Source organism: Streptomyces hypolithicus, from assembly GCF_052934925.1.
This window is the reverse complement of the sequence record NZ_CM128811.1, coordinates 5954875-6011181: the sequence shown is the minus strand read 5'-3', so window position 1 is coordinate 6011181 and position 56307 is coordinate 5954875. Positions and strand designations below refer to the sequence as shown.

51 protein-coding genes, 1 tRNA gene and 4 pseudogenes (2 of these 56 cut by a window edge) are annotated in these 56307 nt (G+C 69.9%); 24 read left to right on the top strand and 32 right to left on the bottom strand.

Translation table 11 applies throughout. The features are described from left to right. On the bottom strand, nt 1–574 hold the start of the coding sequence (locus ACU6WZ_RS28410) for an MFS transporter (protein ID WP_447031038.1). 884 nt of this gene lie to the left of the window's left edge; only the first 574 of its 1458 coding nucleotides appear in the window; it begins with the start codon at nt 572–574; the stop codon falls past the left edge of the window. A 98-nt stretch (nt 575–672) separates the two neighbouring features. Beyond that, entirely contained in the window at nt 673–1044 is a 372-nt protein-coding gene (locus ACU6WZ_RS28405) for a nuclear transport factor 2 family protein (RefSeq protein WP_447031037.1), read from the bottom strand. Nucleotides 1045–1280: 236 nt separating this feature from the next. Between ACU6WZ_RS28405 and ACU6WZ_RS28400 the strand changes: the two genes are divergently transcribed. Beyond that, on the top strand, nt 1281–2060 hold the full coding sequence (locus ACU6WZ_RS28400; protein WP_447031035.1) for an AfsR/SARP family transcriptional regulator: 780 nt from the start codon (nt 1281–1283) through the stop codon (nt 2058–2060). Between the two features lie 198 nt (nt 2061–2258). Here the strand turns inward: ACU6WZ_RS28400 and ACU6WZ_RS28395 are convergent, their stop codons facing one another. From ACU6WZ_RS28395 to ACU6WZ_RS28345, 11 genes are all read right to left on the bottom strand, one after another. Then, on the bottom strand, nt 2259–2489 hold the full coding sequence (locus tag ACU6WZ_RS28395; RefSeq protein ID WP_447031034.1) for an acyl carrier protein: 231 nt from the start codon (nt 2487–2489) through the stop codon (nt 2259–2261). A gap of 22 nt (nt 2490–2511) precedes the next feature. Continuing rightward, nucleotides 2512–3522, bottom strand: coding sequence for a beta-ketoacyl-ACP synthase III (locus ACU6WZ_RS28390; protein ID WP_447031032.1), 1011 nt, complete (start codon nt 3520–3522; stop codon nt 2512–2514). Further along, complete coding sequence (locus ACU6WZ_RS28385) at nt 3519–4535, bottom strand: ferritin family protein (RefSeq protein ID WP_447031031.1); 1017 nt, start codon at nt 4533–4535, stop codon at nt 3519–3521. The genes ACU6WZ_RS28390 and ACU6WZ_RS28385 overlap by 4 nt, the downstream gene beginning before the upstream one ends. Before the next feature lie 70 nt (nt 4536–4605). After that, on the bottom strand, nt 4606–5163 hold the full coding sequence (locus ACU6WZ_RS28380; RefSeq protein ID WP_447031030.1) for a hypothetical protein: 558 nt from the start codon (nt 5161–5163) through the stop codon (nt 4606–4608). A gap of 11 nt (nt 5164–5174) precedes the next feature. After that, complete coding sequence (locus tag ACU6WZ_RS28375; protein ID WP_447031029.1) at nt 5175–5660, bottom strand: type II toxin-antitoxin system RatA family toxin; 486 nt, start codon at nt 5658–5660, stop codon at nt 5175–5177. Then, nucleotides 5660–6943 carry an aspartate aminotransferase family protein gene (locus ACU6WZ_RS28370; protein WP_447031027.1) on the bottom strand — a complete coding sequence of 428 codons (1284 nt, stop codon included), beginning with the start codon at nt 6941–6943 and terminating at the stop codon, nt 5660–5662. The genes ACU6WZ_RS28375 and ACU6WZ_RS28370 overlap by 1 nt, the downstream gene beginning before the upstream one ends. A gap of 64 nt (nt 6944–7007) precedes the next feature. Then, nucleotides 7008–8144 carry an acyl-CoA dehydrogenase family protein gene (locus ACU6WZ_RS28365; RefSeq protein WP_447031025.1) on the bottom strand — a complete coding sequence of 379 codons (1137 nt, stop codon included), beginning with the start codon at nt 8142–8144 and terminating at the stop codon, nt 7008–7010. Between the two features lie 54 nt (nt 8145–8198). Continuing rightward, nucleotides 8199–9809 (bottom strand): aldehyde dehydrogenase family protein, encoded by a 1611-nt coding sequence (locus ACU6WZ_RS28360; RefSeq protein ID WP_447031024.1) that lies wholly within the window; start codon nt 9807–9809, stop codon nt 8199–8201. Between the two features lie 101 nt (nt 9810–9910). Further along, nucleotides 9911–11380, bottom strand: coding sequence for an MmgE/PrpD family protein (locus ACU6WZ_RS28355; protein ID WP_447031022.1), 1470 nt, complete (start codon nt 11378–11380; stop codon nt 9911–9913). Continuing rightward, nucleotides 11331–12344 carry a diacylglycerol/lipid kinase family protein gene (locus ACU6WZ_RS28350; protein ID WP_447031021.1) on the bottom strand — a complete coding sequence of 338 codons (1014 nt, stop codon included), beginning with the start codon at nt 12342–12344 and terminating at the stop codon, nt 11331–11333. Before ACU6WZ_RS28350 ends, ACU6WZ_RS28355 begins: the two co-directional genes overlap by 50 nt. Nucleotides 12345–12402: 58 nt before the next feature. Further along, a tRNA-Val gene (locus ACU6WZ_RS28345) sits at nt 12403–12490 on the bottom strand. Between the two features lie 171 nt (nt 12491–12661). Between ACU6WZ_RS28345 and ACU6WZ_RS28340 the strand changes: the two genes are divergently transcribed. From ACU6WZ_RS28340 to ACU6WZ_RS28315, 6 genes are all read left to right on the top strand, one after another. After that, nucleotides 12662–13660, top strand: a complete 999-nt coding sequence (locus ACU6WZ_RS28340) for an MprF family protein (RefSeq protein ID WP_447031019.1) — start codon at nt 12662–12664, stop codon at nt 13658–13660. A gap of 86 nt (nt 13661–13746) precedes the next feature. Continuing rightward, entirely contained in the window at nt 13747–13932 is a 186-nt protein-coding gene (locus ACU6WZ_RS28335; protein WP_447031017.1) for a hypothetical protein, read from the top strand. A 134-nt stretch (nt 13933–14066) separates the two neighbouring features. Further along, nucleotides 14067–15188, top strand: coding sequence for a fatty acid desaturase family protein (locus ACU6WZ_RS28330; protein WP_447031016.1), 1122 nt, complete (start codon nt 14067–14069; stop codon nt 15186–15188). A 127-nt stretch (nt 15189–15315) separates the two neighbouring features. Beyond that, nucleotides 15316–16143, top strand: a complete 828-nt coding sequence (locus ACU6WZ_RS28325) for an MFS transporter (RefSeq protein WP_447031014.1) — start codon at nt 15316–15318, stop codon at nt 16141–16143. A gap of 581 nt (nt 16144–16724) precedes the next feature. Next, entirely contained in the window at nt 16725–17978 is a 1254-nt protein-coding gene (locus ACU6WZ_RS28320; protein ID WP_447031013.1) for an IS110 family RNA-guided transposase, read from the top strand. 80 nt (nt 17979–18058) lie between these two features. Continuing rightward, on the top strand, nt 18059–18685 hold the full coding sequence (locus ACU6WZ_RS28315; RefSeq protein ID WP_447031012.1) for a GNAT family N-acetyltransferase: 627 nt from the start codon (nt 18059–18061) through the stop codon (nt 18683–18685). A gap of 329 nt (nt 18686–19014) precedes the next feature. Here the strand turns inward: ACU6WZ_RS28315 and ACU6WZ_RS28310 are convergent, their stop codons facing one another. Next, the gene (locus ACU6WZ_RS28310) at nt 19015–19299 is read right to left on the bottom strand and encodes a transposase (protein ID WP_447031010.1); all 285 of its coding nucleotides are present in this window, start codon (nt 19297–19299) and stop codon (nt 19015–19017) included. 320 nt (nt 19300–19619) lie between these two features. Between ACU6WZ_RS28310 and istA the strand changes: the two genes are divergently transcribed. Further along, nucleotides 19620–21209 carry an IS21 family transposase gene (gene istA / locus ACU6WZ_RS28305; protein WP_447033763.1) on the top strand — a complete coding sequence of 530 codons (1590 nt, stop codon included), beginning with the start codon at nt 19620–19622 and terminating at the stop codon, nt 21207–21209. Next, the gene (istB, locus tag ACU6WZ_RS28300; protein ID WP_447028588.1) at nt 21209–21985 is read left to right on the top strand and encodes an IS21-like element helper ATPase IstB; all 777 of its coding nucleotides are present in this window, start codon (nt 21209–21211) and stop codon (nt 21983–21985) included. Before istA ends, istB begins: the two co-directional genes overlap by 1 nt. 86 nt (nt 21986–22071) lie before the next feature. On the opposite strand, the pseudogene ACU6WZ_RS28295 reads toward istB, so the two are convergent. Next, nucleotides 22072–23240: pseudogene (locus ACU6WZ_RS28295) on the bottom strand (IS3 family transposase); the annotation flags it as partial. A gap of 335 nt (nt 23241–23575) precedes the next feature. On the opposite strand from ACU6WZ_RS28295, the gene ACU6WZ_RS28290 reads away from it, so the two are divergent. Next, entirely contained in the window at nt 23576–23809 is a 234-nt protein-coding gene (locus ACU6WZ_RS28290; RefSeq protein ID WP_447034300.1) for an MFS transporter, read from the top strand. Nucleotides 23810–23927: 118 nt separating this feature from the next. Here ACU6WZ_RS28290 and ACU6WZ_RS28285 read toward each other — a convergent pair whose 3' ends face one another. After that, entirely contained in the window at nt 23928–24206 is a 279-nt protein-coding gene (locus ACU6WZ_RS28285; RefSeq protein WP_447031009.1) for an acyl carrier protein, read from the bottom strand. A gap of 235 nt (nt 24207–24441) precedes the next feature. Here ACU6WZ_RS28285 and ACU6WZ_RS28280 point away from each other — a divergent pair, with 235 nt between their 5' ends. Further along, on the top strand, nt 24442–24966 hold the full coding sequence (locus ACU6WZ_RS28280; RefSeq protein WP_447031008.1) for a flavin reductase family protein: 525 nt from the start codon (nt 24442–24444) through the stop codon (nt 24964–24966). Between the two features lie 517 nt (nt 24967–25483). On the opposite strand, the gene ACU6WZ_RS28275 is transcribed toward ACU6WZ_RS28280, so the two are convergent. The 6 genes and pseudogenes from ACU6WZ_RS28275 to ACU6WZ_RS28250 form a co-directional block, all read right to left on the bottom strand. Then, nucleotides 25484–27691, bottom strand: a complete 2208-nt coding sequence (locus tag ACU6WZ_RS28275) for a condensation domain-containing protein (protein ID WP_447034298.1) — start codon at nt 27689–27691, stop codon at nt 25484–25486. Between the two features lie 64 nt (nt 27692–27755). Then, the gene (locus tag ACU6WZ_RS28270; RefSeq protein WP_447031007.1) at nt 27756–28181 is read right to left on the bottom strand and encodes an SRPBCC family protein; all 426 of its coding nucleotides are present in this window, start codon (nt 28179–28181) and stop codon (nt 27756–27758) included. A 78-nt stretch (nt 28182–28259) separates the two neighbouring features. Then, nucleotides 28260–29081 carry an AfsR/SARP family transcriptional regulator gene (locus ACU6WZ_RS28265; RefSeq protein WP_447031006.1) on the bottom strand — a complete coding sequence of 274 codons (822 nt, stop codon included), beginning with the start codon at nt 29079–29081 and terminating at the stop codon, nt 28260–28262. A 267-nt stretch (nt 29082–29348) separates the two neighbouring features. Continuing rightward, nucleotides 29349–29996, bottom strand: coding sequence for a ScbR family autoregulator-binding transcription factor (locus tag ACU6WZ_RS28260; protein ID WP_447031005.1), 648 nt, complete (start codon nt 29994–29996; stop codon nt 29349–29351). A 91-nt stretch (nt 29997–30087) separates the two neighbouring features. Then, nucleotides 30088–30408: pseudogene (locus tag ACU6WZ_RS28255) on the bottom strand (carboxyl transferase domain-containing protein); the annotation flags it as partial. 27 nt (nt 30409–30435) lie between these two features. Further along, complete coding sequence (locus ACU6WZ_RS28250) at nt 30436–31707, bottom strand: IS256 family transposase (RefSeq protein ID WP_447034019.1); 1272 nt, start codon at nt 31705–31707, stop codon at nt 30436–30438. Between the two features lie 190 nt (nt 31708–31897). Between ACU6WZ_RS28250 and ACU6WZ_RS28245 the strand changes: the two are divergent. Beyond that, nucleotides 31898–33168 (top strand): annotated as a pseudogene (locus tag ACU6WZ_RS28245) (PP2C family protein-serine/threonine phosphatase). 503 nt (nt 33169–33671) lie between these two features. Here the strand turns inward: ACU6WZ_RS28245 and ACU6WZ_RS28240 are convergent. Then, complete coding sequence (locus ACU6WZ_RS28240; RefSeq protein ID WP_447031004.1) at nt 33672–34010, bottom strand: MerR family transcriptional regulator; 339 nt, start codon at nt 34008–34010, stop codon at nt 33672–33674. 1119 nt (nt 34011–35129) lie between these two features. On the opposite strand from ACU6WZ_RS28240, the gene ACU6WZ_RS28235 reads away from it, so the two are divergent. Beyond that, complete coding sequence (locus tag ACU6WZ_RS28235; RefSeq protein ID WP_447031002.1) at nt 35130–35546, top strand: ATP-binding protein; 417 nt, start codon at nt 35130–35132, stop codon at nt 35544–35546. A 297-nt stretch (nt 35547–35843) separates the two neighbouring features. Here ACU6WZ_RS28235 and ACU6WZ_RS28230 read toward each other — a convergent pair whose 3' ends face one another. Then, the gene (locus tag ACU6WZ_RS28230) at nt 35844–36125 is read right to left on the bottom strand and encodes a DUF8825 domain-containing protein (protein WP_447031000.1); all 282 of its coding nucleotides are present in this window, start codon (nt 36123–36125) and stop codon (nt 35844–35846) included. A 62-nt stretch (nt 36126–36187) separates the two neighbouring features. Between ACU6WZ_RS28230 and ACU6WZ_RS28225 the strand changes: the two genes are divergently transcribed. After that, entirely contained in the window at nt 36188–36412 is a 225-nt protein-coding gene (locus tag ACU6WZ_RS28225; protein ID WP_447030998.1) for a hypothetical protein, read from the top strand. A gap of 46 nt (nt 36413–36458) precedes the next feature. Here the strand turns inward: ACU6WZ_RS28225 and ACU6WZ_RS28220 are convergent, their stop codons facing one another. Further along, nucleotides 36459–37040, bottom strand: coding sequence for a hypothetical protein (locus ACU6WZ_RS28220; RefSeq protein ID WP_447030997.1), 582 nt, complete (start codon nt 37038–37040; stop codon nt 36459–36461). Nucleotides 37041–37240: 200 nt separating this feature from the next. On the opposite strand from ACU6WZ_RS28220, the gene ACU6WZ_RS28215 reads away from it, so the two are divergent. After that, nucleotides 37241–37567 (top strand): hypothetical protein, encoded by a 327-nt coding sequence (locus tag ACU6WZ_RS28215; RefSeq protein WP_447030996.1) that lies wholly within the window; start codon nt 37241–37243, stop codon nt 37565–37567. A gap of 68 nt (nt 37568–37635) precedes the next feature. Beyond that, complete coding sequence (locus tag ACU6WZ_RS28210; RefSeq protein ID WP_447030995.1) at nt 37636–38115, top strand: nucleoside deaminase; 480 nt, start codon at nt 37636–37638, stop codon at nt 38113–38115. 15 nt (nt 38116–38130) lie between these two features. Here the strand turns inward: ACU6WZ_RS28210 and ACU6WZ_RS28205 are convergent. Then, nucleotides 38131–40162: pseudogene (locus ACU6WZ_RS28205) on the bottom strand (ATP-binding protein). Nucleotides 40163–40327: 165 nt separating this feature from the next. Here ACU6WZ_RS28205 and ACU6WZ_RS28200 point away from each other — a divergent pair. Beyond that, nucleotides 40328–41209 (top strand): oxygenase MpaB family protein, encoded by an 882-nt coding sequence (locus ACU6WZ_RS28200; RefSeq protein ID WP_447030994.1) that lies wholly within the window; start codon nt 40328–40330, stop codon nt 41207–41209. Nucleotides 41210–41270: 61 nt separating this feature from the next. Here the strand turns inward: ACU6WZ_RS28200 and ACU6WZ_RS28195 are convergent, their stop codons facing one another. Together ACU6WZ_RS28195 and ACU6WZ_RS28190 are read right to left on the bottom strand one after the other, a co-directional pair. Then, entirely contained in the window at nt 41271–42017 is a 747-nt protein-coding gene (locus ACU6WZ_RS28195) for an anti-sigma factor (RefSeq protein WP_447030993.1), read from the bottom strand. After that, nucleotides 42014–42601, bottom strand: coding sequence for a sigma-70 family RNA polymerase sigma factor (locus ACU6WZ_RS28190; protein WP_447030992.1), 588 nt, complete (start codon nt 42599–42601; stop codon nt 42014–42016). The genes ACU6WZ_RS28195 and ACU6WZ_RS28190 overlap by 4 nt, the downstream gene beginning before the upstream one ends. 368 nt (nt 42602–42969) lie before the next feature. Between ACU6WZ_RS28190 and ACU6WZ_RS28185 the strand changes: the two genes are divergently transcribed. From ACU6WZ_RS28185 to ACU6WZ_RS28155, 7 genes are read left to right on the top strand one after another with little or no spacing between them, the layout of a single operon-like run. Then, on the top strand, nt 42970–43446 hold the full coding sequence (locus ACU6WZ_RS28185; protein WP_447030991.1) for an ATP-binding protein: 477 nt from the start codon (nt 42970–42972) through the stop codon (nt 43444–43446). Between the two features lie 53 nt (nt 43447–43499). Continuing rightward, nucleotides 43500–44759, top strand: a complete 1260-nt coding sequence (locus tag ACU6WZ_RS28180) for an NAD(P)/FAD-dependent oxidoreductase (RefSeq protein ID WP_447030990.1) — start codon at nt 43500–43502, stop codon at nt 44757–44759. A 5-nt stretch (nt 44760–44764) separates the two neighbouring features. Next, nucleotides 44765–45514, top strand: coding sequence for a DUF1365 domain-containing protein (locus ACU6WZ_RS28175; RefSeq protein WP_447034296.1), 750 nt, complete (start codon nt 44765–44767; stop codon nt 45512–45514). Next, nucleotides 45511–46818 (top strand): class I SAM-dependent methyltransferase, encoded by a 1308-nt coding sequence (locus ACU6WZ_RS28170; RefSeq protein ID WP_447030989.1) that lies wholly within the window; start codon nt 45511–45513, stop codon nt 46816–46818. The genes ACU6WZ_RS28175 and ACU6WZ_RS28170 overlap by 4 nt, the downstream gene beginning before the upstream one ends. Then, a complete protein-coding gene (locus ACU6WZ_RS28165) occupies nt 46815–48104 on the top strand; it encodes a class I SAM-dependent methyltransferase (RefSeq protein WP_447030988.1) in 1290 nt (429 codons plus the stop codon). Before ACU6WZ_RS28170 ends, ACU6WZ_RS28165 begins: the two co-directional genes overlap by 4 nt. Further along, nucleotides 48101–48928 carry a DUF1295 domain-containing protein gene (locus tag ACU6WZ_RS28160; RefSeq protein WP_447030987.1) on the top strand — a complete coding sequence of 276 codons (828 nt, stop codon included), beginning with the start codon at nt 48101–48103 and terminating at the stop codon, nt 48926–48928. The genes ACU6WZ_RS28165 and ACU6WZ_RS28160 overlap by 4 nt, the downstream gene beginning before the upstream one ends. Continuing rightward, nucleotides 48925–49677, top strand: a complete 753-nt coding sequence (locus tag ACU6WZ_RS28155; RefSeq protein ID WP_447030986.1) for an alpha/beta hydrolase — start codon at nt 48925–48927, stop codon at nt 49675–49677. The genes ACU6WZ_RS28160 and ACU6WZ_RS28155 overlap by 4 nt, the downstream gene beginning before the upstream one ends. A 50-nt stretch (nt 49678–49727) precedes the next feature. On the opposite strand, the gene ACU6WZ_RS28150 is transcribed toward ACU6WZ_RS28155, so the two are convergent. The 4 genes from ACU6WZ_RS28150 to ACU6WZ_RS28135 all read right to left on the bottom strand — a co-directional run. Further along, nucleotides 49728–51362, bottom strand: a complete 1635-nt coding sequence (locus ACU6WZ_RS28150; RefSeq protein WP_447030985.1) for a nickel/cobalt transporter — start codon at nt 51360–51362, stop codon at nt 49728–49730. Further along, nucleotides 51359–52705: a tetratricopeptide repeat protein gene (locus tag ACU6WZ_RS28145; protein WP_447030984.1), complete on the bottom strand. Its 1347-nt coding sequence runs from the start codon at nt 52703–52705 to the stop codon at nt 51359–51361. The genes ACU6WZ_RS28150 and ACU6WZ_RS28145 overlap by 4 nt, the downstream gene beginning before the upstream one ends. A 117-nt stretch (nt 52706–52822) precedes the next feature. Then, on the bottom strand, nt 52823–54385 hold the full coding sequence (locus tag ACU6WZ_RS28140; RefSeq protein WP_447030983.1) for a DUF4331 domain-containing protein: 1563 nt from the start codon (nt 54383–54385) through the stop codon (nt 52823–52825). 567 nt (nt 54386–54952) lie between these two features. Next, nucleotides 54953–56307 carry the 3' portion of a molybdopterin-dependent oxidoreductase gene (locus ACU6WZ_RS28135; RefSeq protein ID WP_447030981.1) on the bottom strand. Its footprint extends 217 nt past the window's final position, so the window shows 1355 of its 1572 coding nt (coding positions 218–1572); the start codon falls outside the window, past its right edge — the gene reads right to left on this strand; it ends in the stop codon at nt 54953–54955.

The window sequence follows — 56307 nt, the reverse complement described above, 5'->3', positions numbered from 1 at the left end:
TGTTGAGCAGGAAGATGGCCCGCCAGTCCAGTCCCGCCACGTCGACGGAGATCAGTACGCCGCCGATGACCTGGCCGAGGACACCGGCGAGGCCGATCACCAGGCCGTAGACGGCGAAGGCACGGGCCCGGGAGGCACCGGTGTAGACGAGGGCGAGGATGCCGAGGACCTGCGGGACCATGAGCGCCGCCGAGGCGCCTTGCAGCACCCGGAAGATGATGAGGAGGTCGGCGCTCTGCGCCACACCGCACAGCGCGGAGGTGATGGTGAACAGCAGCAGGCCGAGAGCGAACATGCGGCGTCGGCCGTAGAGGTCGCCGAGCCGCCCACCGGTGATCATTCCAGCGGTGAAGGACACGCCGTAACCGATGATGACCAGCTGGGACTGCGCGGACGTGGCGTTCAGATCCTGCTGGATCGAAGGCACGGCGACGTTGGCGATGAAGTAGTCGAGAACGGTGATGAAGGTGCCCACCATCACGATGGCCAGGGCACCCCAGCCGCTTCGTGTCGCGGAGGGCGGTGGCTCGGCCGCGGGGGAGGCGGCGGTGTCCGGCCCTGTTTCTGTGGTCATCGGGGGGTGCTCCTTGGGTGCTGGTTCAGCACTGTTGCTGCAAGACGGGGACCGGGCGGGTCCCTGAGGGGACCCACCCGGCGATGGCGCGAGCCGGCTCAGGCGCCCGCGGGCACCTTGTCGAGGAAGCCGTAGACGGCCTTGATCCTGCCGTCCGCGTCGGTCACCGCGACGTCGAAGCCGATGACGACGTTCTCGCCGCCGGAGGACGGTACGAGCTCCCAGCGGAAGCGGCTGACGTTGTTGTGGGTGTCCGCGTCGCCCAGGATCTTGAAGTCGAAGCCCTTGAACTGGTCACGGGCACCGGCGATCACGGCACCGATCCCGTCGTGGCCCTGCACGTTGGCCAGCGGGTCGGTGTAGGTGGCGTCCGGGGTGTAGAGGTCGCTGATCGCCGCGGCGCGCTTGTCCTGGTCCGCCTCGTTCCAGATGGCGATGTAACGGGTTGCAAGATCGGTCAGGTCGCTCACGAAGTACTCCTTGATCATTTACGAATGCGTAGGACACCTTCCCGGACGTGCCCGGGAGGCACCAGGACCACTGTGACAGAGCGCGCTCGAGATCCACTTGAGATCAACTAGGGGACAGTCTGCGCGAGTTGCCGCCGGCATGGGAACAGCTGTTGCCCCGGTCGAACCTCCAGCGCTCCTCGAGGCGCCCTGTGGAACAGTCGGGACGCAGATCCCACGTCAGGAAGGAGCAGCTGGTGAAGTTCAGGGTTCTCGGGTCCGTCGGAGCAGAGGTGGACGGCCGCTTCCGCAGTGTTCAGGGCGCGCGGCAGCGTGCGCTGCTGGCCGTGCTGCTGCTCCACGGCGGCCATCTGGTCCCGGCGGAGGATCTCTACGCCGAGCTCTGGGGCGACGAACTGCCGGCGACGGTGGAAAACGCCCTGCAGGCACATGTCTCCCGGCTGCGCCGCACCCTGCAGTCGTGGGGTGACGACGCCCCCTCGCTGGTCGCCCGCTCCGCCGGGTACGTCCTGGAGTTCTCCGCCGACGACCTCGACGTGAACGTCTTCCGGCGGCGCATCGCCCAGGCGCGCGCCGTCATGCCCACCGACACCACGAGGGCGTCCGTCCTGCTGAACGAGGCGCTGGGACTGTGGGTGGGCGCCCCGCTCCAGGACGTGGTCGCGGGATCGCTGTGCAGGAGTGTGGCCGTTCAGCTGGAGGAGGAGTGCCTGGCCGCGACGGAGGTCAAGCTCTGGCTCGACTACGAGTGCGGGGTCCCGTCCGCCATAGGGGAACTGAAGCGGATGATCGTCGTGCACCCGTGGCGGGAGCGGATCATAGAGATGCTGATGCTGGCGCTCTACCGGTGCGGGCGCCAGGCGGAAGCCATAGAGACCTACAACTCGACGCGCGCCCGCATGATCGAGGAGCTCGGCATGGAGCCCTCGGAGCACCTCAGAGGCTGTTTCCTGGACATCCTCAACCAGGCGCCGATGCCCTCGGGCCGCCCCCCGGATCTCGCCCGCTCCGCCTGAGCACCGGCCCTTCGCACGAGCGGGCGGAAGCGTACGGGAAAATCCGCCGGGCGCACCCGGGGCGCCACAAGGCCGCCACCGGCCCTGTTCAGGGGCTGGTGGCGGCCTTGGTGCCCGGCCCTGCCCCGCGCTCCGGGCAGGGCCGGGCGCAGTGGGGCGCGTGCGCGGGGTGGGGGGTGGGGTGGGGTGCAGGGGGCGTCAGACCGTCGCTCGGCGCTCCTCCATGAGGCGGGCCATCTCACCTATGGTGTCGACGTCCATCAGCTCGTCGTCGCTGATCTCGATGCCGTAGTCCTTCTCCAGGAGCATCGACAGCTCGACGATCGCGAGCGAGTCCAGCTCGACGTCCTCCCGGGAGGCTTCCGGGGTCACCTGGTCCCCGGTGACTTTCAGCTTGCTGATCAGGATTTCCTTGAGCACTTCGAACATGGGGACTTCCCTTCTCGGTGGGTCAGACGACGTGGATGTCGGGCCAGGTGAGGGTGGCCGCGCCCCAGGACAGCCCGCCGCCGAAGGCGGTGAGCAGCAGCCGGTGGCCGGCCGCGAGACTGCCCTCCGCCGCCGCCTGGGCGAGCAGCAGGGGAAGCGAGGCCACTGCGGTGTTGCCGACCTCGGCGACGTTGGACAGCCGCTTCTCGTGCGGTATGCCGAGGTCGTCGGCGACCGCCCCGAGGATGCGGGAGTTGGCCTGGTGGGCGGCGAACCGGTCCACTTCCGCGCACGTCCACCCGGCCGCCGCCACGGCCTGCCGCGAGGACTCGCTCATGCGCTGCACCGCGTGCCGGTAGGTCTCCCGGCCGTTCATCTTGAAGTAGCCCTGGCCCGGGTCGGTCAGCGGGCCGGCCGACCGCTGGCGGGAGCCTCCCGCCGGCACTATGAGCAGGTCCTTGAGGGTGCCGTCGCTGCCCAGCACCGGCCGGCCGACAGCGCCCGGCTCGTCCGGGTCGCCGGCCCGCAGCAGCACCGCGCCCGCGCCGTCCCCGAAGAGCACCGCGGTGGTCCGGTCCTCGGGGTCGACGAAGGTGGTGAAGGCGTCGGCGCCGATCAGCAGGACCCGCTCGGCCGCTCTGGTCGCGATCAGACCGGAGGCGTTGGCCAGTCCGTACAGGAAGCCGGCGCACACCGCCGACATGTCGAAGGCCGGGATCACGCCCAGGCCGAGCCGGGACGCGATGTCCGGCGCGGTGGACGGGACGGGGTGGTCCGGGGTGGTGGTGGTCAGGATGACCATGTCCGCGCCGCCGCCGGCCCCGCCCGCCTCCGCGGACTTCAGCGCCCGCAGCCCGGCCTCCACGGCCAGGTCGGAGGTGGCCGTCCCCGGTTCGACCACGTGCCGGACGGACATGCCGGTCCGGGTGCGAATCCACTCGTCGCTGGTCTCGAAGCGCTCGGCCATGTCCTGGTTGGTCACCAGCTTCGGCGGCAGGTACGCCCCCGCCCCGGCGACGACGGCGGCCCTCATGCGGCGCCCCCGCAGGAGTGGCCGGACCCGGTGACCCCGGACAGGACGTCGGCGGGCAGGCCCATGTAGAGCATCCGTGACTCGGCCATCTCGTCCGTCCACTGCTCGGCCATGTCGTAGCGCTGCTCGGGGGTGGTGTCGAGCAGCCGCGTGCCGGGCCAGATCTCGTAGTCGCCGATCTTGTCGGCGTGTTCCGCCATGCCCTTCTGGAACAGTTCCTCGCGGTGGATGACGAACTCCCGGTCGGGAATGGTGTCCCACAGGCCGACTCCGGCCCGCAGGATCTCCATCAGCCGCGGCCGGTACTGCGGGTGCGTGACGAGGTGGTCACGGAGGATGGTGCTGGCGACCGTCAGATGCCGGATCTCGTCGATGGCGGTGCCCCGGGAGATCTCGCCGGTGGCCGGCGACAGCGGAGTCCACTTGCGTTCGCTCAGCTCCGCGGCCGGCGCGAGCACGCCCTCGATGACGATGGCGAAGACGGCCACACCGCCCGCGAAGTCGTTCTGGTCGCGCACGATGTCCAGCGTGAAGTCCTCGACGGGCCGCAGCACCCGCCGGCGGTAGTCGGCGGACATCTCGTCGATGTCCCGCAGCAAGGTCTGCGCAGGGTGCCCCAGCTCCACCAGGTGGTTGCGGAACACCCGGGCGTGCCGGGCCTCGTCCATCAGCTGGGTGGAGTAGAACTCCAGCTCCGGGATGCCGGGGGCAATGGCCACATAATGGGCCAGCAGCCGGGTGGCGACCTCCTCGGACAGGGCCCGGAACCCGAACTCGAGGATCAGTGCGTCCCGCAGCGGACCCGGCTCCTTGAGGAAGTCCGGGACCCCCGCGTTCTCGTGATGGCCGGTCACCCCGCGGTCGCGCAGGGTGCCCTGGGCGACCTGGGTGATCCAGTAGGCGAGGTCGCACTCCTCGGGACCGAGGGTGAGTTCCTTGGCACCGTCGAGCAGACCGGGCGCGGTGTCCCAGTCGGCCTCGTGCGCCACGGTGCTCTGCGGCGAATCGGTCATGACGAGGTGTGCTCCTTCCTCTTGCGGGCCCACGGCCCGCGCTCTGATCCCCGCCGTGGGGACACGGCATTCACCGGCTGGCCCTGAACACCGGCCGGTCCGCCGCCGGTGCGGCCGGCTCGCGGCGGGCGGGGACGTGGCCGACCGGAACCGGACCGTCGGACGGGTGGCCCACCGGCTTCGGGTGTGCGAGCCCCAGGTCGTCCAGGAGCCGCAGATAGCCGGTCTGGCGTACGGGTTCGAAGGGCAGCGCGAACGACTTCATGAAGTTGCCGAACAGGCCCCGGTCACCGAAGAGGTGCCACGGAATCACCAGCAGCGCCCACTCGGGCCCGATGAGCCAGCACCACAGGCCGACGACGGCCGCCTGGGTGATCATGCTGTGCATCACGTTGTACAGGACGTAATACACCTTGGAGATGGGTTTGCCGCCGCTGCGCTTGAAGGCGAAGGCTCCCGGCAGGTAGCCGATCACGTCGATGTAGAGGAACAGCGCGATGGCCGGCAGCCAGCGGATCTCGCCGAAATTGGCGATGATGAACGCGCTGGTCACCGCGAAGCCGACGAGGTACTCGGCCCGGTGCAGGGAGAAGGTCCGTGGAGTCTCGAACGGGTTGGCCTGGTCCATGGCTGTGTCTCCTATGCGGCCGTGGGAGCCGTGGGGAGGCCGAGTTCGACCCCGGCGTGGATTTCCGTCCGGTCGAAGAGGCCGGTCACGGCCCAGGCCACCGTCTCCTTGATGACCCGCTCCGCGATCGGGTCGAGGATCCCCTCCATGCTGGGGATGCCGAAGTCGAAGTCGACCTCGAAGTGGACGACCGTGTCGGCGCCGTCCTGCCGGACGGCCCACTTGCCGGTGAAGGTGTCGAAGTCACCGTCCTCCTGGTCGAAGCGGATCTCCAGCTCCTCCAGGTCGAAGGTGTCCTCCTCGGTCCAGCGCAGCAGCCCGCTGCGGAAGTGCAGTTCCCAGCTGGAGCTGCCCTTGAGGTCCGGGAGTGCGCCGTGTACTTCGGTGGCGCTGACATGGGGCGCCAGTTCGGGGAAGCGTTCGAACTTCGCTACCCGCTCGAAAACGACCTCGGCCTTTTCGGAGCGCACCACCGCGCCCAGTTCCACGTGCCGCATCAGTTTCCGCCTTCCGGCATCCTCGCCGAGCCCGCGACCAGGTCGAGGGTGGCTTTTTCGAACGAGTTGAGCAGGAACTCCACTTCGAGCGGAGTGAGGGTGGCAGGCGGGGTGAAGCGCACCACCGAGTTGCCGTTCATCGAGTGGTTGGCGACCACGCCGTGGTTGAAGAGCTCGATCAGCAGCTCCCCGGCCAGGCCCGGCTCGGCCAGCTCCACTCCGATGAGCAGGCCCCGGCCCCGTACGTCGACGACCAGGCCGGGGAGATTGCGATAGGCGATTTCCGCGATCCGGGGCAGCAGCTGTGCCCCGAGGTCCATCGCCTTGGAGACCAGCCGCTCCTGCGCGACCACCTGGACCGCGCCCTGGACCGCAGCCATCAGCAGCGGCTGTCCGGAGAAGGTGGATGTGTGGATGTAGGGGTCCTTGTCGAACGGGCGGAACGCCTTGCGGGTGGCGACAGCGGCCGAGACCGGGACGACACCGCCGCCGAGCGCCTTGCCGACGAGCAGTACGTCCGGGACGACGCCCTCGATGTCGGCGCCCCACCATTCGCCGAGCCGGCCCATGCCGCTCTGCACCTCGTCCAGGACGAGGAAACCGTCGTACTCGCGGACCAGTTCCTCGACCCGCTTGAGGTAGCCCTGGGGCGGGATGATCACGCCGCCCTCCCCCTGCACCGGCTCGAGGATCACGCAGACCTCGCCGGGGTGCGCCCTGAGCTCCTCCTCCAGCGCGTCCGCGTCGCCGTAGGGGATGTGCTCGGTGTCGGGGATCAGCGGCCGGAAAGGCTTCTGGTAGACGTCCTTGGCTGTCGCGGACAGGGCGCCCAGCGTCTTGCCGTGGTACCCGCCGCGCATGGACACGGTCCGCTTGCGGCCGCCCGCGCGGGCCAGCTTGAGGGCCGTCTCGACGGCCTCGGAGCCGGAGAGCGAGAAGTGCACCCGGTCCAGGCCCGGCGGCATGACGGAGACCAGGGCCTCGGCGGCCCGGGCCACCGTCGGCTCCAGCAGGATCCGGGTGGCGACCGGGTGGGTGTTCAGCTGGCGCTGGACGGCCTCGATGACGGTGGGGTGCCTGGCGCCCATGATGAAGACGCCGTAGCCACCGGCGTTGAGGAAACGCTCGCCGTCGCTCGTGGTGATCCAGGCCCCGGAGGACTCCACTTCCATGTGGCTGCCGAACAGCTCGGCGAGCGTGGCCCTTCCCTTGCTCAGGTGGGCCCGGTAGAGGCCGAGGATCTCTGCCTCGGCATCGACGCGGATGTCCTGCGTCACGGTCACGGCTGACTCCCTCTCGAAAACGGGCTAGTGCGGTCTGGACGGGAATGCCTGGACCCGGCTCCGGTCACAGTTCGAGCGGTCCGCCGGCGAAGTAGGCGACCAGCGGTTCGGCCGCGGCGCCCCGGCCCGGCGGGTGAAAGATCAACGGACGCACGGAGGCGGCCAGCCGGGAGTGCTCGGCGCTGCGGATGAAGTCCACCCCGCCCAGCAGTTCAAGCGAAAGTTCCGAGGCCCGGGCCGTGGCGTCCTGGGCGGCGTAGCGGGCGGTCAGCACCTGGGCGACCGCCTCCTCGCCGTTCAGTCCGTCGCGTAGGGACCGGGCGCAGCCCATCAGGAGCGCGATGGCGCTCTCGGCCTCGATCGCCACCCGGGCACGGTCGCCCGCGCTGCCCCGTTCGCGTCGCAGCACCACCTCCGCGAGGGCGGCGGCCGCGCCCGCGTAACCGGCGGAGATCAGCATCTCGAACCAGATGAATCCTGCCGTCTGGAGATCGTCGAGCCGGCCCGGGTCGTCGGCGGACGTCCGTACCACCATCGTGTCCGGTACGAAGACCTCCGTCATGCGCACCTCGTCGCTCTCCGACGCGGCGAGCACGGGGTTGTTCCAGAACGGGTGCACCGACAGTCCCGGCGCGGTCGAGGGGATCAGCGCCAGAGCGAGCTCGGGCGTACCGTCGGCGCCCGGTACGGCGATGCTCGCGGTGAGCAGTTGCATCGAATGGGCGAGGCTGCACGGCTTCTTGGAGCCGTCGAGCAGATAGCCGTTGTGCACCGGCTTCGCGGTGACCGACGGGAGGAGGATGTTCTGCTGGGTCCTGCCCTCCGCCCAGCCGGAGGCCATCACCACCTGGTCGGGAACGATACGGCGCAGCAGCTCCAGCTGCTCGGGGCTCAGCCGGCCCTCCTCCCCGGCCAGCGCGAACAGCATCGCGACCGTGAAGTGGTGCATGGTCACCGCGGCGGCCAGGGACGGCGAGAGGGCACCCAGCGCCAGCTGCACCTGCACCGCGTCCAGCGGGTCGGCGCCGTGTCCGCCGAACTCGGCGGGGACCAGCAGGCCGACACCGCCGTGCGCGCGGAAGAGGCTGATCACCGGGCTGCCGGCCGCCTCACGCTCGGCGAAGGGGATGTCGGCCAGCGCTTTGAGCAGCCCCGGGTGGTAGCGGTCGCAGGTCGCGCGGGCAGAGTCGAGAGAGCGCACGGGGGAACTCCTCCATGGATTTCGGGGGGGGCCGGCCCTGCCGGCGATCCGGTGTCAGAGAGCCGAGTCGGGGCCGAAGACGGCCTCGTGCGGGCTGACGTCGTGGGCGATGCTGACCCCCTGGACGTGCGAGGTCTTGAGCATGGGGTAGTTGGCCTCGCCGTAGACGCCGCCGGTCAGGCCGGTGCCGCCGTGGCTGGGCAGGTAGGGCAGGAACCCGATGTGGGAGTCGTTCACCTTCAGCAGGCCGCCGTTGACGACCCGCTGGACGAAGGCGTTGATCACCCGTGCCGACTTGGCCCACAGCGAGTTGCGGAGGCCGTACTCGTTACTGTTGACGAAGTCGATGAAGCAGTTGAGCAGCGCGTCGTCGGCGGCCGCCTCCGGCACCACGATCGGCAGCAGCGGGAAGAACGTCTCGCTGCGGACGATGTCGTGGGTGCGGGCCCCGGCCAGGCCGTTGACCCGGACCACGGTGGGCTGGAGGAAGACTCCGGTCTCCGACGGTGTCCCGTCGACCTCGGTGCGCTGACCGCCTGTCACCAGCTCGCCGCCGAGGTCCAGGGACTGCTTGAGCAGGGCGAAGAACTTCTCGCTGCGCCGCACCGGCGAGAGCAGGACGTCCTCGTCCTCGGGGTAGCCGGGGCGGACCAGCTTGATCCGCTCCATCACCTCGGCGATGAGCTCGTCGGCGATCGCCGGGTGGACCACGACGCAGTTGGGCACCATGCAGATCTGGCCGGAGCCGTAGAACGACTCGCAGATCGCCTCGGCCGCCTTCTTCAGGTCGGCGCCCTCCCAGATGACGATGGTGTCGTTGCCGGCCAGCTCCAGGATGGGCTTCTTGCCGTTGGCGACGCACTTCTCCTGGAAGCGCAGGCCCTCCTCGCTGCCGCCGATGTAGAAGATGTCGTCGATCAGCGGGTCCTCGACCCAGTGGTCGAGCGTCTGCTTCGGGTTGCTGCACACCGCGTTCAGTACGCCGGGAGGGGCGCTGATCTCGTCCAGGAGCGGCCCGACCACGTCCCGCATCAGCCACATGGTGCTCAGCGGGATGCTGCGCGGGGCGCGCATCACGACCGCGTTGCCGGCCATGAGCGCGAGCACCGCCAGCGCCGCGCTGGGCGCCGGCGCGTTCTGCGGCGGGTTGAAGGCGACCACACCGTCCGGCTGGCGGCGGACGATCAGCCGCCGCCCCTCGTGCTCGAACTCGGTGTGCATCCGCTGCCGGTACCAGTACAGGCTCTCCTCGCTGTACACCTGCGTCAGGCAGCTCAGCTCCCAGCGGGCCAGCCGCATCGGGTGGGCCTCGGACACCAGGATGTCCAGGAACTCGTCCTTACGCCGGATCAGTTCCTCGCGGAACATGGTGCCCAGGCGCATACGGCGTTCGAGGGGGAATCCGGCCCAGGCCGGCGCGGCCGCGGCCGCGGCCTCCGAGGCCAGTTCGATGGAGTTCTTGCCGGCGATGGCGCAGCGGCCCACCACATAGGGGTGATCGGCGGCGTCGGAATCCGGATTCTGTTCCAGTTCCCGCTTCAGTGTGACGCTGGTGAAGACATCTTCGAGCAGCGACTTGGCGCTGACTGTGTAGACCCAGCCGTCCCCTTCGATATCCTTGCCTGCGATATAAAGCTTGTAGCTCTTGAGTGCCTTTTCCCGCATCAAAGGACCTTTCCGAGTTCGGTCTCGGGCCATGACAACTGTCCGCCGGAAATCGATGGTGGCAGTGGGTACTGACCCGGCGCTGACGTGCGCCTCGGGAATTACCGAAGCGCCGCTTCGATCCAGTGCTGGAGGTCGTCGGCGCAGAAGGTGTCCAGGTCCGCGACGGCGTCGGCGACACTCTCCGGGCCGCCGAACTCCAGGAACTTCTCCCGCATCAGTTCGCCATGGTGGGCCCTGGTGTGCGGGCCCGCCGCCGCGAGCGGGATCATGCGCTGCCGGGACAGGGTGCGCCCGTCGGCCAGCCGCACAGTGACCCGCGCCCCGGTGGCCTTGGCCGAGGACGTGAAGGTGGGCCGGGTGCTTTCGTCCGCCGTGTCCCGGGCGAGCGCCACCACCTCGTCGCCGCCGAAGGCGCGCAGCCACGGCCCGGCCGCCGGGCCGGCCTGGCGTACGGCCTCGCCGAAGGGCGCCTCGGAGGAGAACAGCGCCTTGGTCAGCTCGGGGTCGTGCACGAGATGCACCCGGTCCGCGAGATTCCAGCGCTCCCGGTCGTTGAGCAGCGGCATGGCGAAGTCGTTGACCGTGAGACCGCCCGTGAGCAGCGCGGTGGCCACCGGATATGGGGTGTGCAGCACCAGCGCGCCCAGCGGCGATGCGGGCCCGGCTATGTACGACGCCGCCTTCTTGGCCGCGAAGAGGGTGTAGAGGGACGCCTCGACGACGACTTCTTCGATGTCCTCCAGCCGGCAGGGCGCCAGGTCCCGGTGCAGCGCGATCGCGCAGTCCACCGCCGCGTCCACCCCGGGGCCGCCCGGCCGCATCTTGAACGAGAGCGTCTCGGTGTGCCAGCGCTCGCCGAGACCCGCGCTCACCGCCTCCGGAAGCGGCACGGACGCGAACCGGTCGAGGAATCCGTCCGGGTGCTCCAGGATGTCGGGTGCGCCACGCAGCCCCGCACGCGCCGCGTCACAGGCGTCCATGGCCGTACGTACCGGTGTGAAGGTGTTGAACAGGCGGGCGTCGCTGGCCATGAAGGCGCGCATGAGGGGCCAGTTCGGCATGGCGAAGGCCAGCCCGAGGGCATGGCCCCACACCGAGTCGTCGGCGCCTTCGCAGTGCAGCCGGCCGCTCACCGCGCCCGCCAGATGGGTATGCACCGCGCTGTGTCCGCGCAGGGGGCCGAGGGTGGCGGCGGCGGTGATCCTGGCCGCGCATTCGTTGGCCGCGATGACCGCGGTGACCAGCGCCGCGCCGTCGAGCCGCCGGTTGTAGGCGTAGGCGAGCGGGACCGAGACGGTGGAGTTGGACAGATGGCCCGCGTACGCGGTGTCGTCCAGGTTCAGCCAGGAGCCGAGTCCGGACAGCACGCACGCCGACGTCCGCGGATCGCTCTGCAGCGGCGGGCCGAACCCTTCGATCATGCGGCGGCCCAGCGGATGGGCGGCCCCCGCCCGGATGGAGGCGAGCTGCGAGAGCAGTTGGCTGCCCGCCAGTTCACGGACCCGGGTGGGTATGTCCTCAGGTCGCAGCCACGCCGCCCAGCGGCACAGCTCCTTGAGTATCGGCACGCGTCACATCCTTTTTCGGGGCGCCCCAGACCGGCAGCAGACCCGGGAGCACATCAAGGGTCATGGCGGTCCGGCCGGGCGGCTGCAGTTCGCCGTCGTGCTCGAAGGTCAGCGGGCGTCCGTCGAGCCGCTCCACGACGATCCGGCGGCCGCGGCCGTGCACCACCCCGGGAGTCTGGCCGAGGGTGCCTTCGCGGGCGAGCACGGGCACGTCCCCGGCGGGCACCTCCGCGCCCACGACACAGACGTCGAGCAGGCCGTCGTCCGGCTCGGAATGCGGCAGCACCAGGTACTGGCCGCCGCGGTAGCGGCCGCCGCCCACGTTCGCCAGGACGGTGTCGCCCTCGTGCAGCACGCGGCCGTCGACCATGACGCGCCCCGGGTAGGGGGTGAAGACCGCGGCGGCGTCGGGCAGCGCCCTGGCGTAGCGTTCGCGTCCGGTGGCGGGGATGTTCCGGGCGGTGATCAGCCCTTCGGCGATGAGGCCGGAGCAGGCCCCGAGGAGAACCAGCGCCCCGGTCTCGTTCAGCCGCCCCAGGTCGAGGTGCCGCAGTACGGCGCCGCCGCTCGAGCCACCCTCCAGGGTCGCGCCGAGCGACTCGGCCCAGGGGCTGTCGGCCCAGAGCATCCGGTAGTTGGAGTTGCCGGTGCCGGCGGGGACGATCGCCAGGGCGGTGGTGCCTGGGCGTCCGGGCGTCACGAGCCCCTCGACGGTCTCGCGTACGGTGCCGTCGCCGCCGACCGCGAACACCAGGTCGGGCACCGGGCCGGACGCGCCGCGGACCGCCGCGCGGACGGCCTCGGTGGCACTGCCGGGGTGGGTGGTGAGGTGGACCTCTACGGAGTCGAGGACACTGGCGCACAGCTCGATCACCTCGTCGATCAGTGCCGGGCAGGCCGTGCCCGCCGTCGCGTTGGCGACGACCAGAGCCCGTCGGGGAGCCGGTGAGGTCACGGTCGGCATGAGGATGATCTCCAGACGGTGCTTCGACGCGCTGCTTCGACGGACCGGTGATCTGCGGCGGAGAGGGCAGGATTCGAACCTGCGCGGGCTTGCACCCGACTGAAGTGTTACTTCGGTCCCCGATAAGCCGCTCCGGGCACCTCTCCCTGTTTTCGGTCCGGTTTCCCGTCCCGTTCACACCGCTGATACTGCCATGGGCTTCTGATATTCCGCTGACGGTCTCCTGACGTATCGCTTGACGAGTATTTCCCTCTTCCCGACCTCCAGTTGAAGGTGCTCTACTTTCTCTGTTCACCGCACTGGAGAGAGAGGGTGGAATGCCACCGACAAACACGCTGGAGAATCAGGTTCTTCAGTCGATACGTGCGTATACCCAGTCCGAGAATGCCAGTTCGTTTCTGGCGCTGAATAGGGGCACCAGCGTTTTCACCGCCCCGGGCACCGACGGCTTCATCGCCTACCGGCGTACCGGCCGCTACCTGGTCCAGTTCGGCGGCCCGTTCGCCCCGCCGGAGTCGTACGGGCCGCTGCTCGACCAGTTCATGGCCCAGGCCCGCGACGAGGAGCGCCGGGTGATCGGCGCCCAGCTCCAGCGCGCGGACGCCGAGGTGTACGCGGAGCGCGGGTTCACCGTCAACCAGTTCGGTTCCTCGTGGGTGGTCCACCTGCCGGAGTTCTCCCTGCGCGGCACCCGCTTCATGCAGCTGCGCAACAAGATCTCCCGCGCGTTGCGCAACGGCCTTCAGGTCAGCGAGGTACGACCGGAGGAGCTGACCGGTGCGATCCGGGAGATCGACGCGTCCTGGCTCGGCTCCAAGGGCGACGACGCCCGGCCGCTGGAGTTCCTGGTCGGCGAGATCGGCGGACCCGCGCAGCGGGAGCGCCGGCTCTTCCTCGGCAGCATCGACGGCAAGCCCGTCGGCTACATCTCGTACTCCCCCGTCTACGGCAGCCGGGCCGGCTGGATGCACGACCTGAGCCGCCGTATCCCCGGCGGTTCCCCGGGGCTGATGGAGGCGATCAACTCCTCCGTCATCGAGATCCTGCGCGGCGAGGGCGTCGAGTGGCTGCACTTCGGCTTCACCCCCTTCACCGGCCTGGACGAGAGCAACGAGTTTCCCTGCCGCAGCGCGTCCTTCCAGTGGCTGATGCACTTCCTGTGGGCCGAGGGCGCGGCGCTCTACCCTGCCCAGACGCAGCTGGCCTACAAGGAGAAGTGGGCCCCGCGGGCACCGGTCCCGGAGTACGTCGCCTTCGACGGACCGGCCTCGCTGGCGGCGTTCGCCCACATCTTCCGGGCCTGCAACGCCTTCTGACGGGCCGCGGTCACCAGCCGTATCCCGCAGGCGATCCAGCGACCAGCGATCCCGGCCGACCCGGCCGGTGCAGTGAGGAGAGAGTCATGTCCGCCGAACAGGCAGCCACCCCGAGCGGAACCGACCCGGCCGGGACGGACCTCCTGAAGCAACAGGTTGTCGCGTCCCTCATGGCCGTCATCGGGGCCCCCGACGACCAGGACACCGCTCGCGCCGCCGACGACGCGGTCCGCGCACTGGAGGTCCGGCTGGCCATGCAGACCGCCGGCTGAACGGACCACCACCCGGTACAACGACGGCCGGTTCCAGGCCGCCATCAGGAGCACATCAGCAAAGTGCCGGACGCTCAGGTGTGTTGTCACCCGGCGTCAGACACCGGGCCACGCCCTGCCAAGGAGATCCCTCTATGCAGTCTCCGCACATCAGCGAGAACGAGTCAGGCGCTGTGCGGCCACCCGGCACGCGCCGTACACCCACGACGCAGACTCCGGCGAGCGGCGCCGGCGCGTCCGCCACCTTCGCCGAGCTGCTGCAGCGTGTGAAGGCCGAGGGTCTGCTGGACCTCGACACGCGCTACGACTACCGCAGGACGGCCCTGAACCTCGGCCTGATCCTGGCCGGTCTGATTGCCTTCTTCCTGATAGGCGACTCCTGGTGGCAGATGCCGGTCGCGGTGTGGATGGGGCTGTGCGGCGTGCAGAGCGCCTACATGTGGCACGAGGTCGGCCACAAGGCGATGTTCCGCGACAAGCGCATGGGAACCTTCGTCGCCTACTTCCACGCCAACTTCTTCAGCGGGGTCAGCTACGGCTGGTGGGTCAACCACCACAACCGGCACCACAGCCACCCCAACCACCTCACTCTCGACCCCGACATCGGCCGGCGCACCGCGATCTTCGACATCAAGCAGTACGCCACCCGCACCAGGACCCAGCGGTTCATCGTGCGCCATCAGCACGTGCTCTTCTTCGTGCTGCTCGTGCTCGAGGGCGCCAAGATGGAGCGGACCGCGATCAAGGCGATCACGGGCGGTGACACCAAGCACCCGGTCCTCGAATCGGGGCTGATCCTGCTGCGTACCGCGATCTATCTGACCGCGCTCTTCGTGGTGCTCTCGCCCCTGACCGCCGTCGTCTTCGTCCTCGTGCAGCATGCGGCGCTCGGCATCTACTTCGGTCTGATGTTCGCCCCGAACCACAAGGGCATGGAGGTCAGGGACGGCGAGAAGGAGACCCTCGACTGGCTGGAGCGGCAGGTGCTCACCTCCCGCAACATCCGGCCCAACGCGTGGATCGACTTCGTCTACGGCGGGCTCAACTACCAGGTGGAACACCACCTCTTCCCGGCGATGCCGAAGCGGAACCTGGCCCGCGCCCGGATCCTGACCCGCGAGTACTGCAAGGAGCGTGGCGTGCCGTACGTCGAGGTGGGGTTCTGGGAGTCCTACCGGCAGGTCGCCACCTTCCTCCACGAGGTCAGCGAGCCGACCAGGAACGGAGAGGTGGCCGTCACGGACGGGGCCTGCTGACCCCGCCCCCGAGCGGGGTCAGCAGGCCCCGGGCCGCACCTGCCACCCGCCTCCGCCCCGGCCCGAGCGCCGGGGCGGAGGCTCACCTGCACCGCGAACCCACCGGAGACCGAGGAGTTCCAGCACCATGTCAGAACAGACCGCGCTGCGTCCGATACCAGCGGCGGCGCCCTCCGTCGGCGACCGGCTCGACCGGATGCCGATCACCCCCGCCCACCGCAGACTCACCGCCGTCGTCGGGGTGGGTCTGTTCTTCGACACCTTCGAGAACAACCTCTCCGGCACGATCTCCCAGGTACTCCAGCACGACTTCGCCTTCGACGGCACCACCCTCAAGCTGGTACTGGCCTCGGCCTTCGTCGGGCAGTTCGTCGGCTCGGTGGTGCTCGGGCGCGTCGCCGACCGGTACGGGCGGCGACGGGCGTTTCTGATCAACCTCGCGCTGTACTCGGTGTTCTCGCTCCTCGGCGCGTTCTCCCCCAACGCCGGGCTGATCGTCACCCGTTTCTTCGCGGGCATCGGCATCGGCGCCGAACAGTCGCTGTCGGACTGCTACCTGGCGGACGTGCTGCCTGCCAAGAAGCGCGGCCGCTACACCGCCTGGGCGTACACCCTCGCCTTCTGCGGCGTACCGGTCGTCGGCTTCGCCGCCCTGTGGCTGGTCCCGCTGAGCCCGCTGGGCATCGACGGATGGCGCTGGCTCTTCGTCCTCGGCGCCCTCGGCTCCGCCGTCGTGTGGACACTGCGCCGCGGGCTGATCGAGTCGCCCCGCTGGTTGGCCGCGACAGGCCAAAAGGAGGAGGCGGAGCGGCTCGTCGACGAGATGGAAGCCGGACTCCGCGCGGACGTCCTGGCCAAGTCCGCGGCGGAGCGGCCGCCCGCCGGCGCCGGGGAGCGGCCCGCCGGCCGCATCGGACTGCAGGACATGTTCGGCGCCCGCCTAATTCCCTGTTAAGAGCGGCACGCCGGAAGTAGTCGACTGGTTCCGTTCGAATGAGCGGGAGGTGGCCAGGCGGGCGCCGATCGGAAGCCTTACGTCTACCAGGGCAGCAAGCCCCCCTTCGAGACTGGCGACGATCGGCGTCTCCCTGGCCGCCACCTGATCAAGCGTGGTGTGCTGCGTGGATACCGGGCGGACATCTCACGTCGGCCAGGCAGCACATGCCTAATTCGAGACAGTTGGCGCCCGGGTCCTCGGAGCCCACCACGTGTGGTGGGTGCTGGCGCTCGTGGGCGTCGGGCGGACGACTTTGGTGCACGCGCTCCTCTGAGGGCTGTTAGGAAGAGTGATCGCCGCCCGGCGCCTCCGAGCGTCAATACCCGCCGCTTGATCACTCGTTGGAGTTGGTGGTGCGAGCCCGTCGCACGGTGATCTCTTGTAGAACCCGAGCCACTTGAGCTCCCGTCAAGACCGAGGCCCGTGAGATGAGCTGGTGCCACGAACAGCTACTGAGGTGGCGGACCAGCCTTACGGCGGAGTCCTTGAATTAGGTCGCTGCGTGGCCCTCATGTGCTCGTGACCAGCACAAACGCTCTATGGGGAGGAAGACCTTGATCTACTGCGGCATCGACTGGGCGGAGAAGACACACGACATCGCCCTTGTCGACGACAGCGGCCAGTTACTCGCGAAGCGGCACATCACCGACGACGCGGCCGGCTACCAAATCCTGCTAGCCCTGCTTGCCGAACACGGCGACACCGAGGAGACGCCGATCCCGGTCGCGATCGAGACCTCCCGCGGACTACTGGTGGCCGTACTACGGACCGGGAAGCGCAAGGTCTTCGCGATCAACCCGATGGCCGCCGCCCGCTACCGCGACCGGACCAGCGTCTCGCGCAAGAAGTCCGCTCCTGGCGATGCACTCGTGCTGGCCAACATCCTGCGCACGGACATGCACGCCCACCGCCCCCTGCCTGAAGACAGCGATCTAAGCCGAGCAGTCGCTGTGCTCGCCCGCGCCCAGCAGGACGCGACGTGGAACCGACAGCAGGTCTCCAACCAGCTCCGCTCCCTTCTACGCGAGTACTACCCGGCCGCCCTGACAGCCTTCGAGCCCTGGCGGAACGGCCTCTGCCGACGAGAAGCACGGGAGATCTTGAAGGTGGCCCCCACACCGACCCGGGCGGCACGGCTCACGCGCACGCAACTGCAGGCCGCACTCAAGCGCGCCGGCCGCGAAAGGAGCATCGCTACCGAGGCGGACCGCATCCGTGACGTCTTCCGGGCCGAGTGGGCCCACCAACCCCTGCTGGTCGAAGAAGCCCTCGGCAGGCAGATGCTCGCCCTCCTGGTCCAGCTGGAGGCCGCTTGCTCGGCCGCAGACGACCTCGCCGAGGCGGTCGAAGAGGCTTTCCCTCAACACCCGGACGCTGAGATCATCCTCAGCTTCCCCGGTCTCGGCATCCAGCTCGGCGCCCGGGTGCTTGCCGAGATCGGAGACGACCGCAACCGCTTCGCCGACGCCCGCGGCCTGAAGGCATACGCAGGCGCCTCGCCCATCACCAGAGCCTCGGGAAAGAAGTCGAACGTCTCCCGCCGTTGGGTGAAGAACGACTGCCTCAACCACGCCGGCTACCTCTGGGCCTTCGCCGCCATCACTCGTTCCCCGGGCGCCAAGGTGCACTATCGGCGCCGCCGCGACCACGGAGACTGGCACGCCTCCGCCCAGAGGAACCTCTTCAACCGCATGATCGGCCAGCTCTACTGCTGCCTGCAGCACAACTGGCCCTATGACGAGGCCGTGGCCTTCCCCGAGGGCAATGTCACCGCACAGGCAGTTGCGGCCTGACCTGTCGGCGTACAGGTCAGTCAACGCGTCCCACCGGATCCAGCCGGACGTGCACACAGGTCCCAGACGACGCTCAGGGATTGATCTCGGTTGTCCCGCATATCGAGCGTCCACGATCGGCAGGACCTATCGCGCGGCACGACAGCACGTTCGCCCGTGAGATGGTTGCTGATATGACAGTTGGCGCGCCGGGCAGCGAGGTTGTACTCGAGACGAGCCGCCTGCTGCTCAGACCTTGGCGGGTAGCCGAGGCTGTCGTCCAGCGTGAGCTGTGGACCGAACGTGATCCACGAGTGCCGCCGCACCGCCGAATCGACGCGGATGGACACCCCACGGTCGCGGAGCTTGAGGATTCGATCCGCACCAACCAGCTGTGGTCGATCAGGTTGCTGGCGATCGAGCGGAAGGCCTCTCGTGACGTTATCGGCTACTGCGGACTGGTCGACAGTGGGCGAGGATCGGCGGGGGAACCGGAACTGGCATTCGAGCTGCTACGCCGAGTTTGGCGTCAGGGATATGCGACCGAGGCCTCGTTGGCTGTTCTGGATTGGGCGAGATCATCTGGGTGTGAACGTCTGTGGGCCACGGTCTGGGACTGGAACACCGCTTCGCGCCGTGTGCTGGCCAAAGTCGGGTTCACCGAGACCGAGCGGAAGGAAGTGGACGCGGTGTACGGGACCACCCTGTTCACCACGAGACAGCTCTGACGCACCAATGTTGGGCATTGCGGACGGCTCCGTGCAGTGCTGGCAGGCGGCAGGTATCCCCTTTCCGTCGGCAGAAGCGGATGCGGCACGCGCTCGATGCCGGGGCGCTGGGGACGGAACATCCGGCGGCTGGCGGGCCGTTCTTATGGGTCTCGCTGAGTCCGGTGGTCGGATCAAGGTCGGTTGAATCGGACCTGCCTCCGCTCGTCTCATCGTCGATCCACACGACGTTGTGCACGTTCAGCTGTACTTGGGTGTGCACGTTGACGGCTCTGGCAAGATTTTCGTAGCCGGAGATCGGTGATCGTCAACGAACTGGAAGCGGCTGCTCACCAGCTGGTCTCGCCCGCGAAATACTTCGCGGCCCTCCGCAGGATCTCCCGCTCGAGCTCGAGTTCCTTCACCCGCGCCGCAGCTGCCGGTTCCTTCTCGATCGCGCTGGCCTCGCCGGCGCCGGGCCGGGCGGCCTGCTCGGCATCCCGGACCCCTACGCGCAGCGTCTCGTGGTTGATGCCCAGGTCCTTGGCCACCGACGAGTAACTGCCACCGCGGGTGGCCCGGTACAGCGCAACGGCATCGGCCCGGAACTCAGGGCTGTACTTCGACGTCCCCAACGGGAACTCCTGCTCCTCGGATCTTCACGATCCAATGATCAGGGTGTCCGCGATCGTGGGGCAGGCCCCGCCTGAGGTGACCCCCGGAGTGTGGACACAGGGGTTCATGCTGCGAGTGAGAGTTTAGTGTGAGCGATCACGAAATTCCCCAGGTGAGGCGGGTTCCGCGTCACGTAATTCCCCACCCCCGCGGTCACGTAATTCCCCATGGGGACGACGGACGCAGCGGGTAGTGGTCCTGGCCGTCGAGATGACGGACGCTTCCTCGATCAGTGGTTCGAGGTCGAGGGAAGCGCACGATGGCAAGGAGAACGTTCAACGTGGTCGATGTGACCGAGATCTATGTCCACTGGTACGCGGGCCGCTCCAAGAGCGAGCTGGCCGCGTCGCTGGGACTGGACCGCAAGACGATCAGGAAGTACCTGGCCCCGGCGGAGGCCGCCGGGATGGCCCCGGGCGGGGCGGCGATGGCCGCGGAGGACTGGGCCTCTCTGATCAAGGGCTGGTTCCCCGAGCTCGCCGATGCCCGGTTGCGGCAGGTGACCTGGCCCGAGATCGACAAGCACCGTGATTACATCAAGAGCCTGCTGGGGACGGTGACCGTCGCCACGATCCACCAACGGCTGCGGGACGAGAACGAGTTGGTGGTTTCGGTGTCGTCGCTTCGGCGGTGGATATCGGCGACGCTGCCCGAGGAGACCCGTCGCTCTCAGGTCACGGTCCTGCGCGACGAGATCGAGCCGGGGCTGGAGGCTCAGATCGACTACGGCTTCCTTGGCCAGTGGATCAACCCGCGGAGCGGGAAGCGGCACCGGATCTGGGCGTTCGTGATGGTGCTGCCGTGCTCGCGGCACATGTTCGTCCGCCCGGTGATCCACCTGGACCAGCACTCCTGGACCGAATCCCACGTCGAAGCCTTCAGATTCTTCGGCGGCGTCCCGCAGCGGCTGGTGCCCGACAACCTGAAGACCGGGGTGGACAAGCCCGACCTCTACGACCCTAAAATCAACAAAGCGTATGCCGAACTCGCGGCCCATTACGGTGCGTTGGTAGATCCAGCCCGCGCTCTGAAGCCAAAAGATAAACCGCGCGTCGAGCGCCCTATGCCCTATATACGTGATTCCTGGTGGCGGGGCCGGGAGTTCTTCTCGCTCGAGCAGATGCAGGCCGAGGCCATCCGGTGGTGCACCGAAGTCGCCGGTCAGCGGCAGTGCCGCCCGCTGGGCGGGGCCGCCCCGGCCTCGGTTTTCGAGGCCGTCGAGGCGTCCACGCTGCTGCCGCTGCCGAAGACCCCGTTCGTGCTCGCGAAGTGGTCGACGGCCACCGTCGGCCCGGACATTCACATCAAGGCCGGCCGCACCCTCTACTCGGTGCCGTGGAAACTGATGGGCAAGCGGGTCGACGTCCGCTCGACCGCGACCTTCGTGCAGGTCTTCCACGACGGCGAACTGGTCAAGACCCACGGGGCACTTGAGCAGGGCAAGCGCACCCATGCCAGCGACTACCCGCCGGAGAAGATCGCTTTCCACATGCGGACCCCGACCTGGTGCCGGACCCAGTCCGCGCAGGTCGGCACGGCCTGCCGCGAGGTGGTCGATGGGCTGCTGGAGGTCAACGCGCTCTATCGGCTCCGCGCCGCCCAGGGGATCCTCGGCCTGCGCAAGAAGTACGGCGAGGGCAGGCTGGAGGCCGCCTGCGCCAAGGCGACCCTGGTCGGCGACCCGTCCTATCGCACGATCAAGGGCATCCTCGTCGCCGGCACCGAGACCGAGCCGGCCCCCGAATCCTCCGGCGATGGCGGAGCCGCCGCCTTCCTGCACGGACCTCAGCGGCTCTTCGCGACCGCGACACCCCCCGACATGACGAACGACGACCGTGATGACCACCGTCACGAAGAAGGAGTGGCGTGATGAGCATCATGGACACCGCCCTGCGGGACGCGCTTCGCGCGCTGAAGCTCTCGGGCATGCTGGAAACTCTCGACGCCCGCCTCTCGCAGGCCCACGGCGGCGAGCTCGGCCACCTGGAGTTCCTCCAGATCCTCTGCCAGGACGAGATCACCCGCCGGGAGACCGTCGCCTTCCAACGGCGCCTGACCCGGGCGAAGTTCGAGCAGCAGGTCACCTTGGAGGAGTTCGACTTCGCGGCCTCCCCGAAGATACCCGCGGCCCAGGTCCGCGACCTTGCGGCACTGCGCTGGCTGCACACCGGCGAGTCCGTAATTTTGTTCGGGCCGGTCGGCGTTGGGAAGACACACGTCGCCCAGGCACTCGGACATATGGCGATCCGCCAGGGCGCCAACGTCCGCTTCGCCAAGACCAGCCGGGTTCTGGCCGACCTGGCCGGCGGCCACGCGGACCGCACCTGGGACCGCCGACTGCGCGAACTGGTACGGCCCGACGTGCTCATCCTGGACGACTTCGCGATGCGCCAGCTGACCGCGGCCCAGGCCGACGACCTCTACGAGCTGGTCTCCGAGCGGCAGGGCCGGTCGCTGATCCTGACCAGCAACAGGGCGCCGAGCGACTGGTATCCGCTCTTCCCCAACCCCGTCGTCGCCGAGTCCCTCCTGGACCGGCTCATCAACACCAGCCATCAGGTGATCATGAACGGTCCCAGCTACCGCCCCAACAAGCGGCCCCGCGCAGGCGTCACCGACAAGACAAACAAGCCCTCGATCAAGTAGACATGGACGAGGCCAGGACCTGGGGAATTACGTGACGCTGAGCCCGGGGAATTACGTGATCGTCCACATTTAGCTGTCCTGTGGTGCTGCTGTTCGAACTCCATTGGAGAGAGGTAGTCGAGCGCGCTGTGGCGTCGGCAGGCGTTGTAGTAGGTGAGCCACTGGAAGATCTCCAGCCTGGCCTGTCGCATCGTCACGAACAGCTTCCCGTGCATTGCTTCTCGCTTCAGTCCCTGCCAGAAGCTCTCGGCCAGGGCGTTGTCATAGCTCGAGCCGACCCTTCCCATGCTCCTGCGGATGCCGTGCCGGTCACAGACCTGCGCGAACGCGGCCGACGTATATTGCGATCCGCGGTCCGCGTGGAAGATCACCCCGGTGACGTCACCGCCGCGGGCTGCGACCGCGGCCTGGAGCGCGTCGATGACGAGCCCGGCCCGCATGTGCGGGGCCATCGAGTAGCCGAGCACCCGGCGCGAGCGGATGTCGATGACGCAGGCGAGATAGAGCCACGCGGCTCCGACCTGCACGTATGTGATGTCGCCGCACCACTTCTCGTCCAGAGTGACAGCGGTGAAGTCCCGCTGAACCAGGTCCGCCACCGGCGGCGCGAGCCGGTCAGGGACCGTGGTGCGCTTCTTCTTCCGCAGGTGGCGGCCGGTGATGCCGTGCTTGCGCATCAGCCTGGCCACCCGCTTGCGGTTGACAATGTGGCCGAAACCGCGCAGTTCGGCATGGACTCGGAGCGCGCCATAGTTCCCGCGGTGTTCGGCATGGATCTCGCGGATCTCCTCGACCAGGGCATCCTCGGTGGCCTGCCGGACGGCCCGCGTCTGGGCGCCGGCGATCCACCGGTAGTAGCCCGAGCGGGAGACTTCCAGTACCCGGCATATCCGCTTGATGCCGAACATCTCGGCGTGGGCGGAGATGAAGTCCCAAGCGGCAGTCTTCACTTCATCTCCCGGGCAAAATAGGCGGCTGCCCGTCGCAGGATCTCCCGCTCGAGCTGCCATTCCTTCTCCGCCTTGGCCAGCCTGGCGTTCTCCGCGCGCAGCAGGGCCAGCTCGGCCTCGGTGTCCTGCGACCCGCCGGAGGCGGCCGGACCGTCGTCGGCGTCACGCACCCAGGTCCGCAGCGTCTCGGGGTTGACGTTCAGATCGGCCGCGACGTCCCTGAACGTCCGCCTTCCCGCCGATGCCCGCCACAACGCGATCGCGTCGGACCGGAACTCCGCACTGTACTTCGAGGGCCTTGCCATGTGGATCTACACCTTCCTGGACCATCAAGATCCATTGTTAGGTGTGTCCACACCACGGGGGTCACCTCATAGGCAACAGGGTCACCCAGTGGGTCAAAGTTCGACCGCCCAAACTGGGTCAGGATTCAGCCGTCGCCGACACTCACTCCTCCGCCACCGCGTCGTCCTGATCGCCCACCTCCGCCGCCGCTATGCGGACCGGTCGACCCTCGCACCGAGATGACCTCCGGCTACGAAAATCTTGCCAGAGCCACGTTGACTCGCACGCCGACATGCACCAAGGATCGATCCGTTGGTTCGACCGCCCCCAGCAGCCGACTTGACGCACTAACCGCCTGAGGTGTCTCGCGGAGCAGTACCCCACGGAGATCCGGGCGGCGGCCTCGGGCATCGCGTACTCGCTGTCCAAGCTCAGCGCCGCGGCCCTGCCGTTCATCATGCTGCCGGTGCTCGACAACTACGGCCCGGGCGCGATGTTCGGCGTCATCGCCGGCGCCATGGCCCTGCTGGTGAGCGTGGTACTCGTCCTGGGAACCCGGTCGACGGGCAAACCCGTTGACCGACACTGACCGGCACTGACCGGCACTGACCGGCCCGATGCGGCCCGATGCGGCCGCACGCAACGGCCGCAGCACGCACAGGTGCCGGACCACCCCGAGGGGTGGTCCGGCACCTGTGCGAGAACCGTCAGGCCAGTGAAGCGAGCGAGGACCGCTCCGCGGCGAGATAGGCCGTCATCTGCGCCAGGGTCGGGTACTCCCAGGCCACCGCCGGGTCCAGCGCGAGGTTGAACTTCTCCTCGACGTCGCCGAACAAGGCAAGCGCGGCGACGGAGTCCAATCCGTACTCGGCATACGGCACGACAGGGTTGATTTCGGCCACCGGCAGGGACACATGGGCGCCCAGCCTCTCGGTGAGCCAGCCGAGGATCTCGCCCTCGGACATGACCGGCGCGCTCTTCGCCATGTGCAGCTCCTTACCCGTTCCGTCATTGGTGGGGAATGCCCTTCCAGACTGACCCACGCCACTCAACCCCAGCTGGAGTCGGCCGCCTCCCGGGCCCCGGGACCCCCCATCCTCAAGTGCTTCTTGAGCGGTTCTTGGCACCGTGATCACACCGAACCGCCGGCTCCGCGATCCGCGCGGAGCCGGCGGTATCCGCCGCGCGGTCCATCGGCCGTCGCTGGGTTCCGGAGGAATCATGAGCGCAGCCAGAGAGCAGGCACGTCCCGTGACCGATCCCCAGACGTTCCGGGACGCCATGGCACTGCTCGCCGCTCCCGTCTCGGTGGTCACCGCCCTCGACGAGACCGGCCGCCGGTGGGGATTCACCGCCAGCTCGGTGTCGTCCGTGTCGCTGGACCCGCCTCTGGTGATGGTCGGCATCGCGCTCACGTCGAGCTGCCACGCGGCGATGGCCGCCGCGGACGAGTTCGCCGTCAACATCCTCGGCGAGGGCCACCGCCCGGTCGCGCAGCGGTTCGCCGCGCGCGGGGTGGACCGGTTCGCCGGCGGCGAGTTCGGCAGCTGGCCGGGCAGCACGGCACTGCCGTACCTGCCGGACGCGAAGGCGCTGCTGCGCTGCCGCACCGTGTCCGTGATCCGCGCGGGCGACCACGACCTGCTCCTGGGCACCCCTCTTGAGATACGGACGAACGACGCCGCGGTACCGCCGCTGCTGTGGTATCGGCGCGGGTTCCACACACCGGTGCCCGCCGTCGCCTGACAGCGCGGCGCCCCGGCTCAAGTCATTCTCATCCGGACTTCGAACGCCTGCGGGGATCGTGGTCACCACAACCGGCGCACCGCAAACGGGGATCGGGACCGGCCACCCCGGCCGACCCCGCCTGGCAGGTGCGGCGATTGGGACGCCTCCACCTCCCTGCCGTGTGTCAGGTGACGGAAGTGTCCGCCAGACCCGCGCACGGCGACGCGGATGGCCCACAAAGCCATCCCGCACTGCTGCCCGACCCGGGGCAGCAGTCGACGCGGCGCGGCTGCGAGTCGGCTGCAGCGCGCTCTCACCCCCGTGGGCGCGCAGCAGCCGCCTCTCAGGGGCCACCGCGCGTCGCCGCGTGCCCCCTCCCCCGCCGGGCCCTCGGTTGCGCAGACGACTTGCCGGTACGCGGCCTTCCGCGCCGCCCATCCCGCTGCTCTGCGCCCCGGCGAACCACGCCCACCGCCGAACGCCCCGGTAGGCACCCGGCTGAGACCGGCCGTCCGGACCGCACTGCGCACGGCGGTCACCCGGCCCGAACGGCGGCGCTTTCGAGTGCGAGGGCGAGCTCAGCGGCGCTGGTCGCGGCGCTGGCGAGCACCACGAGTGGGGCCCGGCCGGCGTGCTCCGCGAGGAGCCGGGCGAGTTCGCAGGCGGCGGCTCCGGCGCCGGAGAAGCCGCCCAGTACGAGCGGGGCGCCCGTCTCGGCCAGCGGCCGCAGTGCGGCGTACCCGTCCCGCGTTCCGGCCGCGGCGGGGTGCAGCAGGATGAGCGCCGCGGGCCCCGTGTACCGCCGGACGAGCTGGTCGTAGCGGGAGCGGGGGGCACCGGGCGCCGGCACGAGGCAGACGGTGCCCGCGCCCGGGCCACCTGCGGCGCGCAGCGTGAGGAGCGCGGGCCCGGCGGCGGCCGGGGGGGCGGGCAGCAGGGCGAGAACATCGGCGAGTGTGGTCGACTCGTCGGCCACGCGCGGGAGTTCACGCAGCAGCAGGGCACTGTGCGCGAGGGCGCCGCAAGCGTCGGACGCCCCGGCGCGGTCGTAGGAGACGGTCAGGCGCAGGCCGCCCGCTTGGTCGTAGCGGGCGACGAGCGTGAGGGGGAAGGCGGTCCGGGCGCCGGTGGTCCGCGGTGGGGTGACGCGGATGCCCTGGGCGGCGAATTCCGTCGCCGGCCAGTCCGGCCAGGGGTGCCCGTCGAAGACGAGCAGCGTGCCGGCCTGCCCGCCACGCCCGTACGGCCGACCGGCACGGTCCTGGGTCCAGGCGCGGATCTGGCCGGCGGAGACCCACTCGTAGGCGGCCATGTCCAGTGCCCGGTCGCCTACCTCGGCCAGCAGCGCGGGCACGGTCGCCCCGGGGTCGACGGTGACCGTCATGGGCAGCGGATTACGCAGCGCCCCCGGCAGTCGCGCCACCCCGCCGAGCGGAACGCCGCGTCCGGGCACGGTCACGCCGAAGCCGACCGGCACCGGACCGTCGGCGCCGGTGGCGCGGTACAGCAGCAGCGCCCACACCGCCTGGAGCACACTGCTCCCCGTACTGCCCCAGGCCCCGGCCCAGGAGGTCAGCAGCGCCGTCTCGGCCGGGGTGAGCCGCAGCTGCGCACGGCCGGTGCCCGTCGTGCTGGAGGCCCGTGCCGGTACGGCCGCCGCGGGAGACAGCGCGGCGGCCGCCGGTGGCGCGGGACGGGACCAGAACTCCCTGGCGGCCCCGGTGTCCTGGGTGGCGAGCCAGCGCGCGTAGTCACCGAGGTCGGGGCGCCGGTCACCACCGGCCAGCCGGCCGCCCGCCAGATAGGCGCGGGAGAACTCCTGAAGCAGCAGGCGCGCGCTCCAGTCGTCGAGCAGGGTGTGGTGGTAGGTGAGCAGGACCCGGGTGCGGGGGCCGTCTGCGGGCGGCGCGTGAAGCAGCGTCAGCCGCAGCGGTCCCGGACGGCGTGGGTCGACGCCCCGCAGCCGGTCCTGCTCGACGAGCGCGTCCCAGCCTTCGGCGCCCCGACCGGTCTCGTCCGGCAGGTGCCGGCGTACGACCTCGGGCGTGACGTGGTCGTGCAGCACGATCCGGGGCCCGTCCGTGGCGTCGAAGGCGGCGCGCAGCACGCTCTCGCGGTCGAAGACGGACTGCCATGCGGCGGTGAAGCGGTCGGTGTCGAGCGGCCCGTGCCAGTCCCAGGTGAGCTGTTCGACGTGGCGGCCGGTGCCGGGGTGCGCGTCGGCGTCGGCAAGCAGTTCGCGCTGCAGCGGAGTCGGCTCGACGCCGCGCACCGGCGGGCCGTGAGCCGCTTGGCCGGACCGCTTCCCCAGGTCGCCGCGCCTCGCGCCGCCCGGGGCCCCTACCGCATCCCCGGCGTCGGCGGGAGCGGGCGCAGGCTCCGGGGCGGGGGCCGGCGCGGGCCCGGCGGTGGGCGGGCCGGTGAGCAGGTCGGCCAGCAGGCCCGCCGGGAAATCACCGGCACCCCCCGGCACCAGCCGAAGCGTGTGATGGCCAGGGCCGTGCCACCGCAGCCGGTGCTGCCAGGTGCGGGCCCCCGGGCGGCGCGCGGCGAGCTGCCCGAGGGCGTCCTCGATGCGTCCGGTCTCCAGCGGCCCGCGTAGTTCCAGTACGACCGCAGTGCCGCAGGACGGCTGCCCGGAGTCGACGAGCACGGTCAACGGCCCGTGCCCGCTCGTGTGCTCCGGCGGGTGTGAGGAGCGGTTGACTGTCATCGGCTTCGGGGCGCGCGCATCCGCGTACATCCGCGACACGGCAGACCCCTCCCTCCCTTCTCTGTGGATCTACGGATACGGATCTACGGCAGCACTACGGCCGGGCACGCGTACGAGAGATGCGCCCCGGCCGCGCCCGCCGCGGGCCCCGGACATGGCCGTACGGTCGGCACGGACGCGGACGCTGTCCGGCAGGCCAGCGGCTGTGGCGGGCGGCGCCGGATTTCTCCGGCGGCCTTGGACCGCGGCCCGACCGCGGGGGTCCAAGGGGGCGGTCGCTGCCACCGGGCCGCTCCTCGACGATCCAGGAGCAGCTCATCATCACGTCCTCCGGGTCCTTTGGGCTCACCTGCTGGAAGTCGACGCGCCTGGCCTCCGGTTCCTGCACGCGGCGCGACAGCCAGGAGCTGACCCGGCCGCCCGCCATCGCGCACATGCGCAGCCGTTCGTGCGTCCCGTCGAACTCCAACGGCTCCACGTGCACATGCGGCGCACAGAGCAGCGGCCGGTGTGCCAGCACACCTGCTCGAACTCCTCGGCATCGACGAAACCAGACCCGCCGGCCGCAGACCCGCATCCCCATGTGCGAAGTCACCGGCTAGGCGGCGTAGAGGTCGAACGTGGAAGTGCGGCGCGGCCCGCGGGTCACGTCCAGGGCCGGGTCGACGGTCAGCATCGCCTGCTGCAGCCGCTGGAGCTGCGGCGAGGGCTCCACACCGAGGTCGTCGATCAGGCGGGTGCGCAGCCTGCGGTAGACGTCCAGCGCCGTGGCCTGCCGGCCCGACCGGTACAGCGCCACCATCGCCTGCGAGTGCAGGCCCTCGTGCTGCGGGTGCCGGGCCGTCAGGTAGGTCAGTTCGGAGAGGAGTTCGCTGTGCCGCCCGAGCCGCAGATCGACGTCGATGCGCCGCTCGACGGTGACCAGCCGGCACTCCTCCAGCCGCATGACCTCGATCTCCAGGATCGGGCCGAGGCGCACATCCACGAGCGCGGGGCCGTTCCACATCGCCAGCGCGTCACGGTAGCGGCGCAGGGCTTCCTCGTCGTCGCCGTCCTCGGCGGCCCCCTGCGCCGCGGCCACCAACTGCCCGTAACGGTGGGCGTCGACGCTCGCGGGCGGGATCTGCAGCAGATAGCCGCCGTGCCGGGTGGCCAGCACCTCCTTCGCGGTGCCGGGCGCGTCGGGCCCCATCGCCGTACCGAGCAGCCGTCGCAGCTGGAGGATGTACGTCTGCAGGGTCGTCATCGCGCTCTGCGGCAGGTTGGTGCCCCAGACCTCCTCCATCAGAGTGGGCACGGGCATCACCCGGCCCGGGTAGAAGGCGAGCAGGGACAGAAGCTGCCGCGGTTTTGCCGCGGTCGGCACGATGGACACCCCGTTGATGTCCGCACTCAGCGGGCCCATAACCTGAATCTCCACGGCTTCCTCCATACCTCGTCGGATTCCGTCGGTGGCCTGCAGCCGTCGACGCGCAGCACGCTAGCCCCGTTCGCGCCGTACGCCCGAGATCTCCAGCCGCACTCAAGCAGCCTTCGAAAGCACACCGGCCGGGGCTGCTCCGTACCGCTGGAGAACGTCTTGGCCCGCGCTCGAACCGGACTCGTACGAGAGCCCCACCGGCTCCACCGCGGCTACACTTCGCCCGGCGCACACCCACGCGAGCACCATGAACACCGGCAGGAACCGTCAGTTCGTCTCCTGCACCTGGTGGGAGCCGTTACCGCGGGCAGGGGCGCCCGAACCGGCCGGCATGACCTGACGTGCGGTCAGCAGCGGCAGCATCAGCTCCCAGAAACCCGTGATGTTCCGTTCGGAGAGCCACTTGGCGTCCTCACAGCCGAGAACCACGAAACCCACCGTCGCCGCCACGATGGTCTGCGTGGCCCGCTGTGCCGACACCCCGTCGGCCAGACTGCCCTCGCGCTCGGCCCACCGCAGCGTCTCCTCGATCCACCGCTGCCACTCCTGGCGCAGGGTCGCTCCGTTCCCGCGCGACTGGTCACCGCCCAGCTCGAAACCGGCGCGGACGACAATGTCGCCCGCCAGAGCGCCCATCAGATGGTGAGTGACGTCGACGAGCGTCTGCAGCGCGCTGCTCTCCCCCTGCGTTGCCACCCTGGTGACGCGGCGCATGGCCTGCGCCGCCTCGTCCTCGACGGCCTGCGCGAGTGCCTTCTTGTTCTCGAAGTGGAAGTGCAGCGCGCCGTTGCTGACGCCGGCGCGCCTGCTGATCGTGGCGAGCGAAGCGACTGCGAAGCCCTCCTGCGCGAATGCCTCGGCGGCAGCGCGGATCAGTGATTCTCGCGTGCGGGCAGCGCGCTCCTGCTTGACCATCAGTTGTCTCCTGGCTCGGGGCGTCGGGGCCGCCGGCTGTGCGGCTCCGGCAGCAGCGGCCGGCCTCGTCACGTCCCGTCGTTCGTCGGGCCTACTGGGGCGGGTTGCCGTGTTTGCGGGCGGGCAGGTCTGCGTGCTTGGTGCGGAGCATGTCGAGGGACCGGATGAGGACTTCCCGGGTTTCGGCCGGGTCGATGACGTCGTCGACCAGGCCGCGCTCGGCGGCGTAGTAGGGGTGCATCAGCTCGGTCTTGTACTCCTTGACCATGCGGGCACGCATGGCCTCGGGGTCCTCGGCGTCGGCGATCTGGCGGCGGAAGATGACGTTCGCGGCGCCCTCGGCGCCCATCACGGCGATCTCGTTGGTCGGCCAGGCGTAGGTGAGGTCCGCGCCGATGGAGGGTCTGTCCAGTCAAAGGTGTAACTGGGTTTGGTGTGGCTAGAGTTGACCTGCAGTGAGGCGGCCGTCGAAGGCAATGTCGAAGGCGTTCATCGCACCCTTCCAGCGCATAGTCCAGCGTTTGCGGCCGGCGCCGGTGGGGTCGAGGCTCATGACGGCCATGTAGACGCATTTGAGGGCGGCCTGCTCCGTGGGGAAGTGCCCGCGGGAGCGGACGGCCTTGCGGATGCGGGCGTTGACGCTCTCGATGCTGTTGGTCGTGCACACAATGCGACGTATTTCCGCATCAAACTGGAGGAAAGGCGTGAACTCTGCCCAACTCGACTCCCAGAGACGGACGATCGCCGGATACTTCTTCCCCCAGACCTCGGCGAACTCCAGGAACTGCGTCGTGGCCGCGTCCTCGCTCGGCGCGGTATAGACCGGCTTCAACGCCTTCGCGATTTTGTCCCAGTCCTGGCGGGCCGCGTACCTGAACGACGCCCGCAAGAGGTGAACCACACACGTTTGCACAACGGTACGGGGCCAGACTTCGCCGACCGCGTTGGGCAGCCCCTTCAGTCCGTCGCAGACCAGCATGAGGACGTCTTCGACGCCTCTGTTCTTCAGTTCCGACAGCACCCGCAGCCAGTGTTTCGCGCCTTCGCCGCCGTCGCCGGCCCACAGCCCGAGGATGTCCCGGTGCCCTTCGGCAGTGACCGCCAGAGCCACGTAGATCGGCCTGTTCGCTACTTGGCCATCGCGAATCTTCACGTTGATAGCGTCAATGAAGACGACGGGGTAGACGCGGTCAAGCGGCCTGTTCTGCCATTCCGCCATGCCGTCCATCACCTTGTCGGTGATCGTGGTGATGGTCGTCTTGGACACGTTGGCGCCGTAGACCTCGGCCAGGTGCGCGGAGATCTCCCCGTGTGTGAGGCCCTTCGCGGACAGCGAGAGCACCATCTCGTCGACGCCGGTCAGCCGGCGCTGCCGCTTCTTGACGATGGCCGGCTCGAAGGACCCCTCGCGGTCGCGGGGAACGTCGATCTCGACCGGGCCGATGTCGGTCAGCACGGTCTTGGAACGGGTGCCATTGCGGCTGTTGCCACCGTCCTTGCCCGCCGGGTCGTGCTTGTCGTAGCCGAGATGGTCGGTGATCTCGCCCTCCAGGGCGGACTCCAGAACCGTCTTGGTCAACTGCTGCAGCAGCCCGCCCTCGCCAGTCAGCCGCAGCCCCTTGCTCCGGGCCTGCTCGACGAGCTGGTCAATGAGCTTCTGCTCGACCGTCGGGGTCTCCAACGACGGCTCCGCCTGGTCGCCGGCGGCCACACACTCGGTCACGGTGTCAGTCACTTGATGTCTCTTCCTTGATCATCAATTACACCGGAGACCGTACAGACCCGCACCCGGCTGGGGAACCCGCTCCTGCAGTGGGGTAGCTTGCTTTTTCGTGCTCGCCAGAAAAGTCGTGTCACCGGGTATGTACTGGGGCGGGCACGATAGCGGGAAGGGTGCTCCCATGCGGGACAGCGGAATCGACGGACTGGGTGAGGCACTGGCCGCGGCGGAGGCCGCGCCGCCGGTGGAGTCCGTCGACGTCGTAGCCGCAACTTTGCGAAGACAGCTCGGGGCCCGGTCGGTGTCGTTCCTGATCACCGACTTCACCGGCACCTCCGTCGTCCGCCTGGGCACCGCAGACGACATCGACCTGGACCGTCCCGCAGATCCGATCGCCGTCTCCGGCACCGTCTACGACAAAGTGATCCGGACTCAACGACCGCACGTGGAGCCCAAAGGGGGCGGTGCCTGGACTCGGGTGATCGCGCCGGTCACCAATCGCGGGGACGCGCTCGGGCTGCTGGAGCTCTATCTGCCCAACACCCCGGCCCGGACACCCTGCTGAAAATCGGCCGGAGCGCCCACGCCCTGGCATAGATCATCATCGCGAACCGGCCCTTCACCGACCTGTACCAGTGGGGCCGGCGCACCACCCCGCTGAGTCTGGCCGCCGAGATCCAGCACCGGCTGCTGCCCACGTCCCTGGCCTGCGAAGCCGCCCAGTTCGCGGTCGCCGGCGCCTTGGAACCGGCCGAGTTCGTCGGCGGCGACACCTTCGACTACGTCATAGACCGCGACCACGTCCAACTGTCCGTCACCGACGCCATGGGCCACGACGTGGACGCCGCCCTCCTCGCCACCCTCCTCGTCGGCGCCCTGCGCCGCGCCCGCAGGCAGGGAGCCGACCTCGCCGAACAAGCACAGATGGCCGACCAGGCCATGGCCGAGCACAGCGGCGGCCGCTACGTCACCGGACAACTGCTACGTATCAGCCTGCACGACGGCCGGACCGAGTTCATCAACGCCGGCCACCCCTGGCCCCTGCGCCTGCGCAGGGGAAAGGTCGAGGAGATCGTGCCGACCATCGACATGCCCTTCGGTTTCATAGACCCGCACACCTACACAGTCCAGCGCCTGGACCTGCAGGCCGGAGACCGGCTGATCATGCTCACCGACGGGATGCTGGAGCGCAGCGCCGCGGACCTCGATCTGCCTGCCCTCATCGAGAACACTCAGGACTTGCACCCCCGGGAGGCCGCCCGTGTCCTGATCGAGCACGTCGTTCATGCCCATGACGGGCTCCTGCAGGATGACGCCACCGTGATGTGCCTGGACTGGTACGGCACTGAGTCCACCCGCCGCGACGCCGGCCACGGCGCCGACCTCACCGAAGCCTCCCCCACCGCCGGACAGCGAACCACACCAACAAAGCCTCCAAACGCCCAATGTTGAAGTCGCCCTTGGCCAGGATCATCACGGCGCCGGAGCAGTCCCGGCCGTAGAACAGTTGAGCCGCACCGTTGCTGGGTCGTGGCCCAGTCGAAATCCTGCGCGCCGCGCATTGCGTGCAGAACCATCCGCCGGCCGAGGCCCTGGCGCTGCCAGTGGTCCGAGATGGAGTGTTCCACGTCAGCAGCGCCGCATCCCAGCCGGTCCGGTCGCACACGCGCAGGATCCGCATGTCGGCCGGCTCGCCAGGCGGATAGTAGAGCGGCAGCTTGCCACGGAGCGAGTGGAGGCGGAGTATGCGCCCACTCGCGTTCGGATAATCCCCCGGGCACGGATTCCTCTGTTCCCTGAGGAGACGCCACAACAGTCAATGGCGTTGAAGGCGATGTCCAGGCCGCCTTGAGCGCCACCACAGCGAGGCGGGACACGCTCACCGACCGCAGCGCGCCGCCCTCACCCAACTGGGAGTCAACTGGGCATAGTCGCGGAGCATGGACTCACGCCTTTCAGGCGTCAGCCTTGCGCTGGGACGTGGAGGGCGAGCCGCGCAGTTCTTCGTTGATGCGCTGTGCTTCATCGAGCTGGTCTTCGAGGATGACGATGCGGCAGGCCGCCTCCACCGTGGTCCCCTGGTCGACGAGCTCACGGACCCGGGCCGCGATCTTCAGCTGATAACGGGAGTAACGGCGGTGGCCGCCCTCGGAGCGCAGCGGGGTGATGACGCGGGCTTCGCCGATGGCGCGGAGGAAGGCGGGCGTGGTGCCGAGCATTTCGGCGGCCCGCCCCATGGTGTAGGCGGGGTAGTCGTCGTCATCGAGACGGCCGAAGGAAACGTCTGCTGTCATCTCACCTCGCTGTGGAACACGTTGGAGGGGCCCTGGTGCCATTGGCACCAGGGCCCCGAAGGAACTGCTACACCATCTGCCGGCCCTGGAACTGCGCCGACCTACTGTGTCCGCACGGCCGCCCAAGAAGCGGGCGGGGACGCGGGGATCGCGAATTGCGTGACCGGAGACCACCTGCCTATCGATGTCCTGCGGTACCCGGGCTCAAGACTTCCGCCCCGGGCGATCCTGATGGCGCCTCAACTCCTCCGTTCTTCCCTCTGAATCAACTATGCGCTGGTACTGCGAACTGCTGATACCGCTCTTCGGCAGCCAGCCCCGTCGCCCGTCCTGCGTCTGCTCTGGCTTAGAACCCCACTGCCGAACCTCCCGGCACGCGCGCCGCAGTCTGACGCCTTCACCGAGGTACTGCTCACTGACTTCACTGCTGGGTACTACGAACTTCACTTACGGGTACTGCCACTGCGGGTAGCTGCTCACGGCGGCCCCTGAAAACTGCGGGCCGCCCGGTCCGGCCGTCAGTCCCGTCACCGTCCTGCAACCGCTCTGGCTTCGGAACTCCACCACCGCACCGACCTGCTGATGGCCTGCGATAGCGCCACTCTTCGGCAGCCAGCCCCGTCGCCCGTCCTGCGTCTGCTCTGGCTTAGAACCCCACTGCCGAACTTCCCGGTACGCGCGCCCGCAGCCGACGCCTTCACCGAGGGACCACTGGTACTGCGGACTGCACTTGTGTACTGCCGTACTGCTCACGGCGGCCCCTGATCACTGCGGGCCGCCCGGTCCGGTCGTCAGTCCCGTCACCATCTTGCGAAACCCTGGCTTCGGAACTCCACCACCGCACCGACCTGCGCTTACGTGTACTGCTTCCCGGCAGTTCATCTCTGCCGGGCCTGCTCGATCTCTTGGCTACGGACAAGACACTAACCCCAGTAACGCCCGGATGTCTACTTCCGTCATGACAGGTTTCCTGTGAGGGCTGACAGTGAAGTCCTGCGGTCCGCATCGCCTGGAAACTGCACCGGAGCACACCCTCCGGGGTGTGAGGACTGCCGGAAGCGGGCAGGCGGGCTGTCACGGCACAAGCGGCACAACCGATCACAGGTGGGGTGTACGCGCATGAACAGCACGATGATCACCATCGCCTCGACGCCCCTCGTACCGACCGCGGTCCGGGGCGACAGCGCAGCCGGCATCAGCCAGGCCCGCCAGGCAGCCCGCATCTTCACCGACAGCCTCACCCCGGCGCCCGGCCCGGACGTGGCGGACACCCTCGTCCTGGTGGTCTCCGAGCTCGTCACCAACGCCCTGCGCCACGGCGGCGGCCAGTACACCCTGGAACTGTCCGCCGGCCCCGGCACGGTGACCGCCGCGGTCAGCGACCCGAACCCGGCCCACCCCCGCGAGCGCACCCCCGACCTCAACGGCGGCAGCGGCGGCTTCGGCTGGCACATGATCCGCCGCCTCACCGATCGCCTGACCATCACCCCCGGCCCCGGCTACGGCAAAACCATCCACGCCCAGCTCCCCCGCTGACAGCAGCCAAATCCGCGTCGCGTTACCCCAGGACGGCCCGGCCGCAGACCAGCACGGCGAAGAAGCTGCGGGACCTCGTGCCGTCGCCGGCCTTACCGGAAGCCAGCCACTGCAACACGGAAGTGCAACGGGGGTGCAACACGCGCCCCGCTCCGCTTGAGCTGATGCCTACCAGGTCAGGAGCGGAACGCGCGTCGTGTTTCACTGACCGCGTTGTGGCCCCAGGGACCAGTCCGGTCGTTGCCATCTCAGCCGAAGCTGAGCGCGTTGGCGACGGTACGGAAGTCGCGGCCAGGGCTACCCGCTGAGCTTCCCGCCAACGGTCTGCCGCTCGGCTGGGACAGGCCGCATTTCGTTCCGGTCGCCGCGGGCTTGGCGGCGTAGCTCTGGCCAGCCCGCTGGCGCACCGGTGGGGCGGGTGTCCCAGAAGGGATGCCGCAGGATGCGGGCGGTGAGGTGGAGCAGGCGGCGGCGCAGCGCGGTGTTGCCGTGCTGGCGGGGTGCTGCGAGTGCTTGGTAGGTGGCGTTGAGGTCACGCTGGTCCTGCACCAGGTCGTGGGGGAAGGTGGGGGCGTCCATCCCCGCATTAGATCGCGTGTTCGAATTACTTGCCACGTCGGGACACACCTACTGGAGGACACGTGGAAGACCGCAGGCCCATAGAAGTGAGCCCCGAGATGGCGCAGGCCCTCCAGGCTGCTCAGCAGCAGGGACTGCAGCGAGATCTGCGCACTCTCGCAGCTCGCATACGCGCGGCAGCCCAGGACCAGGCATCGGAACAGTCCGCAGAGTTCAACGCGGGAGTGGACTGGGCGATCTTGTGGGTCGAGAACACCGCCTCCGGTCTCACCCAGGGACGCGCATGAACTAACCGCCCCACGCGGTGCCACCGGAGCCCGGCACGTCGTCAGGTCAGGCGCTGCTCAGGCCGCCGCAGAGAACGCCGCCCAGCAGAAGGCCCGGCAGACGCTCTACGACGAGGCCCTCGTCCCCTTCCGTGACGTCTTTCAGCGTCTCAAGCGCGTCGATCTGGTCGAACTGGCCGCGATCGAGATGCCAACCGTCGGCGGCGAGGTGGGCATCGAGCTTCGGCGGCTGCGCGAAAGTGCCGTGACGACTGCTGTCGGCGCGCTGGCAGTCAGCGCACTCGTCGGTTCCGGTGTCAGGGTAGGCGCCTATCGCGCGGTGGGAGCCTTCGCCTCTGCCTCCACCGGCACGGCGATATCGGAGTTGTCCGGGGCGGCGGCCACCAGTGCCAGGCTCGCGTGGTTGGGCCGCGGGTCTCTTGCCGCGGGCGGTGGCGGAGTGGCGGCCGGGACAACGGTGCTGTCCGTGATCGGCGCGGTTCCGGCCATCCTCTCGCTGGCTGCCATCGAAGAGTGGCACAGCCGCAGACGCAGACGCGGCGAACAGGAGACGGCACAGGCCCTGGAGCGGGCCGAGACGGACATGAGCGAGGCGGAGGACCGCGCTGTACGAGCGCAGCAAGCTCATGCGGCGCGTCCTGCGGGACCTTCGGTTCATGCTGGTGAGACGGCTGCCGTCATTCACCGCACTGGTCGAAGCGTGCGACGACTTTGCCCGGTACGACTCCCGTCGGCGCGCCGAGGTGGCGGCGATGGTGGGTCTCGCCGGCCTCGCCGTCATGGTCATGAGTTGCCCGATCACTGACCTGGACGACAAGCGGGCCACGCATGCCACCGCAGTGGTCCTCCCCCAACTCTCCGGCCGGAGCTGGCGACATCTTCACTCTCGCGTTGAAGGCCAAGGGCGTCCCGGTCCCGGACATCGCGAAGAAGCTCACCATCAAGACCGGGAAGAACGCGGGCAGCTCCCCGTCCGTGGCGTCCCTCTACCGGGCGCTCGCCGAAGCCGAGCAGGCCGCCGCGGACGACGACCTGCCGCTGCGACCCAAGCCCGCCCGAATCCGGCAGGACGACGAGCCGGAGACGCCCGCGGAAGCCGCTCTTCGTGAGCGCCTGCAGGTTCAGGTCCTCCAGCGTCGTCGCGCGGGCGAGTAGCCCAGTTCGCGCGCGGTTCGACCTGGTCAGGGGCTAGCATTCCCTGAAGATCACATGCTGGAGGCGTAATGGTGGACGATGCGGAACTGCGGCACCTGCGCCGCTGCGTAGAACTGGCGACCGAGGCGCTGGAAGCGGGGGACGAACCGTTCGGCTCGGTGCTCGTCGCCGCGGACGGGACCGTCCTTGCCGAGGACCGCAACCGGGTGGCCTCGGGCGACCGGACCCGTCATCCGGAGTTCGAGCTGGCGCGCTGGGCTGCGGCGAACATGCCGCCCGGGCAACGAACGGCGGCGACTGTCTTCACCTCTGCTGAGCACTGCCCGATGTGCGCCGCCGCCCACGGCTGGGTTGGGCTGGGGCGCATCGTGTACGTCAGCTCTTCCGAGCAACTGACGGCCTGGCTGACCGAGATGGAGATCCCCGCGCCTCCCGTACGCCCCCTCCCGATCCGGGACATCGTCCCCGGCCTCGTGGTGGAGGGGCCGGTCCCCGGCCTCGCGGAGCAGGTACGCGACCTGCACCGCCGCTTTCGCGGCGCGTCCTGAGCGCCACGGGCCTCGTCAGGCGGGGGTGCCTGCTGCGGTCAGAGCGGCGGTCAGGGCTGCTTCCGGGGTCACGGACGCCGCTCGGCGGAACGCCGTTTCGTAGGCGATGTCGCCGGCGCTCGCCCGGGCGGCGCGCTCACATTCCTCCCGTACGCCACGCAGTTCCGGTGTGCCGCGCTGGGGGTGGACCACGGTCTTCCAGTGCGCCTGCCCCGCGCCGTAGACCGTTGCAGCCCCTTCGCCGTCGCCCTGGGCCGCCAGGGCCGCTGCCATGAGGTCCAGGCCCAGGGCGGTGCCGAAGCGGTCGCCGAGGCCCCGCTTTCCGTTCAGCATCGACAGGGCGTGCTCGGCGGCCTCGTGCGGGCTGCCCTGCAGCAGCGAGATCAGGGAGAGCTGGTAGTCGAGGTAGGAGCGGGTCCAGTACTCCCCGCCTCCGCGCAGCCGCGGCGCAGCCGGACGGCCTCCTCGTGGGCCTCGGCCAGCTTGCCCAGAGCGGTGAGGGAGAAAACGGCCACCAGATGGCAGCGGATACGGGCCGCGGAGTCCAGGGCGGCGCCGGACGATGACTCCAGTACGTGCTGGATCATCAGGTTCGCGGCGAGCGGACGGTCGGTCAGCAGGGCGGTGACGCCCGTCAGGTAGGCCGCCGAGAACGCCGCCTCCCCGTCGCCATCCTGACGCGCGGCAAGCGAGCATTGCTCGCCCAGACGGTTGGCCGTCTCGTAGTCGCCCTGCAGGGTGGCTGCCACCCCCAGGGCCCACAGTGCCCGCGTACGCTCCGGACCCGGATCGACGTGCTCGGCCAGGCCCTGCTCCAGGTAGCCGCGGACCTCGTGCAGAAGGCCGCAGCAACTCCAGAAGACCCGACCAGGCCGGCCAGCGTCAGGGCGCGCCGCGGGTCCGTGACCAGCAGATGGTCCAACGCCGTGCACAGGTCGGTGTGCGCGTCGCCGATCCGCCGGTACCAGTCGACTTGTTGCGGGCCGAGCCAGCCCGCGTCCGCGTCGTGCGCCAGCCGCAGCCAGTACTGCGCGTGCCGGTCCGCCACCGCGCGTTCCTCGCCGAGTTCACGCAGCCAGAGCCGGCCGTACTCCCTGATGGCATCCAGTATCCGGAAGCGTTCCCCGTGCCGCTTCACCACTGACATGGCCGCCAGGCTCTCCAGCAGGGCGCCCTGCCTCGTCGGCCGTCAGCGGGCCGCCCGGCACACGGAGCGGACCGACTCCACATCGAAGTGGCCCCGGAACACCGTCAGCCGCGCCCACAGCAGACGCTCCAGCGGACTGCACAGCTCATGGCTCCACCCGATGGTGGTGCGCATGGTCTGGTGGCGCCGGGGCCAGACCTGTTCCGAGGTGGTGAGCAGATCCAGACATGAGCCGAGCCGGGCCGAGACGTCCTTGAGCGTGGCCGTGCCCACCTGCGCCGCGGCCAGCTCGATCGCCAGCGGAATGCCTTCGAGGCGACGGCAGATGTCTGCCGCGGCGCGCTTCGCGGGCTCCGTGAGCCGCAGTCCGGGTGCGGCCGCCGTTGCGCGTTCCGTGAAGAGCGACAGCGCGTCGGCGCCGTCCGCCGGCAACGGTTCCACTTCGATCAGATACTCGACATCCAGACGCAGGGGCTCCCTGGTCGTCGTCAGCACAGTCAGCCCGGGGGCGACCGTCAGCAGCTCGCCCAGCAGATGGCGGCATGCCTGTGCCACGTGCTCGCAGGAGTCCAGCACCAGCAGCAAGCTCTTGCCCGCCAGCCACTCCGAGAGGGCCTCCACCGGCATCCGTGGCGTGTGGTCGGGCAGGTCGACGGCGTCCGAAACCGTCGCGAGCAGGAGACGGTCACCATCCAGGTGGGACAGATCCGCCCACCACACCCCGTCCGGGTAGTCCTGCGCGGCCAGTGCGGCGGCCCGCAGCGCGAGGCGCGACTTGCCCACCCCTCCGGGGCCGGTCAGAGTGACCAGACGCCGGTCGGTGAGCGCCCCGGCGAGCCGCGCCAGATCCTGCCGCCGGCCCACCAAGGTCGTTGATTCTGCGGGAATGTTGCCTACCACGAGCGCAGTCTGCCGCACCTGGGACGCGCGGTCGAGCAGTGCGGCGAAAACCAGTCACGCACAGCTATGCGTTGGGTCCGGATCTGGTGCGGTGAGGGCGGAGCCGGGCGCAGCAGGCCACTGGTTCCGCTGACGTACCGCGGATCCCGGGGGATACTTGTCCTGATGAACTGGCCCCCTCCCCTGGTCCGCGACCTGCGGCAGCGACTCGGCAGCAGCCTCTTCACCCGAGTCGCCGGTCCTGCGGGCGCGGACAACCGCGCCCGGATCCACGGCACGCCGGGGCCTCGCTGGTTCGGGCCCGACCGGCCCATCCGCATCGTCCACGGCGACGCCTCGATGTTCATCGGCGGGCTGCGCGCCCTGCTGCTCCAGTCGCTGCATCCGCTGGCCATGGCCGCCGTGGCGGCTCATTCCGGCTTCCGCGGGGACCCCTGGGGGCGGTTGCAGCGTACGAGTACCTTCCTCGCGGTGACGACGTACGGGACGGCGGACGACGCACAGCGGGCTGTCGACCGGGTACGTGCCGTGCACGCCGGCGTGCACGGCACCACCGCGGCCGGCGAGAGTTATCACGCGGCCGACCCGCACCTGCTCGCATGGGTGCACATCGCCGAGGTCGACAGCTTCCTGCGCGCCCACCAGCGCTACGGCGCGCACCCGCTCGACGCCGACGGCTGCGACGCCTACGTCGCCGATACGGCGCGGGTGGGGCTCGCGCTCGGCGTCGTCGACCCGCCCCGTGACCGCGCGGAGCTCGCCGAGCGGCTGGCCGCCTACCGTCCCGAGCTGCGCGCCACACCCCAGGCACGCGACGCCGCGCGCTTCATCCTCCTGCAGCCGCCGCTGCCCTGGGTCGCCCGGGCACCGTACGGCGTACTCGCGGCCAACGCCGTGTCCATGCTCCCGGCGTGGGCGAGGGAACCGCTCGGGCTGCCTTACGTACCCGGGGTCGAGCGCACCTGTGTACGCCCGACCGGGCACGCTCTCACCCGCACCATCCGCTGGGCCATGACGCCTCCCCCACCGGCCCGGGGCACGGCCTGACCGCGCGCCGGTCTTCGCCGGATCCCGCCGTCCCGCTCTGTCCCTTTCCGCCCCGCCCGGCTCAGCCGGGAAACGTCATCAGCATCAGCGGTGTGGTGGTCGGCCGGGGAGAGCCGCCCGCCGGTTCGACCGTGACGCCCATGCCGGTGGCTCCGTCGACACTCCCCTCCATGGCGAGTGTGCCGTCCGCCGTGAGCAGGCCGGCCGGCCGCATGGTGCCGCCCTCGTCGAACCACAGCTGATACGTCTTGTCGTCCGCGAGTTCAGCAAGGCCCGAGGCCAGGAAGACCGCACGGTTCTCGCCGCGCGAGACGATCACCGTCGCCGTCGCTCGGCCCTCGGCGGCCCCGCTGACCGTGCGGGCGTCGGGCGCGGTCAGCACGTCGGCCACGTCCGCGGCCTTGGCCGAGCTTTCCAGGGCGCGCTGCTCGGCCTGCTGGGCCTCCTGGTACTGCCAGACCGCGGCCCCGCCGAATGCGGTGGCCGCCGCCACGCAGGCCGCCAGGGCCAGGCGGGGCAGGTGGCGCCGGGCGCCGGCCGGCGGCGACGGGGCCGCCGTGGTGGGCGGCACGTGCGGCGGCAGCTGACGGACGACAGGCAGTTGAGCGAGGACACGGGCCCTCATGTCGGCAGGCGCCGCGACGGACACGGCTGAGCCCAGCCGGGCCGCGGTCGCGGTGAGTTCCCGTGCTTCCTGGGCGCACGCCGGGCAGCCTCGGGTGTGGCGTACGAAGGCCTCGCGCTCGTCGTCCGGCAGGGCGTGAAGCGCGTAGGCGCCCGTCGGCGCGTGCAAATGGTCCTCGCTCATGCGTTCACTCCCATGCAGTCTCGCAGCCGGATGAGGCCGTCGCGCAGACGTGTCTTGACGGTGCCGAGCGGTACGGAAAGCGAGGCTGCGACCTCTCGGTAGGTGTAGCCCCGGTAATAGGCGAGCGTCACCGCCTCCCGCTGGAGTGCGGTGAGGGACTCCAGGCAACGGCGCACCTGTTCACTTTCCAGCCGGACCGTCACCTCCTCGCTGACCTGGTCGTAGGCGGGCATGTGGTCCCGGCGGGCGCTGCGCTCCTCGCGGGCCGAGGAGGCCTGTTCGGCGCGTACCCGGTCCACGGCGCGGTGGTGAGCCTGCGTCATGACCCAGGTCATGACGCTGCCCTGGTCGGGCCGGAAGCGAGCGGCGTTGCGCCAGACGTCGACCATCACTTCCTGTGCCACCTCCTCCGACTGGGCGGGGTCGCGCAGCACCCTGAGCACCAAGCCGTACACCGGTCCGGCAATCGCGTCGTACAGGGTGGCGAACGCCTGTTGGTCGCCGTCGGCGACGCGCGCCACCACCTCCGTCAGATCGGTCCCGATGCGCGGACCGCCGCTTCCGATACGAGCGATTTCACTCACCGCGCACCTCCGCGCGGGCACAGTCCACGCGGTGGAGATCGTTGCGATGGTCACCCATACGTAACCCTTTCAAGCATGCAGGTGAGCGATTGCAGACCTTGTGCGGAAGGTTTTCTTTCGAATGGTTCGTAGCTGGAGGCCTGATGGATGGGTGTGTCCGGCGACTTTGTCCGCCCTCCGGCAACGACCCGGGGCTCCGGGGCGGGGGAACCAATCCGGTCGGCGGGCGGCGCCGAATACATGGTGTGGGTGCAAGGGAACCGGTGCGGCTCCGCGAAGCCTCAAGAGGGCCGGGGCCGCACCGGCTTGCCGGGTCGCTCGACGGGAGCGACACCCATCCGCCGCGGAGCCGGCGACGAATCACAGACATGAGCACCAACGTTCTCGACGTATCTGTTTCGTGCTACCTCGGCGATCCCTGCAGTCCGGTCACGACGCCCGAGGGGGGCGCCGTCGTGCGGGCCGAGATCAGGGACGACCTGGCTCGCAAGCACCTCGACGCCCTGGTCGACGACGCGCTGCTGATCGTGACCGAGCTGGTCTCCAACGCGAATCGCCACGGAGCGCCCCCTTCAAGCCTCACGGTGTGGCTGTTGCGCGACAGCCACGGGCGGTCCTGTGTGCGGCTGGAGGTCGAGGACTCGGGGGCCGCCCTCGACCTCGACCGGATCCGGGCACGCTGGCGGCACCCCTCGTTCGCCTTCGCCGGCGGAGGACGAGGTCTGTTCATCGTGAACGCCCTCGCGCGTTCCTGGGGCGATATGCCTTCCCGGCACGGTCACACGGTGTGGGCCGAACTGGAATCTGCCCAATCCGACGGGCCCCCGGCTCCGAATCACCCCTGACCGGAACGACCGGCCGGGCGCTCGGCGCGCGCAGCAGGAGACAAGGCGGAATCGTGGAGCGGCGAAGAATCGCGGTGGTGGGTGGTGGCGTGGCGGGCCTGACAGCCGCCTACGTGCTGCAACGAGCATGCGACGTGGTGCTGTACGAGGCCGGTAACCGGCTCGGGGGCCATGCCCACACCCATGACCTGACCACGAGCGACGGGCGCCCGGAAAGGGTCGATTCTGGGTTTATTGTCCATAATGAGCGTACCTATCCTCGCCTGCTGAAGCTCTTCGCCGAGCTCGGTGTCACCACGCAGGACTCCGAGATGAGCATGTCGGTGCGGTGCGAGGGCTGCGGTCTCGAGTACGCGGGTGCACGCGGACCGGGTGGCCTGTTCACCGGCCGCAGCGCGCTGCGGGCCTCGTATCTGCGGCTGCTCTGCGAGGTGCCGCTCTTCCACCGGGCCGCCCGACGGGTTCTGCGCTCCAGCAGCACCGAGACGTACACGCTCGGCCGGTTTCTCGCAGACGGCGGCTACTCCTCCTACTTCGTCACGCATTTCGTCGTCCCGCTGGTGTCCGCCGTCTGGTCGTGCCCCGGCGAGACCGCGATGGCGTATCCGGCGCGGTACCTCTTCCGCTTCCTGGAGCATCACGGCCTGCTGTCGGTCACCGGGTCCCCGCAGTGGAAGACGGTCACGGGCGGTTCCGCCGAGTACGTCGACCTGGTCGGCAAGCAGCTCGGCGCGGTGCATCTCGCAGCGCCCGTTCGCTCGGTGCAGCGCCTGGGTACCTCCGCGCGCGTGGTCACCGAGGACGGTGCGGCGCAGGAGTACGACGCGGTCGTCATAGCAACCCACCCCGACCAGGCACTGCGCATGCTGACCGACCCGACCCAGCAGGAGCAGAAGGTGCTGGGCGCGTTTCGCTACTCCAGCAATCCGACCGTCCTGCACAGCGACACCTCGCTGCTGCCGCGCTCACCGCGGGCCCGGGCGTCGTGGAACTACTTCATGCCGTTCTGCGAGGCGTCGGCCGAAACGGTGCACGTCAGTTACGACATGAATCGCCTCCAGCTGCTGCCGTCCGGCGACGACTTCGTCGTCAGCCTCAACGCCGGCGACCGGGTCGACCCGGGCAAGGTGCTGGCGCGGATGGTGTACGAACACCCCGTGTACACACCTCAGTCCGTGGCCGCGCAGCGCCAACTGCCCGCACTGAACACGGATGTCACCGCTTTCGCCGGCGCCTACCACGGGTGGGGGTTCCACGAAGACGGCTGCCGCTCCGGCGCCGAGGCGGCGGCCGCGCTGGGGGTGACCTGGTGAGTCCCGTGACCACCGGGCCGCCACGGTCGTGGGCCCCTGCCCTGTACGACTGTGTCGTCTCCCACGCACGCACCACGCCGGTGCGGCACAGCTTCCGACACCGCACCTACATGTGGTTCGTCGACCTGGACCACATGCCGCGACTCCCCCGGCCGCTGCGGCCGTTGGCACGCTTCGACGCGAGCGACCACTTCGGCGGGACGGCCACCTCCATACGCGCGGGCCTGCAGACGTATCTCGCGGCGCAGGGGGTGCACCTCGACGGCGGCCGGGTGCTGATGCTCACGCACGCCCGGGTGCTGGGGTACGTCTTCAACCCCATCACGCTGTACTGGTGCCACGACCAGGACGGCGCGCCGGTCTGTGTCGTCGCCGAGGTGCACAACACCTACGGCGAGCGGCACTGCTACCTGCTCCGGACCGACGCGGCGGGCCGGGCCGACGTACCGAAGGACTTCTACGTCTCTCCGTTCTTTCCGGTGGACGGCAGCTACCACATGCGGCTGCCGTGCCCCGGAGAGCAGCTGGACGTGACCGTCCAGCTGCGGCGCGGTGAGGAGCGGCCGTTCACCGCCACGGTGCGCGGCCGGCATCATCCTGCGACACCGCGCCGGCTGCTGTCGTCCGCCGTACGCCGTCCGTTGTCCACGGCGGCCGTGTCGGCGGGAATCCGCTGGCACGGCGTACGTCTGTTCCTGCTCCGCCTCCCCCTCCAGCGCCGACCTGTTCACCGTACGCAAGAAGGCCTTAAATGACCCTTTCGATACCGCCCCACGCCGACCTGCCGACCATCCCCGCGCCACCCGCGAAAGCGGTGGACCATGCGATCGACCAGGGCATCTGGCCGGACGTCGTCCGGGTACCGCGCACCACGGCCGCACGCACCGCGATCGCCCGGCTGATCGTGCGGGGCGGCCTCGGCAAGCTGCCGCTGCGGCTGCGGCTCGGCAACGGCGCCGAGACCGGCACGACCGGTCCGCTGCTGCACGTGCGTGACCCCGAGACATTCTTTCGGCGTATCGGTGACAGTGGGCTCATCGGCTTCGGCGAGTCGTACATGGCGCGCGAATGGGACAGTGACGACCTGGTCGGTGTGCTGTCGGTGATCGCCGGCCATGTGGACGACCTGGTGCCGCGACCGCTGCGGAGCCTGCGGCGGGCCTGGGTCCGCCGCAGGCCCGCGGCGCAGCGCAACACTCCGCAGGGCTCGCGCGAGAACATCCAGCGCCACTACGACCTGTCCAACGATCTGTTCGCGCTGTTCCTCGACGAGACGATGTCGTATTCGGCGGCGCTGTTCCCGGCGCTCCCCGCCGACCGGGACGCATTCGTCGCAGCCCAGCACCACAAGATCGACCGGTTGCTCGACCAGGCCTCGGTCGGCCCCGGCACCCGAGTGCTGGAGATCGGTACGGGCTGGGGCGAGCTGGCACTGAGGGCGGCTGCCCGGGGGGCGCACGTGGTGAGCGTGACGCTCTCCGCCGAGCAGCGCCGGCTGGCGCGCGAGCGCATCGCGCAGGCCGGGCTCAGCGACCGGGTGACGGTGAAGCTGTGCGACTACCGGGATGTCGAGGGCAGCTACGACGCCGTCGTGAGCGTCGAGATGATCGAGGCGGTCGGATCCGAGTACTGGTCCGTCTACTTCGCGACGCTGCGCAGGCTCTGCGCGCCGGGCGGCCGGATCGTTCTTCAGGCGATCACGATGCCGCACGAGCGGATGCTCAACACCAGCCGGACCCACACCTGGATCAGCAAGTACATCTTCCCCGGCGGACTCATTCCCTCCATGAAGGCCATCGAGCGTGAATCCTCGCGGGCCGGCCTGAAAGTCGCCGCCGACTTCGGCTTCGGCGAGCACTACGCCGAGACGCTGCGCCTGTGGCGCGAGAGCTTCACCCGGCGCGCGGACGCCGTGGACGCCCTCGGCTTCGACGCCACGTTCCGCCGCATGTGGGAGCTGTATCTGGCCTACTCGGAGGCGGGCTTCCGCGCCCGGTATCTCGATGTGCGGCAACTCCTGCTGACCGAAAGCACGCTCATAGAGGAAGGTGCGCGATGACATCGGTCGCCGACAGCCTGGCCATGCTCATGGGTCACTACGTCCAGGGGCCGCTACCCGTACGCCTGCGCGCCTGGGACGGCAGTGAAGCCGGACCAGAGGATGCCCCCGTGGTGGTCCTGCGCTCCCCCGGGGCGCTGCGCCGCCTGGTGTGGCAGCCCGGTGAACTGGGGCTGGCCGATGCGTACATCGCGGGTGAGCTGGACATCGAGGGCGATCTCAGCGAGGGCCTGAGCAGTGTGTGGCGGGCGGTGCGCGAGCAGGGCACGGTCAAGCCGAGCCCGGCGAACCTGGCGCGGGCGGCGGCAACCGCCGTACGCCTGGGCGCGATCGGGCCGAAGCCGCCCGCACCCAGGGCTGCGCGGGCACAACTCGCGGGCAAGCTGCACAGTTCGGCTCGTGACCGGGCCGCCATCAGCCACCACTACGACATGTCGAACGCCTTCTACACCCTGCTCCTGGACGAGACGATGGCGTACTCGTGCGGCTACTGGACCCGGCCGGACGACCCGCACTACACGCCGGCCGACTCCCAGCGGGACAAACTTGAGCTGATCTGCCGCAAGCTGGGTCTTCGGCCCGGTATGCGTCTGCTGGACATCGGCTGCGGCTGGGGCTCGCTGAGCCTCTACGCAGCGCGGGAGTTCAAGGTGCAGGTCACCTCGGTGACGCTCTCGAAGGAGCAGCGCGACTTCGTCGCCGCCCGGATCGAGCGGGAGGTCCTGACGGATCTGGTGAGTGTGGAACTGCGGCACTACCGGGACATCGAGGGCGGCGGCTTCGACGCGGTGTGCGCCATCGAGATGGGCGAGCACGTCGGGGACAGTGAGTACCCGGCCTTCGCCGCCCGGCTGCACGACCTGCTGCGCCCGCGGGGACGCGTGCTCGTGCAGCAGATGTCCCGTGGGGCGAACGCGCCTGGCGGCGGTGCGTTCATCGAGACGTACATCGCACCCGACATGCACATGCGGCCGCTCGGCCGGACCGTCGACATCCTGGAGACGGCGGGTCTGGAGGTACGGTCGGCGGAGTCCCTGCGCGAGCACTACGCGCGGACGATCACCGCGTGGCATCACACGCTGGAAGAGCGCTGGGAGGAGTTCGTCGAGATGGTCGGACGGCCGACCGCCCGGGTGTGGCGTCTGTACCTGGTGGGCAGCGCCCTCGCGTTCGCCGAGCGCCGGATGGGCGTCGACCAGATTCTCGCCGTACGCCCCACCAGGGAGGGTGAGGCCGCGATGCCGGCCACACCGAGCGCCTGGTACGCGCAGGAGACGCGGGGATGACCGGGTTTCTCTGGGGCGCGTTCGCCGTCAATCTGGCGGTGGCGGCTGGCGCCTCGCTCGCGGTCATGCTGGTCACGTTCGCGGTGGCGACGGCGAAGGGCATGCACCGGATCGTCGATGTGGCCTGGGGCGTCGCCTTCACGGCGGTGGCCCTGGTGTCGTACGCCATGTCGGCGGGGCACGGCGACGGCGGCACACGCCTGCTCGTCACCCTGGCGACCGGGGTGTGGGGGCTTCGCCTGGCCGGGCACATCGCGTGGCGCGGACGCGGGCACGGCGAGGATCCTCGCTACGAGCGCATGATGGACAAGGCCCCGGGCAACCGCACGCTGTACGCGCTGCGGACGGTGTACCTGCTGCAGGGTGCGCTGGTATGGCTGATTTCGCTGCCGGTCCAGGCCGCCCAGTACGTGCCGGCGGGCCTCGGTCCGCTCGCGTTGGCCGGGGTCCTGCTGTGGGCGGTAGGCCTCGTCTTCGAGACGGTCGGGGACTTCCAGCTCGCACGGTTCAAAACGGACCCGGCACACCGCGGAGTGATCATGGACCGTGGTCTGTGGAGCTGGACCCGCCATCCCAACTACTTCGGTGACTTCCTGGTGTGGTGGGGCCTGTTCTTGATGGCGTGCGGCAGCTGGCAGGCAGCGGCCGTCTCGCTCGTCTCACCTCTGGGGATGACGTTCCTTTTGACGAAGGGAAGCGGGAAGCGGCTGCTTGAGCAGCACATGGCGGACCGGGCCGGTTTCGCCGAGTACGCCGCCCGCACCAGCGGGTTCTTCCCCCTTCCGCCGCGTCGGGGCCCCGTCCGCCAGGGAGATGTACGGTGACCGCCGCGACGCCGCAGGGCAAGCGGTACGGGTCCGCCGGAGCCCCGCGTGCTCTGGTGGAACGTGTGGTCCCGGCCGTGCCCCGCGCCGCGGTGCTGCTGCTGCACGGGGGCCGCGCGGACGGGCTGACGGCGCCGCCGCTGCTGAACCTGCCGGGGGCGCGTATGCGGCCGTTCGCCACGGCGGTCGGCCGGGCCACCAGAGAGCAGGACGTGCTGGTAGGCACGGTGGCCTACCGCCACCGCGGGTGGAACGGATCGCGTCAGGACGCCGCCCGGGACGCCCTGCGGGCGCTCGACGAGCTCGGCGAGCTCGCCGGGCCGGTTCCGGTCGTCCTGATCGGCCACTCCATGGGTGGCCGGGCGGCGCTGCGGGTGGCCGGCCATCCGCATGTCACAGGTGTGGTGGCGCTGGCCCCCTGGTGCCCGCCGGGCGAGCCGGTGGGTCATCTCGCCGGGCGGCGTGTGTTCGTCCTGCACGACGAGCAGGACCGGATGACCGACGCGCGCGCCGCGTGGGGGTTCGTCCGCGGTTCGGCCGCCGCGGGCGCCGATGCCTGCGGCATCGCCATGCCGACCGGCGGCCACACCATGCTGCGGGGCGCCGCCGACTGGCACCGGATCACCACCGCGCTGGCCACCGGCGTGCTGGGCATCGGCGCACTGCCGCCCGCGGTGGCCGCCGGCGCCCGGGGGGGCGCCGTATTGCCGGCGTCCGAGGTCCTGGCGGAGCTGGGCGCCGCCGCCTGACCGCTCCGCCCCGGGCCGCCCGGTCTCGGACAGCCCGGACGGCCTGGACATCACCAGGGGCCGGCCACAGCCCGTGCCGTAAGTCCGATGCCGACGAGCAGGACGAGCCCCGAGGTGGCCACAGGGCCGCAGCGGGCGAGGCGTTTGAGGGAAGTCCATCGCGCTGCGGGGGCGGTGCGCAGTCCGGCTTCGATACGGTCGCGCAGCCGTACGAGGACGAGGCCGGCCAGCGTGAGAGTCACGGCCATGCCGACCCCGTAAGCGAGCACGAGGAGTACGCCGAAGACGGTGCGGCCGAGCGCGACCGCGCCCAGGAGCACCACCAGAGCCGAGGGGCTGGGTACGAGTCCCCCGGCGACGCCCATGCCGACGAGTCCGCCGCGCGTCGTCCTGGCCGGCGCGGGAGGGTCCGGCCGGGCGGGGGTGTGGTGGTGCGTCTTGCTCAGCAGGGCGACGGAGCCGTCCTCCGCCTGGTCGCCGTCCGGCGCCCTGGTGCCGGGCAGGAGGCCGACGGGTTGGTGGCCGCCTGTCTTTTCATCGTGCTCATGGGTGTGGTGGTCGCTGTCATGGTGGTGATGGTGTGAGTGGCCGTGGTGATGATGACCGTGGTGATGGTGGTGGGCAGGGCGCTTGAGCAGCGCCGAGCGGAGCAGCCACAGCCCGATCGCGGTGACGAGCAGGCCGCTGGCCAGTCCGAGCCACGTCAGCACCGCTTCGCCGGCCAGGCCGGTGACCAGCGGCAGCAGCAGGCCGAGGACAAGGACGCCCGCGGTGTGAGTGAGAGTGACGGTGGCTCCGACGGTGACCGCGTCCCGCGGGGTCCCGCGCCGTCCGGCGAGGTAGGCGGCCATGATGGTCTTGCCATGCCCCGGCATGGCGGCGTGGGAGGCCCCCAGCACCACGGCGAGCAGAACGGCCAGCAGCCCGACGGGCACGGTCAGTTCGCGGTGCGCGATCAGCGAGTCGAAGACTCCGGAGACCTTGTCCAGTGCGGCGCCGACCGGACCGCTCGCCGGTAGCACCTCGCGGACCGCCGAAGCGGCGCTGCCGCTGCCGGGCTGGGCGCGCAGCGAGGCGGACCGCTGGTCGAGGGGGGTGGCCAGCGGGTCCTGCGGATAGGTGCGCAGCTCGTCGGTGACCGAGTCCACGGGCACGTCCGAAGCGGTGAGGGTGACTCCCCGGCCGCGGGCGGTGATCTCGCGCCAGCCGATCCGCCGGCTGTCGTACGCGGTGCGCACCTCGATGTCCGCGGTGGACCCCAGGTCTGTCTCGGCGGTGAACGCGCACTGGAGACGGCTGGTCTTCAGCCCCGCGTCGCCCGGTCGGTAGGTGTGCGTGCTGCCGGCACCCCGCCAGGAGAGCGCGGAGTCCCGCACGGACACGTTGAGCTGGTCCGCCAGCGCCGTACAACCGGTGCGCGCGTAAGTCTCGGACTCCTGTGCGCTGACGCGTCCGTCGTGGTCGCGGTCCACGCGCGGGCGTTCCTGGGCGGCGGCGATCTCGGCGCGGTCGACGACGATCACGGCATCCAGACCGTCGGGGCGCAGGGTCAGGCCGGTGTAGTGGTTGACCGTGAAGTTGCCGAGCGGGTGGGCGGTCGCCGCCGGGGCCGCGGCGGCAAGGGTCGCGGCCACGAGCAGGACGGTGAGCAGGCCGGACAGGGGGCGGCGGGGCGTCAGGTTCATCGGGCGTCGTCGATTCGCTGAAGTGCGGTGCGCGCGTCGGGGGCGTGCAGGGGGTGGAAGTGGGGGTCGATGGCAGCGGCGCGGGTGAGGTCACGGCGGGCGGATTCCGGGTCGCCGAGTGCCTGGTGGATCATGCCGCGGTGGTAGTGGTACAGCGCGCTGCGGGTGTTCAGTGCGAGAGCCCGGTCGGCGTGGTCGAGTGCCTCGGTGTTGCGCCCGGCACGGTGCAGGGCCCAGGCCTGGGCGTCGTGTACGGCGATGAAGGGTCTGGCCCGCAGGGCCTGGCGGCCCATGGTGACGGCCCGGTCGGGGTCGCCGTGGTCAGACTCGAAGAGGATCGCGTCGACGTCGGCGGCGTCGTCGCCGCGCCGGCGCAGCTGGTCCTGGGCGCGCAGCAACGCGTACTGCTCCTGTGCCTGTTGCCTGTGGCCCAGCGACTGCTGGAGCTCGCCGAGGCCGAGCAGCAGATGCGGCTGCGGTGCGACCGCGATGGCGGCGGTGTAGTCGGCTACGGCCTGACGGGTGTTGCCCAGCGAGGTGTGGGCCCTGGCCCGCGCCTCCAGGAGGGCGGGGTCGCGCGGCGCGTCGCGGAGCCCGGTCTGCGCTTCTTTGAGGCCCGTGCGCGGGTCTCCCGATTCGACGGCCAGGAGGGCGAGATGGGTGTGGGCGAACGAACGGTCGGCTACGAATGCGGCCGACTGGAGTGATCTGCGCATCAGTTCGCGCGCCCGGCGGGTGTCTCCGCGCAGCTCCCAGGTGTACGAGGCGCGGGCGAGTGAGGCGGCGTCCGGCCGCAGGTCCGTCATGCGCTGCACGGCGGTGTACGAGGCTTCGTACCGGCCCAGCTGCGTGTACGCGTCGGCCAGGGCGCCGTACGCCTCGGGGCTGGCGGGGTTGGTGGCGGTGGCCCGCTTCGCCCAGGTGAGAGCCAGAGGGAAGTCGTGGCGGGCGGCCGCCAGGGCACTCATCGCTGTCTGCGCCTGGAAGTTGTCGGCGGGCTGGAGCTTCAGCGACTTCTTGAGCGCGGCCTCGGCCCTGGTGTAGGTGGCGGGGTCCGCGGTGGACCGGGCCTGCTGTACGTAGGCCAGGCCCAGGCCCGCCCAGCCGGTCGGGTCCTTGGGCAGGCGCCGCAGGTGCTGGCGGAGCGCCTCGACGGGGTTGTTGGCGGCGGCCGCCGCGCCCGGGCGGGCCGCCGGGGCGTCGGGTGTTGGCGAGTCCCTGGCCGAGAGGCCGATGGCACCGGCCGTGAACATGACCACGCCCAGGGCGACGGTGAGGACGGTGCTGCGCAGGCGTCTGCGGCCGCGGTGCGGCGATGCGGTGTCTGCGGTCGGCCTGGGCACGGGTGCCTCCCCGGTCGGGTGGTGAAGCGCGGGGGTGCGGCCGGCCCTGCCGGGCGGGGGTGTGAACCCCGCCCGGCAGGAGGTGCGTGTGTACGCGGCGCACCGGTTGGGGACGGATCAGCTGTCGGAGCGGCGGCGCCAGAGCCTGAATCCGCCGACACCGAGCAGCAGCGCGCCCATGCCGCCGATGGCGGAGGCGTTGGTTGTGTTCAACGCGGAGCGCTGGACGCCACCCTCGCCGCCGGTGTTGACGCTCTCGAAGTGCGGCAGGGCGAGGTAGGGGAAGGATGTGCCGAACGGAACCTCGTTGCGGTCGACCCGGTCGCCCTCGGCGAGCGCGGGAACGAGCTCGCCCGTCTGTGCGGCGCCCTCGACGGCCTGCAGCGAGATGTCGACGACATCGTCGGCGAGCCGGCGGCCGTTGGGGAAGCCCGCGAGGTCACCGGCGAGAACGCCGAGCCGCTGCGGGTCACGGGACGGCGGGACCGCCATGTTCAGGCGGAGTTCCTCGGCCGGGACGATCTTCCGGCGGTCGGCGTCCTTGTTCAGGCGGTGCGCGTTCAGGTCCGCCTTGATCGGACCGCAGGCCTTGCAGATACCGGTGAGGTAGATCTCCGCGAGGTCGTTGCGCGGGGCCGGGGGCGCCGGGATCCCGTACACCTTCTGGATGAGCTTGGGCAGGATCGGGTCCAGGACCTTGTCCACGACCGGCTGCACGGTCCGGTCCTGGTCCGGGGAGATGGAGTTGAAGGCGTCCTTGAACTTGATCGGCACGACCAGTTCGTTGACCAGCGGGTTGCCCAGGCGCGAGACCTGACGCCAACCGTCGTGCTTCTTCTTGCGGCTGTCGCTGACGGTGGCGCCGCGACGCTCGGTGGTCGACCAGACGCCGATGACCGGGTTGCGCGAGGTGTTGCCGCGCAGCGCCAGCTCCTTCTTGGGGATCTGAAGAGCGACGGAGTTCACGTTGTAGCCGGCCAGGGTGTCCTGGCCGCGCTCGCTGAGGTCGCCGCCATAGAGCAGATCGAAGACGCGCAGGTCGAGGAAGAACGAGTCCTCGGCCTGGCCCGCGAACGACTTGAGGCCGCCGGAGACATTGCGCAGCGCCTGAGCGCGCAGGACCCCGTAGTTGGGCATGGACGCCCGGCCGACGCGCGACGGGGCGACGGGCGCGTCCCGCAGCAGCGTGCGGGTGCCGCGCGAGTCGGTGACGGTCAGGTCGTAGAACTGCCGGTAGTTCAGGTCCGGGTCGTTCAGGGAGGTGACCTGTCCGGTGTTGTAGAGGAACTGGTTCGCCGAGTCCCGGTACTTGCTCTTGAAGCGCCACGTGTAGTCGACGTCGGCGCGCCCGTCGCCGGTGTTGTCGATCTTGACGTGGTAGCGGGCGTCGTCCGCGAACGGGTAGAAGTTCGGTCCGCCGTTGGGCTCCTCGAAGGGAATCCAGTTGGCGATCAGGGTCACCTTGTCGGGCCGGTCGGGGCTCGTGAAGGCGTACGTGTCCGTGTTGTCCGCCCGCGGGTCGCCCGCGATCATCGGGGCCTCCCGGTGGCTCGACGCCGCGCTGGTGCCCGGTGCGAGGGTGAGCACGGCGAGGCCGGTGGCCAGCGCGCCGCTGCCCAGGACGAGCAGCGACTGGTCGAGCACCCGACGCCTGCGGGGCTTCGTGGAAAGGGACGTCAAGACGGTTCCTCTCGGCTGTGAACCCACCTGCACCGCCTGACTGCACGGCGGCCGGAGGGGGTTTCCTCACATGGGGGGAGGTGATTCATCGACCCAGCGGGCAGGACTTGAAGACGGCGTCCGGGCGGCTTCCACGAGGACAGGGCCCTCGCCGGTCGTGCACATCACCACGCATGAGCTGCGCAAGCCGCAGGAAACCATGACATCGACCCTGTTATCGCGACCCTGCGGGGCCGATCTGCTGGGCCGTGGCAGCAAGTTCGGGTGAAACCGCAGGTGGCGGCCGCGAAAGGGGACTGTCGGGCCGCACAGAATCGGCTCCGACACGAGGCCCGGTCATTGGGCCACCCGGGTAACACCAGGCTTAATGCAACCTATACGCAATAAGCGCCGGGAGTGGGGAGGCCGACCGGCAGTCACTCGGACGGGTGAGGCCATCCGGCCGCAGGCCGACCGGTCTCCTTCGGGCGGTTACGCCAAAAAACCCGCTGCGCAGCCTCGGTGAGGCTGCGCGGCGAGTGGTGGGGGCTGGTGTGCCCGGGGCTGCTCGGGGCGGCCCGGCTCAGGTCAGGCGACGGAGACGACCACCGAGTGCCAGCCGCTCGCGCCGTCGGGAACCGTACGGGTGCGCTTCTCGGTCTGGACGTTGCCGTCCCCGTCCGTGGCCCGCACCGTCAGGGTGTGGCCGCCGGAGGTCGCCTTCCAGGGGTAGGACCACTGCCGCCAGGTGTCGATGGTGTTCTGCTTCGCGAGGTCGGCCCGGCGCCACGGGCCGTCGTCGATGCGGATCTCGACACGCTCGATGCCTCGGTGCTGGGCCCAGGCGACGCCCGCGATCATGACGGTGCCGGCCTCGGGGTTCGCGAAGGGCTTGGGCGTGTCAATGCGGGACTGGGTCTTGATCGGCGCTTTCTTGGCCCACTTGCGCTTGACCCAGTACGGGTCGTAGGCGTCGAACGTCGTAAGTTCGATGTCCTCGATCCACTTGCAGGCGGAGACGTACCCGTAGAGGCCGGGCACCAGCATCCGTACCGGGAAGCCGTGGGTGAAGGGCAGGGGTTCGCCGTTCATGCCGACGGCCAGCATCGCGTCGCGGCCGTCCATGATGTCCTCTACGGGGGTGCCGAGCGTGATGCCGTCCACCGAGCGCGCAACGAGCTGGTCCGCGGGCCCGCCCCTCGACGGGGGCTTGACGCCAGCTTCCTTGAGTACGTCCGCCAGGCGCACGCCGAGCCACCGGGCGTGGCCGACGTACGGGCCGCCGACCTCGTTGGAGACGCAGGTCAGGGTGATGTCACGCTCGATCAGCTCGCGGCCCAGCAGGTCCTGGAAGTTGAGGGTCAGCGGCCGCTTGACGCCCTTGCCGTGAATACGGAGCTGCCAGGTTCCGGCGTCGACCTTGGGGACGACCAGGGCAGTGTCGACCCGGTAGAAGGTCTTGTTGGGGGTGGTGTACGAGCTGATTCCCGGGACCCGCAGCTGGGCGCCGGCCGGAATGGCCTGCGCGGGGGACGCGGGCCGCGGCAGCCGCACCGCGGCCCGGGAGGCCACGGCGTCCTGGGCCCGCTTGCCGTTCAGGGTCCGGCCAAGAGCCCCGGCGGCGGTGGACGCCACGGCGGCCGCCGATGCGGCGACAAGGAATCCTCGCCTGTCCCAGCCGCTCTCCTGGCCCTCGCCCCTGCGGCGCGGGGTGGTGAGCCTGCCGATCAGTACGTACAGCAGGACCGCGCCCAGCAGGGCGCCGACCAGGGACGGCAGTCCGTCGACGATGCCGGTCGAGTCGGGCCGGCTGATGGCGGCCGCCGCCCCGACGACGCCGAAGATCACGATGCCGGCGGACCCGATGCGCCGGTAGCGCAGCGCCACCAGGCCCAGTGCGAGTGCGAGAAGGGCGAGCGTGGCGAGAATGCCCAGCTGGAGAA

Excerpts from the sequence above, each read along its gene's own strand:
- ACU6WZ_RS28395 (WP_447031034.1), bottom strand. The coding sequence starts at position 2,489 with ATGTTCGAAGTGCTCAAGGAAATCCTGATCAGCAAGCTGAAAGTCACC.
- ACU6WZ_RS28390 (WP_447031032.1), bottom strand. The coding sequence starts at position 3,522 with ATGAGGGCCGCCGTCGTCGCCGGGGCGGGGGCGTACCTGCCGCCGAAG.
- ACU6WZ_RS28385 (WP_447031031.1), bottom strand. The coding sequence starts at position 4,535 with ATGACCGATTCGCCGCAGAGCACCGTGGCGCACGAGGCCGACTGGGAC.
- ACU6WZ_RS28380 (WP_447031030.1), bottom strand. The coding sequence starts at position 5,163 with ATGGACCAGGCCAACCCGTTCGAGACTCCACGGACCTTCTCCCTGCAC.
- ACU6WZ_RS28375 (WP_447031029.1), bottom strand. The coding sequence starts at position 5,660 with ATGCGGCACGTGGAACTGGGCGCGGTGGTGCGCTCCGAAAAGGCCGAG.
- ACU6WZ_RS28360 (WP_447031024.1), bottom strand. The coding sequence starts at position 9,809 with ATGCGGGAAAAGGCACTCAAGAGCTACAAGCTTTATATCGCAGGCAAG.
- ACU6WZ_RS28350 (WP_447031021.1), bottom strand. The coding sequence starts at position 12,344 with ATGCCGACCGTGACCTCACCGGCTCCCCGACGGGCTCTGGTCGTCGCC.
- ACU6WZ_RS28340 (WP_447031019.1), top strand. The coding sequence starts at position 12,662 with ATGCCACCGACAAACACGCTGGAGAATCAGGTTCTTCAGTCGATACGT.
- ACU6WZ_RS28335 (WP_447031017.1), top strand. The coding sequence starts at position 13,747 with ATGTCCGCCGAACAGGCAGCCACCCCGAGCGGAACCGACCCGGCCGGG.
- ACU6WZ_RS28330 (WP_447031016.1), top strand. The coding sequence starts at position 14,067 with ATGCAGTCTCCGCACATCAGCGAGAACGAGTCAGGCGCTGTGCGGCCA.
- ACU6WZ_RS28325 (WP_447031014.1), top strand. The coding sequence starts at position 15,316 with ATGTCAGAACAGACCGCGCTGCGTCCGATACCAGCGGCGGCGCCCTCC.
- ACU6WZ_RS28320 (WP_447031013.1), top strand. The coding sequence starts at position 16,725 with ATGGGGAGGAAGACCTTGATCTACTGCGGCATCGACTGGGCGGAGAAG.
- istB (WP_447028588.1), top strand. The coding sequence starts at position 21,209 with ATGAGCATCATGGACACCGCCCTGCGGGACGCGCTTCGCGCGCTGAAG.
- ACU6WZ_RS28285 (WP_447031009.1), bottom strand. The coding sequence starts at position 24,206 with ATGGCGAAGAGCGCGCCGGTCATGTCCGAGGGCGAGATCCTCGGCTGG.
- ACU6WZ_RS28280 (WP_447031008.1), top strand. The coding sequence starts at position 24,442 with ATGAGCGCAGCCAGAGAGCAGGCACGTCCCGTGACCGATCCCCAGACG.
- ACU6WZ_RS28275 (WP_447034298.1), bottom strand. The coding sequence starts at position 27,691 with ATGTACGCGGATGCGCGCGCCCCGAAGCCGATGACAGTCAACCGCTCC.
- ACU6WZ_RS28260 (WP_447031005.1), bottom strand. The coding sequence starts at position 29,996 with ATGGTCAAGCAGGAGCGCGCTGCCCGCACGCGAGAATCACTGATCCGC.
- ACU6WZ_RS28240 (WP_447031004.1), bottom strand. The coding sequence starts at position 34,010 with ATGACAGCAGACGTTTCCTTCGGCCGTCTCGATGACGACGACTACCCC.
- ACU6WZ_RS28235 (WP_447031002.1), top strand. The coding sequence starts at position 35,130 with ATGAACAGCACGATGATCACCATCGCCTCGACGCCCCTCGTACCGACC.
- ACU6WZ_RS28230 (WP_447031000.1), bottom strand. The coding sequence starts at position 36,125 with ATGGACGCCCCCACCTTCCCCCACGACCTGGTGCAGGACCAGCGTGAC.
- ACU6WZ_RS28220 (WP_447030997.1), bottom strand. The coding sequence starts at position 37,040 with ATGAGCTTGCTGCGCTCGTACAGCGCGGTCCTCCGCCTCGCTCATGTC.
- ACU6WZ_RS28215 (WP_447030996.1), top strand. The coding sequence starts at position 37,241 with ATGCCACCGCAGTGGTCCTCCCCCAACTCTCCGGCCGGAGCTGGCGAC.
- ACU6WZ_RS28210 (WP_447030995.1), top strand. The coding sequence starts at position 37,636 with ATGGTGGACGATGCGGAACTGCGGCACCTGCGCCGCTGCGTAGAACTG.
- ACU6WZ_RS28200 (WP_447030994.1), top strand. The coding sequence starts at position 40,328 with ATGAACTGGCCCCCTCCCCTGGTCCGCGACCTGCGGCAGCGACTCGGC.
- ACU6WZ_RS28195 (WP_447030993.1), bottom strand. The coding sequence starts at position 42,017 with ATGAGCGAGGACCATTTGCACGCGCCGACGGGCGCCTACGCGCTTCAC.
- ACU6WZ_RS28185 (WP_447030991.1), top strand. The coding sequence starts at position 42,970 with ATGAGCACCAACGTTCTCGACGTATCTGTTTCGTGCTACCTCGGCGAT.
- ACU6WZ_RS28170 (WP_447030989.1), top strand. The coding sequence starts at position 45,511 with ATGACCCTTTCGATACCGCCCCACGCCGACCTGCCGACCATCCCCGCG.
- ACU6WZ_RS28165 (WP_447030988.1), top strand. The coding sequence starts at position 46,815 with ATGACATCGGTCGCCGACAGCCTGGCCATGCTCATGGGTCACTACGTC.
- ACU6WZ_RS28160 (WP_447030987.1), top strand. The coding sequence starts at position 48,101 with ATGACCGGGTTTCTCTGGGGCGCGTTCGCCGTCAATCTGGCGGTGGCG.
- ACU6WZ_RS28150 (WP_447030985.1), bottom strand. The coding sequence starts at position 51,362 with ATGAACCTGACGCCCCGCCGCCCCCTGTCCGGCCTGCTCACCGTCCTG.